Origin of the sequence: Amycolatopsis jiangsuensis, from assembly GCF_014204865.1 — a bacterium.
Lineage (GTDB): Bacteria > Actinomycetota > Actinomycetes > Mycobacteriales > Pseudonocardiaceae > Amycolatopsis > Amycolatopsis jiangsuensis.
The window spans coordinates 7,444,755-7,501,973 of the sequence record NZ_JACHMG010000001.1 but is presented as its reverse complement, the minus strand read 5'-3'; the positions used below and the strand labels follow the sequence as shown (position 1 = coordinate 7,501,973).

55 protein-coding genes, 2 tRNA genes and 2 pseudogenes (2 of these 59 running past the window's edge) are annotated in these 57,219 nt (G+C 68.5%); 24 read left to right on the top strand and 35 right to left on the bottom strand.

Translation table 11 applies throughout. The annotated features are described in order from the left end of the window. The 5 genes and pseudogenes from BJY18_RS38170 to BJY18_RS33670 all read right to left on the bottom strand — a co-directional run. Positions 1–466: the 5' portion of a dihydrofolate reductase family protein gene (locus BJY18_RS38170; RefSeq protein WP_378272923.1), read on the bottom strand. It extends 842 nt beyond the left edge of the window; only the first 466 of its 1,308 coding nucleotides appear in the window; its start codon is at positions 464–466; the stop codon falls past the left edge of the window. Between the two features lie 297 nt (positions 467–763). Beyond that, positions 764–1,180 (bottom strand): annotated as a pseudogene (locus tag BJY18_RS33685) (RibD family protein); the annotation flags it as partial. A 39-nt stretch (positions 1,181–1,219) separates the two neighbouring features. After that, a complete protein-coding gene (locus BJY18_RS33680; protein ID WP_184783880.1) occupies positions 1,220–2,452 on the bottom strand; it encodes an aldehyde dehydrogenase family protein in 1,233 nt (410 codons plus the stop codon). Positions 2,453–3,051: 599 nt separating this feature from the next. Then, positions 3,052–3,840, bottom strand: a complete 789-nt coding sequence (locus BJY18_RS33675) for a M50 family metallopeptidase (protein WP_246459057.1) — start codon at positions 3,838–3,840, stop codon at positions 3,052–3,054. 140 nt (positions 3,841–3,980) lie between these two features. Then, entirely contained in the window at positions 3,981–4,892 is a 912-nt protein-coding gene (locus BJY18_RS33670; RefSeq protein WP_184783879.1) for a DNA-3-methyladenine glycosylase family protein, read from the bottom strand. A gap of 165 nt (positions 4,893–5,057) precedes the next feature. On the opposite strand from BJY18_RS33670, the gene BJY18_RS33665 reads away from it, so the two are divergent. The 6 genes from BJY18_RS33665 to BJY18_RS33640 all read left to right on the top strand — a co-directional run bounded on the left by BJY18_RS33665 (position 5,058) and on the right by BJY18_RS33640 (position 10,170). Continuing rightward, the gene (locus tag BJY18_RS33665) at positions 5,058–5,822 is read left to right on the top strand and encodes a class I SAM-dependent methyltransferase (RefSeq protein WP_184783878.1); all 765 of its coding nucleotides are present in this window, start codon (positions 5,058–5,060) and stop codon (positions 5,820–5,822) included. 37 nt (positions 5,823–5,859) lie between these two features. After that, a complete protein-coding gene (locus tag BJY18_RS33660; RefSeq protein ID WP_184783877.1) occupies positions 5,860–7,182 on the top strand; it encodes a M20 family metallopeptidase in 1,323 nt (440 codons plus the stop codon). Positions 7,183–7,756: 574 nt separating this feature from the next. Beyond that, on the top strand, positions 7,757–8,872 hold the full coding sequence (locus BJY18_RS37230; RefSeq protein WP_446680355.1) for a S1C family serine protease: 1,116 nt from the start codon (positions 7,757–7,759) through the stop codon (positions 8,870–8,872). 286 nt (positions 8,873–9,158) lie between these two features. After that, positions 9,159–9,767, top strand: a complete 609-nt coding sequence (gene orn / locus BJY18_RS33650) for an oligoribonuclease (RefSeq protein ID WP_184783876.1) — start codon at positions 9,159–9,161, stop codon at positions 9,765–9,767. 74 nt (positions 9,768–9,841) lie between these two features. Next, positions 9,842–9,917, top strand: a tRNA-His gene (locus BJY18_RS33645). Between the two features lie 180 nt (positions 9,918–10,097). Further along, a tRNA-Lys gene (locus BJY18_RS33640) sits at positions 10,098–10,170 on the top strand. A 37-nt stretch (positions 10,171–10,207) separates the two neighbouring features. On the opposite strand, the gene BJY18_RS33635 is transcribed toward BJY18_RS33640, so the two are convergent. Next, a complete protein-coding gene (locus BJY18_RS33635; protein ID WP_184783875.1) occupies positions 10,208–11,122 on the bottom strand; it encodes a site-specific integrase in 915 nt (304 codons plus the stop codon). A gap of 531 nt (positions 11,123–11,653) precedes the next feature. Continuing rightward, on the bottom strand, positions 11,654–11,992 hold the full coding sequence (locus BJY18_RS33630; protein WP_184783874.1) for a hypothetical protein: 339 nt from the start codon (positions 11,990–11,992) through the stop codon (positions 11,654–11,656). A 93-nt stretch (positions 11,993–12,085) separates the two neighbouring features. Between BJY18_RS33630 and BJY18_RS33625 the strand changes: the two genes are divergently transcribed. After that, entirely contained in the window at positions 12,086–12,529 is a 444-nt protein-coding gene (locus tag BJY18_RS33625; RefSeq protein ID WP_184783873.1) for a hypothetical protein, read from the top strand. 530 nt (positions 12,530–13,059) lie between these two features. Then, complete coding sequence (locus BJY18_RS33620; protein WP_184783872.1) at positions 13,060–13,488, top strand: hypothetical protein; 429 nt, start codon at positions 13,060–13,062, stop codon at positions 13,486–13,488. A gap of 73 nt (positions 13,489–13,561) precedes the next feature. Here BJY18_RS33620 and BJY18_RS33615 read toward each other — a convergent pair whose 3' ends face one another. The 5 genes from BJY18_RS33615 to BJY18_RS33595 form a co-directional block, all read right to left on the bottom strand. After that, the gene (locus tag BJY18_RS33615) at positions 13,562–13,792 is read right to left on the bottom strand and encodes a transposase (RefSeq protein WP_184783871.1); all 231 of its coding nucleotides are present in this window, start codon (positions 13,790–13,792) and stop codon (positions 13,562–13,564) included. 1,132 nt (positions 13,793–14,924) lie between these two features. Next, entirely contained in the window at positions 14,925–15,278 is a 354-nt protein-coding gene (locus BJY18_RS37875; protein ID WP_312874051.1) for an HAD family hydrolase, read from the bottom strand. Between the two features lie 357 nt (positions 15,279–15,635). After that, entirely contained in the window at positions 15,636–16,019 is a 384-nt protein-coding gene (locus BJY18_RS33605; RefSeq protein WP_184783870.1) for a DUF6188 family protein, read from the bottom strand. Between the two features lie 2 nt (positions 16,020–16,021). Then, the gene (locus BJY18_RS36480; RefSeq protein ID WP_221458075.1) at positions 16,022–17,194 is read right to left on the bottom strand and encodes a WXG100 family type VII secretion target; all 1,173 of its coding nucleotides are present in this window, start codon (positions 17,192–17,194) and stop codon (positions 16,022–16,024) included. After that, a complete protein-coding gene (locus BJY18_RS33595) occupies positions 17,187–17,510 on the bottom strand; it encodes a hypothetical protein (protein WP_246459054.1) in 324 nt (107 codons plus the stop codon). The genes BJY18_RS36480 and BJY18_RS33595 overlap by 8 nt, the downstream gene beginning before the upstream one ends. 156 nt (positions 17,511–17,666) lie before the next feature. Here BJY18_RS33595 and BJY18_RS33590 point away from each other — a divergent pair, with 156 nt between their 5' ends. Then, a complete protein-coding gene (locus BJY18_RS33590) occupies positions 17,667–17,990 on the top strand; it encodes a transposase (RefSeq protein WP_184783869.1) in 324 nt (107 codons plus the stop codon). Then, a complete protein-coding gene (locus BJY18_RS33585; protein ID WP_184783868.1) occupies positions 17,990–18,904 on the top strand; it encodes an IS3 family transposase in 915 nt (304 codons plus the stop codon). The genes BJY18_RS33590 and BJY18_RS33585 overlap by 1 nt, the downstream gene beginning before the upstream one ends. 166 nt (positions 18,905–19,070) lie before the next feature. Here BJY18_RS33585 and BJY18_RS33580 read toward each other — a convergent pair whose 3' ends face one another. Further along, positions 19,071–20,255, bottom strand: a complete 1,185-nt coding sequence (locus tag BJY18_RS33580) for a cytochrome P450 (RefSeq protein WP_184783867.1) — start codon at positions 20,253–20,255, stop codon at positions 19,071–19,073. Between the two features lie 117 nt (positions 20,256–20,372). Beyond that, positions 20,373–21,503, bottom strand: coding sequence for an FAD-dependent oxidoreductase (locus BJY18_RS33575; RefSeq protein WP_184783866.1), 1,131 nt, complete (start codon positions 21,501–21,503; stop codon positions 20,373–20,375). Here BJY18_RS33575 and BJY18_RS33570 point away from each other — a divergent pair. Both BJY18_RS33570 and BJY18_RS38280 read left to right on the top strand, forming a co-directional pair. Continuing rightward, on the top strand, positions 21,494–22,588 hold the full coding sequence (locus tag BJY18_RS33570) for a cytochrome P450 (protein WP_246459050.1): 1,095 nt from the start codon (positions 21,494–21,496) through the stop codon (positions 22,586–22,588). The two genes, BJY18_RS33575 and BJY18_RS33570, sit on opposite strands and share 10 nt — an antisense overlap. A gap of 752 nt (positions 22,589–23,340) precedes the next feature. After that, a pseudogene (locus BJY18_RS38280) lies at positions 23,341–23,492 on the top strand (hypothetical protein); the annotation flags it as partial. A 27-nt stretch (positions 23,493–23,519) separates the two neighbouring features. On the opposite strand, the gene BJY18_RS33565 reads toward BJY18_RS38280, so the two are convergent. The 6 genes from BJY18_RS33565 to BJY18_RS33540 form a co-directional block, all read right to left on the bottom strand. Then, entirely contained in the window at positions 23,520–24,398 is an 879-nt protein-coding gene (locus BJY18_RS33565; protein ID WP_184776787.1) for an IS3 family transposase, read from the bottom strand. Positions 24,399–24,409: 11 nt separating this feature from the next. After that, on the bottom strand, positions 24,410–24,715 hold the full coding sequence (locus tag BJY18_RS33560; protein WP_184780707.1) for a transposase: 306 nt from the start codon (positions 24,713–24,715) through the stop codon (positions 24,410–24,412). Positions 24,716–24,805: 90 nt separating this feature from the next. Beyond that, a complete protein-coding gene (locus tag BJY18_RS33555; protein ID WP_184783864.1) occupies positions 24,806–25,645 on the bottom strand; it encodes a hypothetical protein in 840 nt (279 codons plus the stop codon). Positions 25,646–25,758: 113 nt separating this feature from the next. Further along, positions 25,759–25,986: a hypothetical protein gene (locus BJY18_RS33550; RefSeq protein WP_184783863.1), complete on the bottom strand. Its 228-nt coding sequence runs from the start codon at positions 25,984–25,986 to the stop codon at positions 25,759–25,761. An 18-nt stretch (positions 25,987–26,004) separates the two neighbouring features. After that, complete coding sequence (locus BJY18_RS33545; RefSeq protein ID WP_184783862.1) at positions 26,005–26,223, bottom strand: hypothetical protein; 219 nt, start codon at positions 26,221–26,223, stop codon at positions 26,005–26,007. A 240-nt stretch (positions 26,224–26,463) separates the two neighbouring features. Continuing rightward, positions 26,464–27,741, bottom strand: a complete 1,278-nt coding sequence (locus BJY18_RS33540) for an IS701 family transposase (RefSeq protein WP_184780661.1) — start codon at positions 27,739–27,741, stop codon at positions 26,464–26,466. Between the two features lie 63 nt (positions 27,742–27,804). On the opposite strand from BJY18_RS33540, the gene BJY18_RS33535 reads away from it, so the two are divergent. From BJY18_RS33535 to BJY18_RS33520, 4 genes are read left to right on the top strand one after another with little or no spacing between them, the layout of a single operon-like run. Next, positions 27,805–28,812 (top strand): pentapeptide repeat-containing protein, encoded by a 1,008-nt coding sequence (locus BJY18_RS33535; protein WP_184783861.1) that lies wholly within the window; start codon positions 27,805–27,807, stop codon positions 28,810–28,812. Beyond that, entirely contained in the window at positions 28,809–30,059 is a 1,251-nt protein-coding gene (locus tag BJY18_RS33530; RefSeq protein WP_184783860.1) for a glycosyltransferase family 4 protein, read from the top strand. Before BJY18_RS33535 ends, BJY18_RS33530 begins: the two co-directional genes overlap by 4 nt. A 34-nt stretch (positions 30,060–30,093) precedes the next feature. Beyond that, on the top strand, positions 30,094–30,651 hold the full coding sequence (locus BJY18_RS33525) for a hypothetical protein (RefSeq protein ID WP_184783859.1): 558 nt from the start codon (positions 30,094–30,096) through the stop codon (positions 30,649–30,651). Further along, on the top strand, positions 30,542–31,801 hold the full coding sequence (locus BJY18_RS33520; protein ID WP_184783858.1) for a hypothetical protein: 1,260 nt from the start codon (positions 30,542–30,544) through the stop codon (positions 31,799–31,801). The genes BJY18_RS33525 and BJY18_RS33520 overlap by 110 nt, the downstream gene beginning before the upstream one ends. Here BJY18_RS33520 and BJY18_RS33515 read toward each other — a convergent pair. Next, positions 31,772–33,757: an NB-ARC domain-containing protein gene (locus tag BJY18_RS33515; RefSeq protein WP_184783857.1), complete on the bottom strand. Its 1,986-nt coding sequence runs from the start codon at positions 33,755–33,757 to the stop codon at positions 31,772–31,774. The two genes, BJY18_RS33520 and BJY18_RS33515, sit on opposite strands and share 30 nt — an antisense overlap. A 539-nt stretch (positions 33,758–34,296) precedes the next feature. Here BJY18_RS33515 and BJY18_RS33510 point away from each other — a divergent pair. Continuing rightward, positions 34,297–35,133 (top strand): alpha/beta fold hydrolase, encoded by an 837-nt coding sequence (locus tag BJY18_RS33510; protein ID WP_246459048.1) that lies wholly within the window; start codon positions 34,297–34,299, stop codon positions 35,131–35,133. On the opposite strand, the gene BJY18_RS33505 is transcribed toward BJY18_RS33510, so the two are convergent. After that, on the bottom strand, positions 35,108–35,911 hold the full coding sequence (locus BJY18_RS33505) for an IclR family transcriptional regulator (RefSeq protein ID WP_184783856.1): 804 nt from the start codon (positions 35,909–35,911) through the stop codon (positions 35,108–35,110). The two genes, BJY18_RS33510 and BJY18_RS33505, sit on opposite strands and share 26 nt — an antisense overlap. Before the next feature lie 124 nt (positions 35,912–36,035). On the opposite strand from BJY18_RS33505, the gene BJY18_RS33500 reads away from it, so the two are divergent. Genes BJY18_RS33500 through BJY18_RS33485 form a run of 4 tightly spaced genes read left to right on the top strand, consistent with a single transcriptional unit; the run spans position 36,036 to position 40,850 of the window. After that, a complete protein-coding gene (locus BJY18_RS33500; protein ID WP_184783855.1) occupies positions 36,036–37,154 on the top strand; it encodes a CapA family protein in 1,119 nt (372 codons plus the stop codon). A 28-nt stretch (positions 37,155–37,182) separates the two neighbouring features. After that, positions 37,183–38,391, top strand: a complete 1,209-nt coding sequence (locus tag BJY18_RS33495; RefSeq protein ID WP_184783854.1) for a dipeptidase — start codon at positions 37,183–37,185, stop codon at positions 38,389–38,391. Further along, a complete protein-coding gene (locus BJY18_RS33490) occupies positions 38,388–39,542 on the top strand; it encodes a M20 family metallopeptidase (RefSeq protein ID WP_184783853.1) in 1,155 nt (384 codons plus the stop codon). The genes BJY18_RS33495 and BJY18_RS33490 overlap by 4 nt, the downstream gene beginning before the upstream one ends. Positions 39,543–39,554: 12 nt before the next feature. Further along, complete coding sequence (locus tag BJY18_RS33485; protein ID WP_184783852.1) at positions 39,555–40,850, top strand: MFS transporter; 1,296 nt, start codon at positions 39,555–39,557, stop codon at positions 40,848–40,850. 111 nt (positions 40,851–40,961) lie between these two features. Here BJY18_RS33485 and BJY18_RS33480 read toward each other — a convergent pair whose 3' ends face one another. From BJY18_RS33480 to BJY18_RS33465, 4 genes are read right to left on the bottom strand one after another with little or no spacing between them, the layout of a single operon-like run. Next, positions 40,962–41,774: an HTD2 family dehydratase gene (locus BJY18_RS33480; RefSeq protein ID WP_184783851.1), complete on the bottom strand. Its 813-nt coding sequence runs from the start codon at positions 41,772–41,774 to the stop codon at positions 40,962–40,964. Beyond that, entirely contained in the window at positions 41,771–42,928 is a 1,158-nt protein-coding gene (locus tag BJY18_RS33475) for a CaiB/BaiF CoA transferase family protein (protein WP_184783850.1), read from the bottom strand. Before BJY18_RS33475 ends, BJY18_RS33480 begins: the two co-directional genes overlap by 4 nt. Positions 42,929–42,952: 24 nt before the next feature. Next, positions 42,953–43,750 carry an HpcH/HpaI aldolase/citrate lyase family protein gene (locus tag BJY18_RS33470; RefSeq protein ID WP_184783849.1) on the bottom strand — a complete coding sequence of 266 codons (798 nt, stop codon included), beginning with the start codon at positions 43,748–43,750 and terminating at the stop codon, positions 42,953–42,955. Continuing rightward, positions 43,747–44,901, bottom strand: a complete 1,155-nt coding sequence (locus tag BJY18_RS33465) for an acyl-CoA dehydrogenase family protein (RefSeq protein WP_184783848.1) — start codon at positions 44,899–44,901, stop codon at positions 43,747–43,749. Before BJY18_RS33465 ends, BJY18_RS33470 begins: the two co-directional genes overlap by 4 nt. An 87-nt stretch (positions 44,902–44,988) precedes the next feature. Between BJY18_RS33465 and BJY18_RS33460 the strand changes: the two genes are divergently transcribed. Further along, the gene (locus tag BJY18_RS33460) at positions 44,989–45,921 is read left to right on the top strand and encodes a LysR family transcriptional regulator (RefSeq protein ID WP_184783847.1); all 933 of its coding nucleotides are present in this window, start codon (positions 44,989–44,991) and stop codon (positions 45,919–45,921) included. Positions 45,922–46,079: 158 nt separating this feature from the next. After that, a complete protein-coding gene (locus BJY18_RS33455; protein WP_184783846.1) occupies positions 46,080–46,604 on the top strand; it encodes a hypothetical protein in 525 nt (174 codons plus the stop codon). A gap of 434 nt (positions 46,605–47,038) precedes the next feature. On the opposite strand, the gene BJY18_RS33450 is transcribed toward BJY18_RS33455, so the two are convergent. The 9 genes from BJY18_RS33450 to BJY18_RS33410 form a co-directional block, all read right to left on the bottom strand. Then, positions 47,039–47,245 carry a hypothetical protein gene (locus tag BJY18_RS33450; protein WP_184783845.1) on the bottom strand — a complete coding sequence of 69 codons (207 nt, stop codon included), beginning with the start codon at positions 47,243–47,245 and terminating at the stop codon, positions 47,039–47,041. An 80-nt stretch (positions 47,246–47,325) separates the two neighbouring features. Beyond that, positions 47,326–48,477: an ABC transporter ATP-binding protein gene (locus BJY18_RS33445; protein WP_184783844.1), complete on the bottom strand. Its 1,152-nt coding sequence runs from the start codon at positions 48,475–48,477 to the stop codon at positions 47,326–47,328. After that, on the bottom strand, positions 48,474–50,255 hold the full coding sequence (locus BJY18_RS33440; protein WP_184783843.1) for an ABC transporter permease: 1,782 nt from the start codon (positions 50,253–50,255) through the stop codon (positions 48,474–48,476). Before BJY18_RS33440 ends, BJY18_RS33445 begins: the two co-directional genes overlap by 4 nt. A 77-nt stretch (positions 50,256–50,332) precedes the next feature. Then, on the bottom strand, positions 50,333–51,418 hold the full coding sequence (locus BJY18_RS33435) for an ABC transporter substrate-binding protein (protein ID WP_184783842.1): 1,086 nt from the start codon (positions 51,416–51,418) through the stop codon (positions 50,333–50,335). Between the two features lie 18 nt (positions 51,419–51,436). Then, positions 51,437–52,306 carry an amidohydrolase family protein gene (locus tag BJY18_RS33430; protein ID WP_184783841.1) on the bottom strand — a complete coding sequence of 290 codons (870 nt, stop codon included), beginning with the start codon at positions 52,304–52,306 and terminating at the stop codon, positions 51,437–51,439. A gap of 19 nt (positions 52,307–52,325) precedes the next feature. Next, positions 52,326–53,222, bottom strand: a complete 897-nt coding sequence (locus BJY18_RS33425; RefSeq protein WP_184783840.1) for a substrate-binding domain-containing protein — start codon at positions 53,220–53,222, stop codon at positions 52,326–52,328. Next, complete coding sequence (locus tag BJY18_RS33420) at positions 53,222–54,877, bottom strand: thiamine pyrophosphate-binding protein (protein WP_184783839.1); 1,656 nt, start codon at positions 54,875–54,877, stop codon at positions 53,222–53,224. Before BJY18_RS33420 ends, BJY18_RS33425 begins: the two co-directional genes overlap by 1 nt. Next, on the bottom strand, positions 54,874–55,923 hold the full coding sequence (locus tag BJY18_RS33415) for an amidohydrolase family protein (protein WP_246459046.1): 1,050 nt from the start codon (positions 55,921–55,923) through the stop codon (positions 54,874–54,876). The genes BJY18_RS33420 and BJY18_RS33415 overlap by 4 nt, the downstream gene beginning before the upstream one ends. After that, positions 55,920–56,756 (bottom strand): HpcH/HpaI aldolase family protein, encoded by an 837-nt coding sequence (locus BJY18_RS33410; protein WP_184783838.1) that lies wholly within the window; start codon positions 56,754–56,756, stop codon positions 55,920–55,922. The genes BJY18_RS33415 and BJY18_RS33410 overlap by 4 nt, the downstream gene beginning before the upstream one ends. A gap of 227 nt (positions 56,757–56,983) precedes the next feature. Between BJY18_RS33410 and BJY18_RS33405 the strand changes: the two genes are divergently transcribed. Then, on the top strand, positions 56,984–57,219 hold the 5' portion of the coding sequence (locus BJY18_RS33405; protein WP_184783837.1) for a RidA family protein. Its footprint extends 181 nt past the window's final position; the window shows 236 of its 417 coding nt (coding positions 1–236); the start codon lies at positions 56,984–56,986; its stop codon lies off the right edge, out of view.

The window sequence follows — 57,219 nt, the reverse complement described above, 5'->3', positions numbered from 1 at the left end:
CGTCTGTGCCGTCTGTGCCGCCGCTGCGGTCTGTGCCGCCGCTGGCGCCCACGCGTTCGCTGTCGCCACTGGCGCCTGTGCCGCCGTTGTAGTCCGTGCCTCCGCTGGCGTCCGTGCCGCCGCTGTAATCCGTGCCGCCGCTGTGGTCCGCGCCGCCAATGACGCCCGTGCCTTCGCCATAGCCACTGGCGTCCACGCCGCCGCTGTCGCCGCCGTCGCCACTGGCGCCCGTGCCGTCGTTGTAGTCCGTGCCCTGGCTGGCGTCCGCGCCAGCGCTGTAATGCGTGCCGCTACTGACGTCCGTGCCCCCGCGGTGGTCCGTGCCTCCGCTGGCGCCCACGCCGTCGCTGTCGCCATTGCCGTTGGTGTCGGCACTTCCGTCGACACCGTCCTCGCGGGCGCCATCGCCAGCACCGGTACCGCGGTCACCACTGTCGCCGCCCGGCGGCGAATCGGTGACGGCCATGGCGTCGCGCCGCGCATCTCCGGCCTCGGCTCCCACACCAACCGCACCGCCATGCGAATCATCACCGACCGCGCCCACCGCCGTCCCGCCTGACTGATCCTCAGCGCCCGGCACGCGGTCCACACCACGATCCAGCTGATCATCGGCGCCCGGCACGTCGTCCGCACGACCATCCGGCCGGTCGCCGCGGCCTGGCAGATCTGCCCCACGGCTGCGCGATTCGTCACCCGCACTCGCCAGTGATCTCGCCACGTCGCCTGGCTGATCCGCAGGGCCCACGGACGCACCGACCGCGGGATCCGGCAGTGCGTTCCCCGCCTCCGGTGGCGAGCTGGGCACGACGGTCGCGACCGCGGCCAGCGCCTCCGCGACGCCCGGCGGCGCGTAGACCAGCTTCGGTCCGTTCCCCGTCGTGAAGAACCGGGCAGCCGGGTCGAGTTCACCGCCGGCCGTGATGGTCACCTTGATCGGCTGCTCCGGCTTGCCTGCCGCGATCCGCTGCCGGCGCAGTTCGGGAGAACGCACGAGCAGGCGCGGGTTGTCGGCCCGCACCGTGCCCGCCCCGACGAGAATCGCGTCGGCTTCGGCGCGCAGGCGGTCGACTTCCGCGAAATCGTCCTCATTGGACAGCAGCAGCCGGGTCTCGCTCGCGTCGTCGAGGTAGCCGTCGAGGGATTGCGCCGCGGACAGCACGACGTACGGCCGCTCAGTCATCGGCCAGTCCGGTGGAGTGCATACGATGCCTGGCCGCGATCATGCCGGTAGCACAGCGTATTGGCGCACGTAGAGATCGGTGTACGTCACCGGCCCACGCGGTCCCGGGACGCGGTCCAGGTTGATCCCCGTTTCGGGGACAGCGAGCAGTGTGAAGCCGTCGAGCAGCCGGGTCGGCGCGTTCCAGAACACACCGGTGCCGGTGTAGCCGTCGAAGAAGGCTTCGGCCGCGGCCGGGTCCTCGGTGGCGATTCCCGCGGCCAGGCCCGAGGTGCGCTCGTTCGCGATCTCGACCGCGTCGGCCAGGCCGCCCACCTTTTCCACCGTGACGGTCGCCTCTTGCTCCGCATCAAGCGCCCACTCGTAGCCGATCGGATGCTCGTGGGGCGCGAGAGAAGGCGTGACCCCCCGCTCGGCCAGCGCCGACTCGATCGAGGGCCACACGGCGCCGTGCACCCCCTCGTGAATCAGCAGCAGGTTCAGCCGGTTGCACACGCCGAGCCGGTCGAGGCTCGAGTACACGAGATCGCGCGCCTTGCCGGCGTCGGCGGCGGCGTCCACGTACAGCACGCCGCCGCCGTCCGCGTGCGCCAACGTCCGCACCCCGTGCACAGCGGCCTCGGTGGCGAGCGCGCGAGTGCTGTCGCCACTGCCACGCAGAATCACCAACGGCACCAGCTCCGGCAACCGCACCAACGCCGACGCGGCCTCCCGCTCGACTCGCGGCACGAGCTGCACCACGTCCGGGTCGATCCCGGCGTCCTCGAGCGCCGGCGCGATCACCGTGTCCCGCAGCCGTTGCGCGGACCCGAGCGCAGCCGATCCAGTACGCAGGACGCCACCGTTGCGCGACTTCACGAGCTGCGAAGCCACGTCGACGGTCACGTTCGGCCGCGCCTCGTAGTTGGCCCCGATCACGCCGACCGGACGACGCCGCTCGATCAGCCGTAGCCCGCCGTCCAAGGTCGACACGTCGACGGACCGCTCCTGGTGCGGCGCCCCGGCCAGCAGCCGGAGCTGCCCGGCCATCCCGTCGAGCCGCTCGGGGGTGATGGTGAGCCGATCGAGCAGCCCGGCGCTCATCCCCTCCGACTGCGCCTTGGCGACGTCGGCCCGGTTGGCCTCGAGCACCACGTCCCGGTGCCCGGCCAGCCTCTCCGCCATGTTCAGCAGCGCCGCGTCCACCGCCTCGGCCCCAGCCGCCGCCAACGACGGCGCGGCCGCCTTCGCCGCCCGCGCACACGCCTCGACGGCCTTCGCGACCTCGTCCATCGTTTTGCTCCCTCCGCAGGTCAGGCAGACGTCCAGTCTGCCGCATCCGTCCATATCGGGAGACGACGGGCCCATTCCTCGGGACGCTCAGGCCCCGGCCGCGTCGGGCCGCCGTCACCCCGGCGGGTCACTCCGGCGGCGGTCACCGCTGCCCGGCACACGCCACCTGCCGACGGTGGCTGCCACGGGCGTGGCCGCGGCGCCTCTGCACCCTCGGCGCCAAGCAACCATGCCGCGAAGCCGCGGGCGACCGATTTTCCGTCACCGAACTGCCGCCACGAGGCTCACCGGCCGGAGCAGTCGCCCACACGCCCAGAACCGCCGGCGCCCAACCGAGCCCAAGCCCTTGCCGGCGACCAGGCCACCCCGACGCAACCGGCTGGCGATCAGGTCAACACGACGCGACCCGTCCGGCGGACCAGGCCATCACGACACAGCCGTCCGCCGGACCAAGTCACCACGACGCAAGCCGTCCGGCAGACCAGGCTCCACGACGCAGCCGTCCAGCGACGACGCCACTCGACACAGCCGGCCAGCGACCAGGCCACCCCGACGCAACCGGCCGGCGACCAGCCCACCACGACGCAACCGGCTGGCGATCAGGCGGCGAGTGGCTGCAGCAACCACAATCCGCCCGCGATGACGCAGCTGACCGTGAGCACGCCGAACACCAGTACCCACAGCACCGCCGGCACGCCGGTGAGCCGGCCCAGCTGGTCGGCGTCGGAGTCGCGGGCCTGACCGATCCGCCGTTTGACCTGCAGCTCCACCACCGGCCGGACCCCGCCGAACAGCAGGAACCAGGTCAGCAGGTACACGAACGGTGCCTGGACCACCTCCGGCGCCACCAGTGCCACGAGCCCCAGCACGACCGCGCTCGCGACCACCGAGAACACGCCGTATGCGTTGCGCACCATGACCAGCACACCCAGCAGCAACAACGCGATCAGCACCAGCACGGCCGTGACCTGGTCGGCGCCGACCAGGCTCGCGAACAGCAGACCCAGCACCGAGGGCGCGATGTAGCCGGCCATCGCGGTGAACGCCATGCCAGGCCCCTCCGGCTTGCCCCGGGACACCGTGACGCCGGACGTGTCCGAGTGCAGCCGGATCGACCGCAGCCGCCGCCCGACCATGACCGCGGCGAGGGCGTGGCCGGCCTCGTGGACGATCGTGACGACGTTGCGCGCGAACCGCCACGGCGTCCCGCCGACCAGCACGATCAGTAACGCGACGCCACCGGCGACCAGGGTGATCACGCTCGGTGTGTTCGCCTGCTCCAGCGCCGCGCCGACCGCTCCGGTGTCCGTCGCCGCAGCGGCACCGGAGAAATCTCCGGCAGCTGGACGGACACCGAGGACCGACGAAACAGCGAGCGCAGGCGTCATCACGCGGACACCTCACCACAGGGCACATCTGGCCCTTGTGAGCGCCCCGGCACGTCCCGTTCGCGGCTGTTCGGTATGGGCGCGGCTCACTCCATCACAGCTCCTTTCTCCCCACGGATTCCGCACCGACCGGGTTCAGCTCACCATCGCGCTCCCTCCACAGACGCCTCCTGATCTACCCGCCAGAGGTGCGCGACCCACGACCGGTACGGGCGCCACTCGCCGGCCAGCTCTTCGAGGTTTTGGACCGGACTGTCGGGCGGCAGCGAGTACTGCTCGTGCAGGAAACGATGGAGCCGGGTGTCCAGGCGGGGGAACAGATCGGGATGTCCCGCGCCGTTCTGGAGGATCTGTTCCGCGGAGAACGCGCCGATTCCCGGGATCGCGCGCAAGCGCGCCAACGCCTCGGCGATGGGCAACGCACGCAGCTCCTCCGCCTCGAGTCTGCCCTCGACCGCTGCCCTCGCCACCGCACGCAACCGCGCGAGACGGAACCGTCCCAGCCCGGGCTCCTCGGTCAATCCGGCCAGCGCCTGAGGCACCGGGAAGGACGCCAGCCGGACGCCCTCGTGCTCGATGACCCGGCCATATCGCCCGACCAGCCGTTGCCGGCAGCGCTCGGCCTGCGCGACCGGCCTTCCTTGGGTGAGCACCGCCCAGCAGGCTGCCTCGTAGGGCGACGAGAACAACACCGGGCGCACCCCCGGGTGCCGAGCCATCAGCCTTCGCGCGATCGGATCCCGCGTAGCCACTTCCAGGAAGCTCGCCGCATCGACGTCGAGCGAGAACATCCGGCGCACCTGCCCGACCACTCGCGCGGCCACCTCCACTGGAGCGATCACCTCGACCTCCACCATGCCGGGGCAGCTCTGCCGGATCAGCGCGCCGGCATGGACCCAGGGCCCTTCCACAGGAAATGCCAGGCGCACGGCACCCGGCCCGGCGGATCCGTGCTGCACGAGCCGGCGGGCCGCAGCGGCGAGGTCGAAGGCGCCACGCACGGCGATCTCACCGGCGGGCAGGTCGATCGGGTTCAGGATCGGGGCGGTCATCAGCAATTCTCCTCACTGGTCCTCCGCAGGTCGGAGGACGTGCTGACGACGTTAGAAACGACCACCGACAAACTCGCCCGTCGAACGCCTGATCGGCGCTATCTTCACTCGGACGAGTTATGCGAGCAGGCCGCATACTGCCGATACCCGAACGAGAGGAGCCCCGTGCCCCCGCACCCGAGCGCCCAGCAGCGGCTCACCGCCCTGGTGCGCGAACCGGCCCCCTCCGCCAGCGGATTCGTCGACGTCCTGGGCGAAGCGCCGCAAGCAGGACCACCGACCGGGCTCACACAACGGCTGATGAGCACCACCCTGCTACCTCAGGTCTACGAGCACTACTGGCGGCCGCTGCTCGGCCGCGTGCTGAAAGGCGTAACCGGCCCCAGCATGGACGGCGAAGTGCGACTCGCGACCGAACTGCTCGACCTTCGGCCCGGCGAAGTCGTCCTCGATGTCGCCTGTGGCACCGGCAGGTTCACCCGCACCTTCGGCACCGCCGTGGGCCCGGACGGACTCGCCATCGGCCTCGACGGAGCGCGTGCCATGCTCGACCGCGCCCTCGCGGAATCCAATCCACCTGCCGTCGCCTACCTTCGCGCCGATGCCGTCGAACCGCCGCTCGAGCCGTCCACTGTGGACGCAGTGTGCTGCTTCGCTGCATTGCACATGTTCGCCGAACCCGAGCGCGCCCTCGACTCCTTCGCCCGGCTCCTTCGCCCCGGCGGGCGAATCGTGTTGCTGACGAGTGCCCGGCGCGACTGGCAACCGGCCAGGCTGGCAGACACCGCAGGCGGAATCCTCAGCGGGCAGCGGATGTTCGACCGCGGCGAAATCGCGGCGAGCTTGCGGGCCCGTGGCTTCGGCCAGGTGCGGGCGCGGTACTTCGGGGTGGCCCAGCTCGTGTCCGGACGGGTCGACGCCCTCGAGTGATCGGTTTCTGTCGTAGCCCGGGGCTAGCATTCGCTCCATGACCCACACCGAGCCCATCCCGCCCGACGACAGCCACCTGCGTGCCCTGCTCGAGGCCACCGCCGAAGCCGTGGCCTCGGCCGAACCGCTCGGCTCCGAGCATGCTGGAGCCGCCGCGGATGTCCGGGCCACCGTCGAACGGGAAGTCCGGGCGCGAGCGGACGAACTGGTGGCGCTGAGCCAGGATCTGCACGCACATCCGGAAGTGGGGTTCGCCGAGCACCGATCGGTGCGAGCGCTTGCCGAGTTGCTGCGTGCGCACGGCCACGAGGTGACGGTGGGACTGGGGGGTTTGGACACGGCGTTGCAGGCCGGCACCGCCGACCGCGGCGGGCCGCACATCGCGGTCCTGTCCGAGTACGACGCGCTGCCCGGGCTCGGGCACGGTTGCGGGCACAACGTCATCTGCACTGCCGGCGCCGGCGGGTTCCTGGGCGCGGCAGTGGTCTCAGAGCAGCTCGGCGGGCGCGTCTCGCTCGTGGGCACGCCCGCGGAGGAAGGCGGCGGCGGCAAGGAAACCCTCGCCCGGGCGGGCGTGTTCGACGACGTGGACGCGGTGATCATGCTGCATCCGTTCAGCCACGACATCGCGCTGCACCCGTTCCTCGGAAGGCGCCAGCTCGAAATGGTGTTCCACGGGGTCGGCGCGCACGCGTCCGCGCAACCGTTCATGGGCCGCAACGCGCTCGACGCGGCGGTGGCCGCCTATCAGGGAGTCTCGGCCCTACGTCAGCAGCTACCGTCGACCGACCGGGTGCACGGCGTCTTCACCGATGGCGGCGCGCGGCCCAACGTCATCCCGGCCCGGGCGGCGGTGTTGTTCTACCTGCGCTCGGCCGACCCGGAAACGCTACGCGACCTGGCGCGCCGGATGACCTCGATCGCCCACGGCGCGGCCGAGATGACCGGATGCGGGGTCGAGCTGCACTGGGACAGCCAGCCGGCGTACCTGCCGATCCGGTTCAACACCACGCTGGCCGGCCGGTGGTCGGTCAACCAAGAGGGCACCGGCCGCACCCCGCTTCCGCCGGGCATCGTCCCGGAATTCCTGACCGGGTCGACGGATCTGGGCAACCTGTCCTACCGGATGCCTTCGCTGCACCCGATGATCGCCGTCGCGGAATCGACGGTTGCTTTGCACACCAAGGAGTTCGCCGAGGCAGCCGGGTCCCCTGCCGGAGACAAGGCGGTGGTCGACGGTGCGCTGGGGCTGGCGCTGACGGCCGCGGACTACCTGGCCGACCCGGATCTACGGCAGGCAGTGCACGACGAGTTCGAAGCCTCGGGAGGTGCATGGGACGTACCCAGGTTCTTCGACTGAGCTGCGCCGATCCCCCGTGGCTGGCGTTCTGGTCTGCCGGATGCGGCGGCAGGTGCCGCGCCGGTGAGTTCGCGGGGTGCCGGCGAGCTTGGCTGAGGGAGACCTGAGGATTCTCAGCTGATTCTTCTCAGCAAAGCCCCAGGTGTTTCCACAGGCTTTTCACAAGCATCGGCGCGAATCTTGAGACATGAGCGAGAACGAGAGCCGGCCCGGCACCGGTGGGCACGAGCCGCACCAGAGCAGTGAGCAGCCGTACGGTCAGTACGGAAACCAGCCGACGGCCGGGCCGTACCCGTTCGTTCCAGGGCAGGCGCCCGCACCGCAGGACGGAGGGCCACGAATCGGGCACACGGCTGCGCCGTACGCGCCCCGGCCGCCGGCTCCGGAAGCTGGACCCGTCGCGGCACGGCAGGCCGGGCAGCCGGCGGCGTCCTACGACGACCAGTCGTGGACACCGCACACCGGACAGCCGTCGACACTGCACACGGGACAGCCGTCGACACTGCACACGGGACAGTCGTCGACACCGCACAGGGGACGCTCGGCGGCGGCCCGCAGCGACCAGCTTTCGGCGATGCAAACCGCGAGGTCTGCACCGCCCACCACCGGCGATCCAGCGGCGTCCCACGTCCTACAGCAGGCAGCACCGCTCGTCGGAGGCTCGGTAGCGCCGCACGGCGGACAGCTTTCACCACCCCAAGCCACACAGTCGACAGCGCCCCACTCCGCTCCATCGGCAGCACCGCAAGCCGGCCGGTCGGCAGCACCATTCACCGGCCGGACGTCGGCAGGCGGGACCGTACCGCCGCACGGTGGGCAGCCGCCGGTCGCGCTTGCCGGACCGTCGCGGAGGCGGCCCGGGCGACTCACCGCCATCGTCGGTGCGACCGCGCTGGCGGCGGCACTCATCGGCGGCGGGGCGGGAGCGGCGATCGTCGGGCTCACCGGAAGTGACTCCGCCGGATCGGCGTCCACCTCGTCGGTCACCGGGCAGACCGTCAGCAGCACCACCTCCTCCGGCGACGTCAGCGCTGTCGCGGAGAAGGTCGTGCCCAGCGTCGTGCAGGTGAACGTCACCACCTCGCAGGGCGAGGCAATCGGGTCCGGCGTGATCCTCAGCTCCGACGGCCGGATCCTCACCAACGCACACGTGGTCGAGGGTGCACGGAACGTCACGATCACCACATCGGACGGCAAGGAGTACCAGGCGACCGTCGTCGGCTCGGACACCAAGGGCGATATCGCGGTGGTGCAGGCGCAGGGGGCCGAGGGACTCACCGCGGCGACCCTCGGTGACTCCGGCAAGCTCGCCGTCGGCCAAGAGGTCGTGGCGATCGGCTCGCCCGGCGGGCTGCAGAACACGGTGACCACCGGCATCGTCAGCGCACTCGACCGGCCGCTTTCCGACGTCGGCAACGGTGGCGAACAGCAGCAGGAGTCGCCGTTCGGCCGGCAGACCTCGAACGAGACGTCCGGCCCCAGCTACACCGCGATCCAGACGGACGCCTCGATCAACCAGGGCAACTCGGGTGGCGCGCTGGTCGACGCCCAGGGCCAGGTGATCGGGATCAACTCCGCGCTCTACAGCCCGAGCGCGTCGGCGAACGGTTCGGCGGGCAGCGTCGGCATCGGCTTCGCCATCCCGATCAACGATGCCAAGAAGATCGTGGACCAGATCGTGAACGACTGACCCGGACTCGGGACGGACCGCGGTCGGGGCGGCCCGTCCCCCACCTCACCTGTCGGGGCAGTGAGGTGACGAAAGCCGCTCTCCCTGGGAATCGGGGCCCAGGGAGAGCGGCGTACTCCGCTCCGGGGCACCGCACGGCACCGTGTGCCGAACCACCTGGAAGAAGCCGCATCGGGGTTCCCGTCGTCACCGAAGGAGGCCGAAGTCACATCTCCACACCCAGCACAACGCGCCGGATGCCCAGGTGAGAGCGCCGATGTCCCTGTGCCGAGTTAAGGTGGGGCGGGTGAACGACCATCTTGTCTGGATCGACTGCGAGATGACGGGGCTCGACCTCGGCAAGGACGCGTTGATCGAAATAGCCGCACTGGTCACCGACGCGGACCTCAACGTCCTCGGCGACGGCGTGGACATCGTCATCCACGCCGATGACGCCACCCTCGACGGCATGCCCCAGGTCGTCCACGACATGCACGCGAAGTCCGGCCTCACCGAGGAGGTGCGGGCCTCAGCAGTGAGCCTCGCCGAGGCCGAGCAGCGCGTTCTCGCCTACATCCGCGAGTTCGTGCCCGACCCCGGCACCGCACCGCTGGCCGGCAATTCCATCGCGACCGACCGCGGCTTCATCTCGCGCGACATGCCGGCGCTGGACGGCCACCTGCACTACCGCATGGTCGACGTGTCGTCGGTGAAGGAGCTGGTCCGCCGCTGGTACCCGCGGATCTACTACGCCAAGCCGGAGAAGGGCCTCGCCCACCGTGCCCTGGCCGACATCAAGGAGTCGATCGGCGAACTCGACTACTACCGCAGCATCGCCTTCGTCCCCCAGCCCGGCCCGACCAGCGACGAGGCCAAAGCCGCCGCCGCCGAAGTGCAGGAACGCCACCAGAGGTGACCCGCTGAACCCCCGACGCGAGGGCACGCTAGGATTACCGGCAGCAAGGTGATCGCAGGATCCCTGAGCCGATGGTGGGCGTAGCTCAGCTGGTAGAGCACCTGGTTGTGGTCCAGGAGGTCGCGGGTTCGAGCCCCGTCGTCCACCCCAGCACCCCAGTCCGTGTGAGGTTCGTACGCGGGCTGGGGTTTTTTCTGTCCCCGCCCACTTGCGCCTCGCCCGCCCACCGCCCCCTGGCGCGGTAACGGGACCCCCCCTGGAACGCCGCCTGAACGTGCTGCTAATCTTTTCCACGTCGCCGAGGGAAACCACGGCGGCGGCAAGCACCAGGCGCCATTAGCTCAATTGGCAGAGCAGCTGGCTCTTAACCAGCGGGTTCGGGGTTCGAGTCCCTGATGGCGCACAGTTCTGAATCGAAGCCCATCTGCAGGGTTCCTTCATCACGGGGATCTTGCCGGTGGGCTTTGATCATGAGTGGGGCCGGCGTGGGGCCGAATGCGGCCGCACCAGTCGAAGGTGCTTCTTAGCCACCCGCCCCTGGCTGCGGCGTCCCTTTCCGCGTCGGCGCTGTTTTCTCCTTCCTCTTCTCGCAAGGCGATCGCAGTGTCGTGGGCGGCCTCCAACACCAGCGTCGCGGTTGCCTCGGCAGCGCGATGAGCCAGACAAGGCAGCACGCTCGTGTAGGTGTCCGCGGTGAGCACGATGCTGGAGTGCCCGAGCATCGCCTGCACGACCTTCAGATCGTTGCCCGCAGCCAACGACAAGCTCGCCGCGCCATGCCGCAGATCGTGCAACCGGACCGGCGGCAAACCCGCCTCCACCAACAATCTCGTGAACGTGTGCGTCACATACCCCGGGCTCAACGGCCCACCCTCCCGGTTGGCGAACACGAACCCGACCGGCTCACCACCGTCACCGTGCCGCCGCTGCGACCGAAGCACCCGCAACGCCGCCACCAGGCCATGATCCAACGCCACCGTGCGCACGCTCGCCTCGGTCTTCGGCGGACACACCACTGTGCGGCCACCGCGGTCCTGGACCTGGTGCGACACCTGCACCACTCCAGCATCCAGGTCGAGATCGCACCACCTCAGCCCCGCTACCTCGCCACGCCGCAACCCGAGCAACGCCACCGACAGATACAGCACGTACAACGGATGACCGCGAGCATGCTCCAGGAATTCAGCCGTCTGCCTCGCCGTCCACACCGCCACCGGCGGACGCTCCCCGGTAGCCCGCCAATGCGCCACCCGCGCATCCGTCCACACCACCGCACGCGGCCGCCGCCCCGACGGCAACTCCACCAGATGCGCCGGATTCCGCTCGATCAAACCCACCCGGATCGCGCCGTTCAACGCCGCATGCAACGTGCCCCGGATCCGCACGAACGTCGCCGGCGACAACGGCCGCTGTCGCGTCGCGTTCGCCCGGACGAGCCCGACGAACATCGCCTGAACCCGCCACCGTCAATGACCGCAACGGCACGCTCCCCAGACACGGCTTTAGATAGTCGTCCACCTGCTGCGTGTACAGCCGACGCGTGTTGAAACTCAAGCTCTGCCTCATCTCCAACCAAATGTCCAGCCACTGTCCCACCATCACCGCACTCCGCCCCGGAACCACATCCGCCCCCAGCAGATACGCCCTGGCCTGCTCGGCAGCGGCACGGGACCGGAAACCGCCGCGGCGCACCCGATGCCGACGACCGTCCCGGCCGCACGGCAACTCCAGCGAGAAATACCAACTCCCATGACCCCGCTTCCGCAACCGAGGACAACGCCCGCCACCCGCTTCACTTCGCGTCCTGCAACCGCACCGCTTGTACACCGCCGCTCGCCTCATCACGACCTCCTTGCCGAACACCCCCAGCGTGCGCCTCCGTCTCTTCAACCACCACACGCTGCTCGCGGGGATAGCCTGGGCGAATGACCAGCGCCCAGCGACGCCGCCGCAGAGTCAAAGTCACCGTCGAAGCGATCGTCGACATCACCGACGAGAACGCACTCGAACAAGCCGCCATCGCCGACATCGAAACAACACAGTTCTCCGTCTTGCCCGGCAGCGACCTCACTGTCGCGCAGGTCCGGCAGCACGAGCAGGATCACATCCGCGGCGACGCCGTCGCCGCCGTGCAATGATTCATCGACGCCGGCGCGATCATCGACGATCGCCCCGGCGTCGAATTCGTCGAAGCCACCGAGTCCGCCATCGAGATCGACGAACACGACATACCACTCTCGGTCTGGCCACAGTTCGCAGAACTCTTCCCCCTCTGCACCTGCGGCGCGGACACCTGCGACCAGTGCAGCGACTTCCAAGTGACACCACGAACAGCAGCAGCCCTGTGGACCGCTGTAGGTCTCCTCGCCGACCATGCCTACGACGATGTGCTCGAACACGGCGACCAGCACGCGGACGACGCCGGCGACTGGCCCGAACCCCGCTGCCCAGCCGAAGAAACGGCCCTGCACCTCATCCTGCGCTACGCGGAATCCGCCGTCGACGACGACTGGGCCAGCCTCACCGGACGCTACGCGGACCTGCCGGAGCACAAGGACAACCACAACTGGAACATGCTCACCGAAATACTCTTCCAAGACACCGACATACTCGCGCTGTTCAGCAAACGACTCGACGGCATCGAAGACCCCGACACCGACCAAAACCGAAAACTCGGCATCGGCGACTACCGGCCCCAAGCCTGGTTCGAATGGTTCCTCAATGTGGAACCGCGGAACCCTGGACGACCCTTCCGCCGCTGAACGAGATGAACGCCAGATTACCGTCGAACTTGCTCACCACCCCCGGCATGTGCTCCGCGCGCGCATACAGAATCGCGGTCTTTACTTGTGCACGGAATCCGCATCAGGTCCTATCAGATGACTGCCTGGCCGTCGCAGCCGTTCCTCACCAGTTTCGACCACTTGGCAGTGTCTGCTTACCCGCTGAAATCGATCAGGTGCGAGACCGCGACCGTGCGGACCCCGGCATGCTGGGCGACGGTGCCGACTTCGTCCACCAGAGTGCAGGCCTTCAGCATGTGGTTTTCACGCAGCGGACATCCCGGCCTTGGCACGGCCGACAGCGGCACCGCACCGGCGGCGTCACGAGCTCGTGAACCCGGCGCGCGTGCGCAAGCCTGCGCTGGGTTAACGAGTTCCGTCCTCGCCACGCTCGGCATATCGTGACGCGGTGACGACCGAACTGGACAAGGGGCCTGGTGCCGGGCCGATGCTTGTGTGTGACCTCGACGAAACACACACGTACACCACATTTCCTTGCGCTGCGGGATATGCGGACCGCCAACGGGCGCGAGGAGACCACCGGTGCCGGTAAAGGCAACAACTCGTGGATCGGTCTTGCAATGGGCATGATCGTGCTCGACATCCTGTCCACCACCGACCAGGACGAAAAGGTCGGCGTCCGATTCCGGCGCCTGCTCACCAAGCACGGCATCAGCGCAAACGACGCCGCCCTCATCTACAAGTTCCGGTGCACGCTGCACCATGCCTACGGCATACCCAAACCCGTGACGGTCGGCAATCGCAACTTGTTCGCCACGGCCGCTGCCGGGGCGTATGCCGTCGACACACGTCGCTCGGACCGCGTTCTGATCAGCGTTCCCGTTTTCTGCGGTCGACTCGTCGAGCGCATCGCGTACGAGGCCGCGCCGACGTGGCACGGCCCAGCTCTCATCGACACGTACGTACAACTCGGATAGGCACCCGAGATCCGCCCCTTGTACGGTGCCAAAACCGGCGACTCGGTCCGGGACCTGTGGTTTTGTGATCGATTCAGGCTGCTCGGCGGTATTCGTTAATCACGCCGCCGAGGACACGGTGCCGCCGGACTGGATAGTCGAGCGGAATGACGGCAGCGGGATCGTGGTTTGGTAGACGACGCCCGCTTTCATGGTGCGGACGGTGATCAGTGAAGTGCCGGACGAACTCATCAAGGACCGCGGCAGCGTGGCGTTCGTTGCAGATCAGCACCCTGTCGGTGCACTCCGACCGGGCACTGCGCACGAACCGCTCCGCATAACAGTTCGCTCGTGGGGGCGTTCACGACCGACGCAGATCACGGGGCAATAGCCGCGCCGACGCAGAACCCACTCCGCAGCCGGATGAACGGTCACCCCAGCGACGCGCACCCGGCGACGGTCGTGCTCTACCGCAAACAACATGCAGCCGCCCGAGCAACACCGTGTGCACACGGAAGAAGTCCACCGCCAAGACGCCCTCGGCCGGGTCGCGAGGAACTGCTTCCACGTCGGCCCCGACCGACGCGGCACCGGGTCCAGTCCAGCATCTGTGAAGACCTCCCGCACCGTTGACGCCCCGATCGCGCGCACCAACCCGACAAGCTCGCCGCGGATTCGCCGGCAACCCCACCACGGGTCGTCCTCGGCCACCTCCACCACCAGCCGGCGGATCGCCACGCCAGCGCGGCCGTCCCGGGCGACGCCGGCAGATCCACCGGCGTCGCACCAGTGACACGTGCAAACGCAGGACCGTGCACGGGACATGACCAACCACAACCGACGGCCAATTCGGCACCAGCCGCACCAACGCGGCCAATACCAGACCGTTCAGGCGATCCCGCCACGCATCAGGTCCATGTCTTCACGCCAATCCGCGCGGACCACTCGCGTCAACACCCGGGACCGTTCTGCACCGACCCCTAACGACTTGCGCAATACCTCGGCCGAGGCCGGGCGCTGATGCCGCTCACGATGCTGCGCGTCGATCAGTTTCGCCCACTCCACCAAACCGGGGTCAAGCCCGACTACGTTTTTACTATTGAGCCGGACGGCCGCTCAGACACGTCAGCCGTCGGGGCGTCCGGCCTATGGCCGACCGTTCCATGGACATCGGCGAGAGCTTGCACCACCCCCGGGGCCCCACGTCAGACCAGCCAATCAGCAACAGCGGTCTCACTGCATCGACCAACGCCTTCCGACCATAAGCAGTTCTGCTAGCGGGTAAGCGCAACCGGACTATCGAGGCGCTGGTCACCGCAAACCGGGTCACCCCCGAGCACCCGAACGTCTCCGAGATCGTCGACCAGTTGTCCGACACAAGAGGGGCCTACTTGGAGGACGAACCGGCCGACCTTCGCCACTCTGTCGCCACGTACGGGCCCTGAAGATCCGTTTTGCTAGCCCGATGGTGCGCCGACGAGACCAGGTAGCACCTCCGCGCTGTCACTCACCCACTCCGCGTCACGCCTGACGACCGGATCGGATGCCCGCAGGTAGCCCCACGGTCCGCGGTGCAGCAACACGGGCCGCAGCCCGGCGGCCCGTGCGGGCATAATGTCGTTGTCCCGGTGATCACCAAAGTAAATGATCTCGTCGGGCTCGCCCAGCGCCAAAACGATCACCCGCCCGAAAAACGCTGGTTCAGATTTGGCGACGCCCCGTTCGCCGGAAGTCGCAACGGCATCCGCTGGAAGCTCCAGTGCGCGCAGCAGCCGGGCGGCCTTCTCTGTCTGGTTGTCGGCAACACCCACCCACGCCCCGCTCGCACGGAGCGCAACCAACGCCAGCCGGGCACCTACGCTCCCCTCGATCGCCTCGCCGGCACCGGCATACCTCACGCCGCTGCCGCTCGGCTGCGAGGTCGAAACCGGGCCGCAGCATTTGGAAGGCCTCGGCGTTGTTCAGCGCTGACGCCGTGACGGTGCGCCGGGGGGGGACGCCGAGCCAATCCGTCCATCTGCCAAGCTCGACGCTGTCGTCCAACGAAGACTCGCCAGGGCCGAACACGACCGGCTCGATCGCAATACGCTCGGCTATCTCGATGTCCCGCCACCCGGAACGTAGCCAACCACCTTCTCACCATCGCGCGGGGCGGCGGGCGAACCTTGTCAACGAGCTTCGGGCTTGGCGTCCCAGGTTGCGAGTTCTCCGCCAGGCATGGAGACGACGAGGAACCCGTCAGGCCCTGATACCGTCCATGCTTCGTATTCGTCGTCTTTCTCCGCCTGAATCGCGGCTCCGTTGCCGAACGCGATTCGCAATGTGCCAGAATCATCGGCATCGGACTTCACCACGAGTTGAGACACCAAGACATCCATCGACTGGAATGATTCTTGCGGATCACTCTCAGGGGAAAAACTATACTGCTTCCCCGGCACGCTGAAGCTGAATGGCGATTCGATGCGCGCCGTGTAGTCGTCGGAGAAATGCAGCACGGCACTGTATTCGACCGTTACAGTGAGCAGCTTCTTTCCCTCAAGGCCGAGATTCACGGCTACCATCCTTCCGGGGTCGGGTACGATCCGTCTGCATTGCGTGGGATATGGGTTTCCGCCCTGGATCCCGGCTTGCCGTCAAGCTTAACAGGCTGGTTGTGTTCGTTGGTGAACTTGACGTAGCCGTTCGGGTATCGGGGATCCGCGCCGGGTTCCATGACTCGGACGGAATTCGCGTCGCCGGAGGAACCCGGTTTCTGCCAGATGGTTCCCTTGCCATTGTTAGACGGCCGGGAGGCCCAGCCGTCCTGTGCGCCCGACGGCGGCGACGAGTCCGCAGCGGAACTTCCCGCGCTCTCGCTGCTGCTGTTGACTTTGAGCGGTTCAACCCGGTCGTCGCCGGCGGCGTGACCTGCGAGATCCGTGACAGCAGCCCCCGTCATCGAGACCCCGGCCGCAATGCCCGCCGCGGACGCGATGTTGAGCGGTACGCCGGCGACCGCGCCGACACCGGTCGCGTCCAGGACTCCGCCCAAGCCTTCCCCGGCACTGCTGATCACGGTCAGGCCGATGCCGCCCGCGGCCGCGAGGGTATCGAGGGGGTGGTTGAGCATGGCGTTCCCGGCCGACGCCATCGCGTTGACCACATCCGCGCCGGCCTGCGCGAGCGTATCCCCTACGTCGTCGAGCCAACTTGATTTCTGCGGTGCCTGACCGGCACGGTCACGCAGCGTCTGCGCGGTGATGTTGCCGCTGTCCGCGAGCTGGGCACGGGCGCGGTTGAGCGCGTCCCGAGCGGCTTGCCGCTGCCTCTCACCCAGATCGGTGAAGACAGGCGGAGGCTGGTTGTTCGCTTGTGCCTGCGCAGCGGCCTGGTCGTAGGACGCCTTGGCCTGCTGTGTCGCGGCTTGGCCTTGGTTCCACAGGGAGACGGCCTCGGCCGCCTGAGCTTGCGCCCATCGCAGTGTGCCGGCGTAGTCGTTCAGCGCTCCGCTCGCGGCTTGCAGGGAGTCGGCCGCCGCGTACCATTTTCCGGGTTCGTAGGAGAATTTGTCGTGGAATGCTGTTGCGGCCGGGCCCTGCCAGGCACCGGTGTCGATCGCCTTCAGGCCGTCGGCCGCACTGCCGGCTTCTCCGGCACGCGCTTGCAGGACGCGTGCGTTCTCTTCGATCGCCTCCGGGTGGCCGGGGATCAAGGCGGCCGGATCCTGGGTTTCGCCGAGTTCAGCCATCGTTGACCGCCTGCTGGCCGGGATCGGTCCGGAGGGTCCGGGCTGTCGCATCGTCGATGCCGCGGTACGCGTTCGCGGCCCTGGTGAGGGTGGTGCCGATCTTGTCGGCATCATCAGTGAGAATGTCCAGGCCGTCGGACCACCGCGTACAGAAGTCCATCAACCCATCGTGCACACCCTGATGGCCATACAGTTCCGTGTCACCGCACAGGCCGCGAAGCTGGAACCCCTGTTGGTCTGTGACGCTTTGGCTGATCCCGCTCGCTGCCTCCGCCACCTTGTCGACGTCGACGTGGAACCCCGGCCCGTCCACCACTGAAACGACCCCCTCCAACACTCACCGTACTCGGCCATGCTCCCTATCGGACCACACGATAAGCAACCACGGGGTTACTTTGTGCAGGTTGAGGTTCACCCCTGGTAGTGGACACCGAGTTAGCAGGACCAGTCGTCCTGCTGAAAGGATGTCCTCATGCCTGCTCGCAAGCGCCGGTCGTACACGGCCGAGTACAAGGTCGAGGCTGCACACCGCGTGATCGATTCCGGCCGTACGATCGCTGAGGTTTCCCGTGAGCTGGGTATCGACGCGGGCATGTTGAGTGTCTGGGTCAAAGACGAACGGCGCCGGGTCACCGCGGCCGAGGTCCACGGAGACAAACCTCTGGAGGCCGCCGAGCGGGCCGAACTGTTGCGCTTGCGCGGTCAGGTGGCCGAGCTGGAGAAGGACAACGCCTTCCTGGTAAAAGCCTCGGCGTACTGTGCCGCGATGCAGAAGAACCGGCCCGGTTCGCTCTGATGGCCAAGTACGCCGGCCCCGACGAATTGGCCGAAACCGCCGACGAGACCTCACCGCGGGGCACACGGTTCTCGGTGCGGCGTATGGCGCGACTGCTGGGCGTGTCGACGTCCGGCTACTACGCCCACGCCAAACGCGCCGCGGCAACGGTGCTGACCCCGCGGCAGCAGCGCCGCGCCGACCTGGAGGTGAAGATCGCCCAGGTGCACCAGGACTCGCACGGCACGTACGGGTCGCCGAGGATCACCGCTGAGCTGCGTGATCAGGGCGAGGTGGTCACGGCGAAGACTGTCGCCACAATCATGGCCTCGATCGGGATCGAGGGCATCAGCCCACGCACGTTCACAGTCAAGACGACGGTGGTCGACCCGGCCGCGTCGTTCCCATCGGATCTGGTCGACCGCCACTTCGACCGGGGCCGGCCCGACGCGGTCTGGCTGACCGACATCACGTACCTGACGTGTGGCGAGGGCGACATGTTCCTGTGCGCGATCCGGGACGGGCACACCCGGAAAATGTTGGGATACAGCATTTCTGACCATATTGGTGCCGAGATGGTCACTGACGCCATCGACGACGCAGCGGCCGCACGCGGCGGCCGGTGTCGTGGCACGGTTCTGCATTCCGACCGCGGCGGGGAGTTCACGGCCCGCCTGACGGCGCGAGCGTGCTTCGCTCACGGGCTGCGCCGGTCGATGGGCGCGACCGGGATCTGTTGGGACAACAGCCCGGCGGAGTCGTTCTGGTCGACGTTCAAACACGAGCACTACTACCGACACGTGTACGCCACGAAGGCGGAACTCGTTGCAGCGATTGACAAGTGGGTCACGTTCTACAACAGTGTGCGGAGGCACTCCGCGATCGGAATGCTCAGTCCCGACACCTACGAGCGGTCGCTGACAGCGGCTGCTTGAACTGCATAAGTCCCTGTCCACTGTTCGGGGTGAACCTCAGATCCCGCGCCGACAACATAACCGGCCACTTCAACTCTGCAGGCACGACAACCACGCTCGCGCGGCAGGCGAACGACCTGCCGGACCACAGTCTCCCAGCCACACCTAAGCAGCGACACGCTACTGGTTACCACGTGACCGGGAGCTCGTGCAGGCCGTAAGCCAAGCCGGAATTCTTGAAGGGCAGCGACTCGATCGGTGCGGCGAGGCGGAGGTCCGGGATCTTGGAGAACAGCGTGGTGAAGACGATCTCCAGCTCGATTCGCGCGAGGTTCTGGCCGAGGCACTGATGGGGGCCGTAGCCGAACGCGAGGTGGTGGCGTGCGCCGCGTTCGAGGTCCAGCTTGTCGGGCTGGTCGAATGCCTCCGGGGACCGGTCGGCCGTGTTCAGCAGCGGCACCACGCCCTCACCAGCACGAATCAGCACACCACCGAGCTCGACGTCGGCTATTGCGACCCGAGCTCCGCTCACCTCGCCGATCGTGAAGTAGCGCAACAACTCTTCCACCGCTGCCGGTGTCTTCGCCGGGTCAGCACGGATGATACGAAGGTCATCAGGACGGTCAAGCAGGGCCATCGCACCCAGCGAGATCATATTGGCTGTGGTTTCGTGACCGGCAGAGAGAAGCAACTGCGCCAGAACCGTTACGGCTGCGGGGTCATCAGATTTGGCGAGTTGGCGACTGATCAAGTCATCGGCCGGCGCCTTCTGCTTGGCCGAGACAAAATCTTTGAGGTAGGCGACCAGCTCCGCCAGGGCCTTCGCATGCAACTCGGGCGATGCCGCCCGGTCTGACAGCAGTGACGTACGAGCCTGGAAAAAGCCGTGGTCGGTGTAGGGAACACCCAGCAGCTCACAGATGACCAGCGAGGGCACCGGCAACGACAAGGCCGTGACCAAGTCGGCGGGCCGCGGGCCGTCGAGCATCGCCTCGATGTGCTCGTCGACGATTTCCTGGATCCGAGGTCGCAACGCCTTCAGCCGCTTCGCGGTGAACTCCCCGAGCACCGCACGACGAGCCGGGCCGTGCTCAGGGGGATCCATGCTGATCAGCGGCGTCCTGGCACCCTCCGGGATCAGACGTCCCGCGGCGAGCGTCGGGTAGTTCGGATTGCGTCGATCAGCGCTGAACCGTGGGTCCATCAACATGGTGCGGACGTCGTCATACCGGGTCAGCACCCACACGCTTTGACCGTTGGGCAAAGTCGCGCGTGAAATAGGTTCCTCGGTCTGCAAGCGCCGATGCTCAGCTGGCGGCGCGTACGGACAACTGCGAGCCAAGGTCAATACAGAATAAGCTTGTTCACTCACGTGTATACTCCAACCTACAGGTAAAAAAACAGATTCCTGGCCGAAAAGATGAGGCTACTTTCCTGCGGACTGGTGGCGAACCGCTGTCGCTCGCACGGCCGCTACCCGATCTGCAGTTCAGTATGGCTTGGCCAGAACGTTGAACGCTTCGGTCATCAGCTTCTGGTTACCTGCCGGATCCGCGTTTTCCTGCTCCCGCCGGGAGAGCTGCCTGCTGGTCTCGACCACGGTCCGCACTCGCTCGTAGCGCCGTTTCATGAAGTCCTCCAGTGCCTGCGGCAGAGTAGCTGCCCCCTCGAGACACTGCCCCAGCACCACCGAGTCCTCCAACGCCATGCCGCCACCCATGCCCAGATGAGCAGTCGTCGCATGCGCCGCATCACCGATCAATACCGCCCGCTCGACGTGCCACGGCGGCGGCACCAGAATCGACTCGAACCGGGTGGCGATCAGCTCCGCATCCCGGGTGTAGCGCTTGCGAAGTTCCACCACCTGAGGGGCGGAAATGGAGTTCAGTAAGCGGAGATACACCTCGTGGACTTCCTCATCGGACAGCCGCTCTTCTTCTTCCATGTCGACATGTGCCGCCACATATATCGTGCCCTCTGGATGAGAGTAGAAACCCAGTTGGCCCACCGGGCTGACGAACCAGCCTTCATCGGGCAGGGCCGGCCCAGGTGCCATCCAGCGGATGCTCAGTTGCCCGGCATAGGCAGGACTGGGCGCGTCCGGAAGCAGACTCGCACGCATGGTGGATTTGATTCCGTCGGCACCGACCAGAAGGTCATACCGCTTTCGCTCACCATCGGTCGTGGTCACGACCACAGCGTCGCCAACGAATCGGAAGTCACGGACGGTCAACCCGCGGCGGATCGTCGCACCCAGCCTGCGGGCCTTTTCAGACATGATTTCAAGCAGCTTCGGTCGATAGATTCCGATAGACTCGATCGCACCTGGCCAGGTAGGCCGTGTGGGGCCCGGGCTGAGTTGACGCCCCTCTGCGTCGGATACAGTGGGCACGTTGGCGCCAACCTCCCACACGTGGGCCAAACCTCGTGCGGCATCATAGACACCGAGTTCGGCTAATGCTTCTGCGGCACGTCCACTGATTCCGATGGAGGAGCCGAGTGGTGCCTCCGCGATCTCCACCACATCACAGCGGATCCCGGCGCGGCTGAGCGCGATGGCAGCCGAAAGTCCGGCAATGCCGCCCCCGACAATGAATGCGGACGAAATACATGTCTTCATTGAAGTGGGCGCTGTCGCGGTATGACGACATCCGCACGATGTTGACGGATTCACGATTCAGCTCCGATCGCCGTGCGCCGAACTATCCGCGATTGCTCGATGGACCCGCGTTGCCCGCGGGCGCCAGGGCACCCCTGATCAACATGGATCCGCCCGAACACACTGTGGCACGACGGGCGGTTCTCGGGGAGTTCACAGTCAAGCGCCTGGCGGCGCTGCGACCACGGGTCCAGGAAATCGTCGACGACCACATCGACGCGATGCTCGCCGGACCACAGCCGGCCGACCTGGTGCAAGCACTGTCACTTCCCGTGCCCTCCCTGGTCATCTGCGAGATGCTCGGCGTCCCCTACACCGACCACGACTACTTCCAGAGCCAAGCCAAGCAGCTGTTCAGCCGGACGGCCACACAGGCGGAGCGCACACGCACTCACTCCGAGCTGGTCGGATATCTCCACGCCCTGGTCGAGACCAGGGCGAAGGATCCAGCCGACGACCTGATCAGCCGGCAGCTCGCGAATACCGAAGACCACGAAGCCGTCACGGCGCTTGCAACGGTACTGCTCGTCGCCGGACACGAGACCACTGCGAATATGATCTCACTGGGCACGATGACATTGCTCGACCACCCGGAGCACCTCCGCACGATCCGCGATGACCCGGCGAAGACACCGGCCGCAGTCGAAGAACTGCTGCGCTACTTCACCATCGCCGAGTTCGGCCTCTCCCGGGTCGCGACCGCCGACGTCGAAGTCGGTGGTGTGCTGATCCACGCCGGCGAGGGCGTGATCACGTTGACCAACACCGCGAACCGCGATCCCCGCGTGTTCGCCCAGCCGGACGAGATCGACATCGAGCGCAGCACCCGCAGGCACCTTGCGTTCGGCTACGGCCCACACCAGTGCCTCGGTCAAAACCTCGCCCGCATCGAGCTGGAAATCGTGTTCACCACGCTGTTCGACAAGATCCCGGACATTCAACCGGCGGTAGACACCGACACCTTGCCGTTCAAGGACGACGCGAACATCTACGGCATCCACCAATTCCCCGTAACCTGGGGAGCGGCCACACCTGCGTCGGCTTGATACGACCGATTCTGCGCCTGTCGACGTCGTGGCAAGGTATCGGCCGTTTTTGGTGACTGCGACGGTGTGTTCGCAAGGGTATCTCGTGCGCGTGCGCACGACGAGTTGAAGTTCGGGCCGAGGACTTCGACGTCGGCTTCTCAACTCCCCACGAGGCAGTGGCTGTCAGGCGTGCTGTCGACAGCAGCTGAGTCCGGCTGTCCGTTGACGGTGAAGTCAGATGTCCGGACGCGGAGTCGCGCACCGCCGGAGTGCCGTCGACACCTACGGACACCGCTCGGTCCCCTTGCAGAGCGCCCGCCTGAACAGCCGAGTGGTGACCGTTGTGGGAGGTGTGACCGGTCCTGGGCGGTGGGGAGAGAATGTAGGAGTTGTTGACCACGCGGCCCACGATGACCTTGTTGCCGTCCGCGGTGACGCGCAGTGCGTCGACATCATCGTCAAAAGGCAGGCCTATGATCTCATGGCGCTGCAGATCCCAGGCTGCGACGAACTGCCGTTTGAGCTGGCAACAGAAGACGACCGCGAAGTGAGTTCCTCGCCGCTCGCCGGACACGTAGGTATGGGGTCAGCGACCGGGGTGTGGTGACGGTCGATCGGGGTTTGCGGGCTTCCAACTGAGCTGGGAATTCCGATGCGGGAGTGTCGCCATTGCAATTGCGCCAGTCGTGATAACCCGACCATGACACCTTCCGTACCCGACAGGCCACCGCGACGTCGAACCAGTCCCGCGACGTCGTCCGGGCCGACATCCCGAGTACGTCGTCAGCCGCTGGCGTGAAACATCCTCCACAACAAGAGTTCCCGGCGGCTCAAGGGCCGGCTGCTGTTCGAGGCCGGCGTCATGGTCACCAGCGTTCCCTGGCAACTGCGCTCCACGACGCCACTGACCTGTCGACGGTGAGGTTCCCCCGCTTGGCCGGAGAGCGGATTATCTGGTTCCGGCGGGGGCCGGTTGATGGTAGCTGGCCTCGTACTCGGTGGGCGAGTGCCAGTCCAGCTTCTTCTGGATCCGCTGGGTGTTGTACCAGCCATCAATGTAGGCGAACAGGGCGTTCTCGGCTTCTTCCCTTGTCCGCCAACTGTTCCGGTAGACCAGCTCGGTCTTGAGCGTGGAGAAGAAGTTCTCCATCAACGCATTGTCGTAACTGTCACCGACCGAGCCCATCGATTGTACGATCCCGTTGTCCGCCAACCGGTTCGAGAACCGAAACGCCGTGTAGGTCGATCCCCTGTCCGAATGATGGATCAGCTGGCCTTCCCGGACCTGCCGCGACCACACCGCATACTCCAACGCGCCCAGCACCAGCTCGGTGTCGCAGCGATCCGAGCACTTCCAGCCCACGATCCGGTTGGAGAACGCATCGCGGACCGCAGCGAGCCACAACACGCCCTGACCAGTCACAATCCGGGTAGCGTCAGCTACCCACAACCGGTTCGGCTCGACCGCGGTGAAGTCCCGGTTGACCAGGTCCGGCGCCGGCGTGGCCCGCGGATCCTGCCGAGTAGACCCGGTTCGCCACTTCTTGCGCAGGAACGCGCCTTGCAACCCGGCACGCCGCATCAGCCGCTCGACACGTTTACGACCCACCTGGATGCCTCGGCGGCGCAACATCGCGTGCACCCGCGGCGAGCCATAGGTACCGCCCGAGCAGGTGTGAATATCGACGATCTCAGCCACCAGACCATCGTCGGCTACCCGCCGCGCCGAGGGCTGTTTCGCCTGCTTGAGCCATCCGTAGAAGGTCGAGGACGCGATACCCAAAACCCGCAATACGAGATCGACCGGGTGCTGCGGATGCTCACGCACGAACCGCATCATCACCTCCGGGTCGGGCCGATCTCGGAGGCGAAATACGCGCTCGCATCACGCAGCACGGCGTTGACCCGCTCCAGGTCCGCGACCCGCTTGCGCAGCTGCTTGTTCTCCTCGACCATCTCACTGGTCGGCCGGTCGGCTCGCTCACCACAATCGGCCTCGTCCTGGCGAATCCAGTTCCGCAACGCCTCGTGATGCACGCCGAGCTGCTCGGCCAGCTTCCGGATCACCGGCTTCGGGTCAGACTCCCGGTACAGCCGGACCGCCCGGGCCCGCAACTCGTCGGAGTACTTCTTCGGTGCCGCCACTGATGTCCTCCTTCCGGCCCTATCGGACCATGGCTTGGAGCTCTCCGTGAAAGCGGGGGAACCTCACGGATGTGCTCGCCGTACGATTCGTCAGGACGGCGACGTGTTGAGCACGGTGAAGCCCAGGTTGGCGAGCCCGACCGGCACGAACGTCAGCGCCCACCACTTCGCGGCCTTGACACAGGCACCTCTCAACCAGGTCGCGCTCCGGGTGTAAAGGCCGGAGTACGTCGCCGCCCAGGCGAGCACGAAGCCCAACGTGGCGAGATACTGCAGGATCGTCTGCGCCAAACCGGAGAGCGGAATCGCCACGACGGTGAGCACGATCGCCACGCAGAACGCCGCGGTCGCGAACCGAGTGGCCGCCACCACGCCACCCAGCCCATCGGCGAGGTCCGCTGCCCGCCCGGTGCCCGAGTACTCGGGCGCGGCGGGGGCAGTCAGCCGCGCTTTGCGTAACCGCCCGATTCCGTCCTTGACCTTGTCGGGGAGCAGCCTCAGGACCGCCATCGGCGGCCGCGCGTAGCCGCGCACGTACAACAACGTCGAACCGCCAGGACGCAGCCGGAACATGCCGACCCCGCGATCCGGGCTGTCGACGATCTCGCCGCCTCGCGCGAAGGTCTGCCAACGATACAGCTTCTGCACCTGGTGGCCGTACGCGTAGCGTCGCGGGCGGTTGTGGTGCCGGCACCGCGCCCATTCCCCGGCGACGACAATCCGGCACGGACGGCCTTTGCTGGTGCGCGGATAAGCGCACGACAACAGCCAGAACCGGCCTCGCAGCAGCCACAGCACCCCGGACACCACCGCGAGGTAGACCGGGAACAGCCCGCCGATCCACAACGGCCACGGAATGCTCGACACCGAGCCCAGCTGCGCGGACACCCACTGCAGCGTCGAGGGCAGCAGAGACAGATAATCGTTCACTGGCTTCCCCCAACGCCCGCGTAACAACTCGTGGCAACCCGACTACCACTGGTATCCGATGCCACTGCGGTGCGATATCCGCCATCCGTGGATGTTGCTCAAGGCAGCCGTGGTCAGGCGGCTGGCTTGCGCCGGCAATTTCGCACCCGGCCGCCGACCCGCGACCGGGCTGCCACCGTCGCGACCGCGAGCTCGACGTCGGAGGTCGCGTACGGGTTCGTACGTGGCGGACCGCAGCAGTAACCCGCGATGACCAGCAGCGTGGTCAGCCCGGTCGCGGTGACCCCCGGCTCGGTCAGTGCCCGCACGCCGGGCCGAAGGGCAGGCTGGCCCTGCAGCACGATCGTGCTCCATGCCAGTCAGAGCAACACAATCTCGTACTCCACCGAGATTGTGTCCACCTGCACGAGGACTCCCGCCGGATCCGCCGGGTCGACGACGTGCCAGCGGCCGCGCCGAAAACGGATCTGGTGAGAGCCGTTGCGACCCTCCGGGCCGGTGTCGAAGGCGCGATCGCGCGCTCGTTCAACGACACCGGCATCGGGAACCGCCGGAGGCTGCCGGTCGCGTTCAGCCAAAACATATCGTGGTACGACCGCACCCGGCAGGGGGAAGGACGCCGCCGAGGATCCGGTGCCGGACCGGGGCTCTCTCCCGCGGCGTTCTGCCGTTGTAGTGTGAAATGGTCCTATTAGTGCTTTGTTAGGTTTCGTGGTCGGGCGGTTGTTGTGACCGAGGAACGGGTTGGTGGCAGGTGTGGCATGCGCCGGTCCAGACTGCGAACAGGGACTGGAGTTCGCGGAGAACGGCGTAGAGGGTCAGGCCGGCGCAGGGGCTTTTGGGTCGTAGCGCAGCTGGGTGCAGAACGCTTGGGCGAGAGCGGCGAGGGTGACGTGACGATGCCAGCCCAGGAAACTGCGGCCTTCGAAATGATCAAGACCCAGGCCGTCTTTGAGCTCACGGTAGTCGTGCTCGATGCGCCAGCGGATCTTCGCCAGCCGCACCAATTCCCGCAGACGCGTGTCGGAGGGCAGGGTGGAGAGCCAGTAGTCGGTGGGTGCGGGTTCCCCGGGCGGCCATTCGGCCAGCAGCCAGCATTCGGGCAGGCTGCCATCCTCGGCCTTGGGGATGTCCCGGTTGGCGGGGCGCACGCGCAGTGCCAGGAACCTCGATCGCAGGGCAGCGGTGGGATTACCGGGAGACTTTCGGGAGCCGTGCCGCCAGGTCACCATCTTCCCGGCTTTCCGCCCGGCGGCCATGACCAGGGTTTTCAGGTTGACGGGCTGATCGCGGTAACGCGGCACCGGCCGTCGCCCGACACCGGGCGTGTACGGCAGGGTCTGCGGGAGGGCGTCCGCGGGAAAGGCGGTGGTGGTCGCTTTCACCGCCAGAACGTAGGACAGGCCCCGTTCGGTCAGTCCTAGCCGGAACTCGGTCGCATCCCCGTAGCCGGCGTCGGCGACCACGGGTCGATCGGGCAGACCCCAGCCGCCGGCATCGTCGTTGCCCGTGATTTCGTCAAGCATGTCCAACGCCAGACGCCACTTCTCCCGATGCCGCAGGTCGTCGGGAATCTTGGACCTGCTGCGACGTCGCCGGATTTCGGCAGTCACAGCAGGATCGGCGGTGGTGTCCTCGTCCCAGGACTGCGGCAGGAAGAGTCGCCAGTCGATCGCGGCGGACGCCCAGTCGGTCACCGCGTGCACGCTGACCCCGACCTGGCAGTTCCCGGTCTTGCCCAACGCGCCGCAATACATGCGCGCGACGCCGGGAGAATCGACGCCGTCTTTCGGGAATCCGGTGTCGTCGATGACGTAGGCCTCAGGCGTGATGAATTCCTCGGCCCAGCAGGCGATCCGCCGCCGGACATCGACAAAGTCCCAGGTGGAGGAGGTGACGAACTGCTGAAGCTGCTGGTGATCCACCCCGAGCCGCTCGGCCATCGGCTGCATCGACTTCCGCTTGCCGTCCAACATCAGCCCACGCAGATACAGCTCCCCCTTCGCTCGTTGATCCGCCCGGGCCAACCCGCCCAGCATCGTCGCGGCGAACGCCGCCAGCCGCGGACGGACCTGCTCTAACTCCTCCGGTTTCACACCGACAGCAGATCACATCAGCACCCTGACCAGCCGAAACGACACACCTAACAAAGCACTACTATGCAGGTGCGAAAATGGCGCGGGGCGGGCATCGCGGCGGCCACCGTCGTCGCGTTGGGAGCGGTCGTCTGGTTCTTCGGGGTGCCGGTGCCCGAATGGGCGGTCGGCCCGCCAGAAGGCGTCTCCCGCGTGGAGTGGCTGACGGCGGTCAACAGCGCACGCTCGGCATTCCTCACCAGTCTGAGCATCGCGGCCGCACTCGTGACCGCCGGGCTCGGAATCCGCAAGTACTTCCAGGATCGCGACAAGCAACGACTGGAGGAGGACAAGCACCTGATCAGCCAGTTCGACACGGCGTGGGGCCGGCTGGCGTCGGCCGACCCGCTCGTGCGGGCGAACTCGGTGCGCACGCTGTTCCGGTTGATGTCCGATTCTCCCCGGGATCGGCCCTCGGTCCTGCGGTCGGTCTGCGATCTGCTGCGCAAGCAGACCGAGGACCGCGCGGACGACGACCGGGCCGAGGCGGATGTCGTCGCCGCGGTGGACCTGCTGCGCGAGCGGTCGGCACCGGGCGCGCCGGATCCGCTCGACCTGGCGAACGTCCGCCTCCCGCACGCTGATCTGCGCGGCGCACCGCTTCGCGGAGCGCTTGTCGGCAAAGCGATCCTGTCCGGAGCGAATCTGGCCGACGCCGATCTCCGCGAATCCGCGATGCCCCACGTCGTGTTGCGCGGTGCCACGGGCTGTGCAGCACGTTTCGACGGAGCCACCCTCGATCACGCGGATCTCCGTGACACACATCTGCGCGGCATGTCGGCCGAGGACGCCTCGCTCGCCGAGGCCGACTTCCGCGGCGCCGACCTGTCCGGAGCCGTTCTGCGCGGGGCAGTCCTGCGGCGGGCTCGGCTGTCCAAGGCGAAGCTCGACCGGATCGACATCACGGGCGCGGACCTCACCGGCGCGGATCTCGCCGAGGCCGACCTCAGCACCGTCGCCGGGCTCACCGCCGAACAGCTGGCCCACGCGGTCGGCAAGCCCGCCGCCCTGCCTCCGCACCTGCGAAAATGACCGCGACACCGACCGTCGCGGTCGCGGTGCACGACGGCTTCTACGGCTGCGGCACCGGTGCCGGCTACGCCAATTTCGGCACCCTCCGTACCCTCACCGACCTCCTCCCCGCCAGTGTGCGCCTGGCCGTGCTGCCGCTGCGGCTCGACCGCAGCAGCCCCGAACACCATCCCGCCTGGCATGCCCGGACTCGACGTCTCCTGCGGAACGCGACGATCCTGCCGGTCGACAACGGCACCGGCGGCCAGAACCGCTGGGGCCGTCTCGGCAACTTCCGGCACCTGGTGCGGATGACGGCCGATCGGCTGCACGCCCTGGGCCGGTCAGCGGATCCCCTGCTGATCATCGCGTTCGACGCCCCTTTCCTGGGCCTCGGTTCGGCCTTGTCCCCCGGCTTGGTGCCGCACCTGGTGCTCGCGCCGCGCTCGAGCGCCGCGATCCACGCACCGCACGACCTCGAACGCCGCGGCTGGGAACGGGACGGCCTGCTCGCGGCCGTCGCCGGAGGAGCGCGGATCGCGACGATCTCGCCGTTCATGGCCGACCACCTGCATCGTGACTACGGCGTTCCGTCCGAGGCGATGGTGTCCCTGCGCGACGGCCTGACCGAGGACGACTGGAGCGGCCACGGCATCTCAGCCGTCCCGAATCTCCCGCCGTTCGTGTTCTCGATGGGACGCGCGGAACCGTACAAAGGATTCGAAGACCTGCTCGACGCGTGGGAACTCCTCGAGCGCGACGGCGTATCGCTCCCCCTTCTGGTGCTGGCCGCCACGAGCGAAAGCCCCGAGCCCACGCCATATCAGAACGTCCTGCGCGACCGGGCCGAACGTCTCGCGTCGCCGGTCCGGATGCTGACCCGGTTCACACCGGACGTCGCGCACCTGCTCCGCCACCCCCGTGTGCGGGCGGTCGTCGTGCCCTCGCACGCCGAGCCCTTCGGCCGGATCCCGATGGAAGCGTTCGCAGCCGGCGCCGCGCCCGTGATCAGCACCACCAGCCAAGGCCTACGCGACCAGATCCGCGACGGCGACACGGGATTCCTGTGCGCGCCGAAGTCGCCGCCGTCGCTGGCGAACGCCCTCCTCCGCGCCCTCCACCTGAGCGCTGACCAGCGCTTGTCCATGAGAACCCGGGCCCGACAGGCTGCACTGCGCGACTACGACCACCCGGCCGCCCTCCGTACCTTCCTGACGCAGACGGCACCATGGCTGACACACAGCGGCCCGGACACTCGGCTACGGTGACTGAGCGCCGCCATCGCCGACCCTGAGGAGGCCTGTGTTCACCGCGCCTCCGGCCAAAGTGCCGATCGGGCTCCAGGCACCGCATTGGACCACCGTGCAGGTGCAGCGCCGCGTCCTCGTCGTGGCCCACCACGTCACCTCGCTGCTGCGGCTCCTCGACGTGCTCCCGGTCTTCGACTCCGACTCCCGCGTGCAGCTCGTCTTCACCTGGAACGGATCCGACCCGTTCGTCCACGGGCTGCGGAACCTTCTCGACGACCTCGGCGTCATCGTGATCCCGTGGGCCCAGGCGATCAACACCGAATTCGACCTCGCGCTCGCCGCCAACCACGGCGGGCTGACCGAAATCACCGCACCACTGGTGATTCTTCCGCATGGCGTGGGGTATACTAAAAAGTCTCCCGGAAACCGGAAACCGGAAACCGGAAACCGGAAACCGGAAACCGGAAACCGGAAACCGGAAACCGGAAACCGTCTTCGGCTTGTCGCCCGAATGGCTGCTCTACAACGGCCGGCCCGTCGCGTCGTCACTGGTGCTCGCCCACCAGGCGGAGTTCGAACGGCTGACCGCGCTCACCCCCGCCGCGCGTGACACCGCGTTCGTCGCGGGAGATCCGTCCTACGACCGGATGCTCCGCAGCTCGCACCTGCGCGACCGGTATCGCGAAGCACTCGGCGTGGCCCCGCACCAGAAGCTCGTCACCATCACGAGCACCTGGTGGCGCAATTCCCTCCTCGGCAGCCAGCCGTCGCTTTTCCGCGAGGTCATCGGCGCTCTCGACCGCGACCGCTACCGGGTCGCCGGGTTGATCCACCCGAACATCTGGCACGGCCACAGCCCATGGCAGGTCCGCAGCTGGCTCGCGGACTGCCGGCGGGCGGGTCTGCTCCTGCCGCCTCCGGCCGAGGGCTGGCAGTCCGTCCTCCTGGCGTCCGATCTCGTCATCGGCGACCACGGCGCCACCACCGCGTACGGAGCATGCCTCGACATTCCCGTGTTGCTGGCGGCTTTCCCGGAAACGGACGTGGCGCCGGAGTCCGTCGGCGAACTGCTCGGCGCGACCGCGCCCCGGCTGAACAGCCGCGAACCGCTGGACGTCCAGATCGAACGCGCAGTGCAGACCTACCGCCCGGGCAGCTTCGACGACGTCGCCGCCCTCGTCACCTCTTTTCCAGGAGAAGCCGCGGCCCGGCTGCGCCGGCTGTTCTACGAACACCTCCGCCTGCCCGAACCGGCCGCTGGCCCGGCCGTGCCCCTCATACCCGTCGCCGCCGCGGCGGGCGGCGCATCACCCACCGCACCGGCGAATTACCTCGTGTGCGAGTCGCACGGCGACCGTTTCCGCATCACCCGCTACCCCGCCGACGTGGACATCGACCGATCCGGATCCGCGAAATTCTCGAACGCCGTTCTCACCGCGCACGAAGACCACCCCGACGAGTCGCTCCGCCGGCGCGCCGCCATCGTGCTTTCCGCAACGGAGGCCGACGATTCCGGGCTCGCGGACCTCCTGCGCCGCCACCCCCGCGCGGCCGTCGCCGCGTCCGGCAACGGCCGCATCGCCATGAGGTCGGGGCACCTGACCGAAACAACGCTCCCGGACCCGGAAATCGCAGCGGCGCTGGTGTTCGAGCATCTCCTGAGCGGTCACCCGCTCCCGTACGAGGCCACCGTCAGCTGCGCGACCACGGTCCTGCGTGGCAGCTTCAGCTCACCGCGTGTCCTCGATCTCGGCTCGTAACGCCTGTGCTCGCTGGTCAGCCAGCTGCTCGTACAACCCGGCCGCGTGCTCGATCAGCCGGGTGCCTTCTTCCGGCGGGAGCAGCCTGCCGAGAATCGCGGCGGTATGCGCTTCGAAATCGACCAGTTCCAGCTTCTGTTCCAGAGCCAGCGCGGAACGCAGCACCGCCTCGGCGCGGGAATCCGCGGCCGCGGTCAGTACCTCGCCCAGATTCGCGAGCGACTTCGCGTGATTGTGGCGGTCAGTGTCGGATGCGAAGTGCGCCACCGCGCGTTCGCCCGCCGCGACGGCCTCGGTCAGCCGGCCCAGTTTGGCCAGGACCGGTGCGCCGTTCATGTCGAGCAGCCGCTCCTCACGAGACCGCAGCCGGTCCGGAAATCCCGGATGCTCCACCAGTTCGGCCGACCGGACGAAACACTCGATCGCTGCTTCGTACTGCTCCATCCGGTTGTGCACCAAGCCCTGCCACACGAAGGTCTTCGCCAGCATCGTCAGCGCGTCGGGATCATCACCGAGCCCGGCGATCCGCGTTGCGGCCTCAGCGAACTGCTCGGCCGCTTTCTCGTGCGTGTATGCCGCGAAATACGCTTTGCCCAGCTCTGTGTGCATGGCGATCAGCGGACGCGTCTCGCCCGTTCTCTCGTACACCTCGTGCGCCGCCGCCAGGCCCAGGGTCTGCACCGCGATCGCGTCCGCGTACCGGCTGCGCTGGAAGAGGAAATTCGTGAGCGCCTCCGCCAGCTGCCACGTCAGGTCCGCGAACCCCGCTTCCGACGCCATCTCCACCACCTGGCGCAGATTCGCCGCCTCTGACTCGAGATCGGCGATCGCACGCCGATGCCCGTCGTCGTCCGGCTCGTAGGCGGGAACCACCCGGCCGTCGAACCGGGGTCCGAACTGGCGCCGGCCGGACAACGCCAGCGCGCGGGCGACCGCGTAGTCCAGATACGCCTCCGCGAGGCGCCGGCGGACCTCCTGGACGTCGGCGGGATGCTCGTGCTCGTTCGCCACACCTCGCGCATGCAGGTGGATGAGCGAATGCATCTCGTGCCGCTCGCCCGATTCGACCACCAGCGTCCACCGGTGCAGCGCGAGCAGGGTGTCCGCCGCGAAGGACCGATCCGCCTCCTCCAGCAGCACGGGAACGACCCAGGTGGGGAACTGCAGGCCCGGGTGCACCCCCAGCCGCCGGTACAGCTGCTGTTCGAGCGGAGCGAGCGCGCGGTAGGACGCGTCGTAGACGAACTCCAGCTCCCGGTCCCCGTCCACTGTGAACTGCGCGAGCAGATCGCACTCGGATTCCAGCCGGCGCAGCAGAACCGCCGGCCGCTCATGTCGGCGAATCCGAAGATGCGCACCCGCGATCGTCAAAGCGAGCGGCAGATACCCGGACAGCCGCGCGATCCCGGCCAGCGCCCGCTCGTCCGTCTCGACGACCGCCTCGTCCAGGCCGTGGCTCAGCAGCTCCATCCCGTGCCGCTCGGACAGCACTCCCAGCCGCATGGTGGTGAAACCGTAGAACTCGAACGCTTCCGCGCGCAGCCGGCTCGTCGCCAGCACCACGCTCTCCGGAGATTCCGGCAGCAGCTCCAGGATCGATTCCGCCGAATCGACGTCGTCCAGCACGACCAGTACCTTCCGCCGCGAGGTCTCCGCCCGGAAGATGGCGATCTTGCCGTCCAGCGTCGGCGGGATCAGCTTCGCCTCGAGCTGGAGCAGGAACACGTCGAGGACCTGCTCGACCGTCTTCGCCTGCGCCGAAGCGCTCATCGAGACGTCCAGCACACAATCGAATGAGGGCCGCAGCTCCCGCGCGCAGCGGAGCATGACCGCGGTCTTCCCGACCCCGCCGATCCCTTGCAGGACGAAAACCCCCGGCCGCTGGCGGGACCGCTCGACCAGCTCACGGCACTCGTCGACCCGATCGACGAAATGCCGCGGCGCGGACCTCAGCACAGCAGCCTCCGGCGACCAGTCATGACCCCACCCCCCTCGATCGGCTCCCGCCACCTTACCCAGATCAGCCACCGCCGTCACAGGTTGTCAACGATCGGTCACCAACGCGCTTTTCCCGGTCCGTCCTCGCTCTCGGCGAGCAGTTTCTCGCCGATCAAATCCATGACCACACTGTCGGTCGCAGTAGTGGCGTCGCCACATTCCCGGTGCGACGGCACCTGGCCCGGCAGCCGAACCGGAACGGCGACGAGCGCCCCCCGGCGCCCGCACGTAGCCGGTTCTGCCCGGCTGATGGCTTATCTCGGGCGCGACGCCAGGAGCAGCCGCCGCCGGTCTCGGTCCGGTCGGCGCGATCAAGGGCACGGCCTGCGTGGCCAGTACCGCGGCGGACCGCGCCGAGACGACCAGCGGCCACGACCCGGCCGCCGTGGACGAGCCGATCCCCGGCACGGCTCCGGCGATTGACATGTCCTCACGGCGCCCTTACCGTCATGCTACTCAACGAGACACTGTACCACATAGCGGCACAAGGAGAAGGAATGGCGATGAACCGGGTGCCGGACAGCCGCGGAGTCCGCCGGCCGGACGGGACGTCCATCCGGTATTCGATCAGCGGACCGGACGAGGGACCCACGGTCGTGCTCGTCCACGGCTGGGCGTGCGACCGGACGGACTTCGACGCGCTGACAGGGTTTCTGCCGGACGGATACCGGGTGCTCGCGGTCGACCTCGCCGAGCACGGCGAATCGCGTTCGGCGCGCGACGTCTGGACGATCGAGGAGTTCGCGCGCGACGTCGCCGCGGTCCTCGACGCCGAGGAGGTGACCGAGTGCGCCGTCGCCGGGCATTCACTCGGCGGGGCGGTGGCGGTCGAGACCGGTCGGCTGTGTCCCGAGCGAGTCCGGCACATCATGGCGCTCGACGCCCTGCACTACCTCTTCCTCTTCGGCGCCATGGACGACGAGCAAGCCCAAGGATTACTGCGGCCGCTGCAGGACGACTTCGCCGGGCTGGTCCGCGCCATGGTCGAGTCCGGCTCGCCCCCGGGGACTGACCCGGCGCTCAAGGACGCGCACTTCGCCAAGATGGCCGCGGTGCGGCAGCCGGCGGGGACGCGGGCGTTCGAGGGTCTCGTCGCCTGGGACATGGACGAGGCGCTCGCCGGCGTGAAGCAACCGATCACCGTGTTCGGCGTGCGCGAACTGGTCACCCCCGAAGCCCTCGACCGCCTGGCGGGCCGGGTCGACGTGGTGCTCGTCGACCTCGGCAGTCACCACTTCCCGGTGGAGTCACCGGAGGGGACGGCCGAGCTCATCGCCGGCGTCGTGAGCGCTCGAGACGCCCGTGCCGTCACGGGGACGAGAGCAGGCGGCTGATCTCGTCCGCGGCCGCGACGACCTTCTTCGCCAGCTGCTCCTCCTGCGCGGACTGGTATCGCATCTCCGGGATGCTCAACGTGACCGCCGCGACGGGTCGTCCGGCCGCGTTGGTGATCGCCGCGCCGAGGGAAGCGACGTGCGGGCGGTACCACGACGACATGTTCATGGCGTAGCCACGCTCGGCGGTCCGGGCGATCTCCTTCCGCAGCTCGTCGGGAGCGAGCAGCGGCGCGCCCTCGAACTCCCGGGGCTCGGCCCGCAGGACTTCGTCGACCTCGCCGGGTTCGAGGCGGGCGAAGATCGCGACGCCCCCCGAAGTCGCTCCGAGCGGCACCCGCGTTCCGATCTCCATGAACACGCGGACGAGCTGCGAGCTGTCCTCGCGCGCGACGATCAGGTAGTCATCGCCGTCGCGCAGGCCGAGGAGCACCGTTTCGCCGGTCTCGCCGGCCAGCCCCTTGATGACCGGCGTCGCCACTTCACGCAGATCCTGCTCGCCCGCGCTGCGCAGACCCAGCACGAGCGCCTTCATCGTGACGCCCCACCGCGCGTGCTCCCGGTCCACGACCCGGAGCCAGCGGGCCTGTTCGAGGGTGACCAGGCAGCGCTGAACCGAACTCTTGGGGATGCCCGTCACGCGGGCCAGTTCCGAGACGCCGATCGGCTGGCGCACCGCGACTTCCTCGAAGACGCGGAGGGTGCTCAGCACGCTGTTCATCGACCGGATGCTGCTGTTCGGCTTGTCCGGTTCGCCGCCGTCACCTGCTGTGCCCATGAGGTCAGGACCGTACCACTGGACGCACATCCGTACCTCATCCCGGCACGGCTGTCTCTTTACAACGCCGAGAAAGTCGGTCTACTGTGCGGCACAGCGTGCCATATTATGGAACGGAGTTCCCATGGATCTGACTGTTGTGGGCGACGTCGTCGTCTCGGGGTGGCCGCGCCGTCCCGGCGGCCGCTCGGACCCCGGCGCTTCGGCGTTCGGACTCCTGCGCGGCGGCGACCTGACGATCGGCAACCTCGAAGTCCCGCTCACCGGACGGGGGCAGCGCGCGGAAAAGCTGGTCGCCATGCGGGCGCCGACGTCGGGTGCCGCGGAGCTGGCCGACCTCGGGTTCGACCTGGTGTCCCTGGCGATGAACCACGCGCTGGACTACGGCGCCGAGGGAATGCGCGACACCGTCCGCGCGCTGGACGCCGCGGGAGTCGGCCACGCCGGCTTCGGGGAGACGCGCGCCGAAGCGACGCGCGCCCGAGTCGTCTCGGCCGGCGGCGAAAGCCTCGCGTTCTTCAGCTTCTGCTGCGCACTACCGCGGGGCTTCGACGCGACCGCGGACCGCGCGGGCATCGGCGCAATCCGGGTGCGTCAGTCCTTCGAATACGACAGCGGCTTTCTGGACGAGACGCCGGGGACGCCGCCGTTCGTCCACTCCAGCGCCCACGAGCCGGACGTGCGGGCGGCCGAGGTTCTGGTCCGGGAGGCGAAGCGGCGCAACGACTTCGTCGTCGTGGCACTGCACTGGGGCGTCCCGCACTGCTACCTGCCCGCGGCGCAGGGGCCGCTGGCCGAGTACCAGCAGCCCTTGGCCAGGCGATTGATCGACGCGGGTGTCGACCTCGTCATCGGGCACCACCCGCACTGCCTGCACCCCGTGGAGTTCCACCGGAACGGGCTGATCCTCTACTCCACAGGCAACTTCGTCTTCGACTGGTGCGACGGCTGGAACGCCGAATCGATGGTGCCGAAGCACGACGCCCATCCGTCGGCCCCCTACCGCCCGGCGCTGGTGCGCGGCCCGTGGTTCGAGAGCGCCGTGTTCCGCGTCGGGCTGGGCGGCGCCGGCCCGACCCTGCGCCTCGACCCGATCGAACTCGACCCGGACAGCCAGCCGGTCATCCCCCGGCCGGACGTCGCCGCGTCGATCCTCGCGCAGGTCGCCGGGACGTCCAGGGACCTGGACCCGGCCATCGTCGTGGACGACGACGGCACCGTCCGGCGCGCTGCCACCGCCTGACCGCCACCGACCACCAAGGAGCGTTTCGATGTACAGTCCCGCCGCCAAACCTGGCGACTACGAATCGTTTCCCTACCTCCGACGGGGAGCCGACTTCCCCGCCGTCGAACTGTCCGATCCGAGTATTCGCCGAAGCCGCTTCACCACCGGTCCGGACGACGACCGGCGGGCGCGGATCGACCGCCTGCTGGCGGACAACGTGACCATCAGCTTCCATGACCATCCGCAGCTGCTGCCGGCCGACTCCGCGGACACGCCCGCCTTCCTGCGCGCCAAGCACGAGTTCACCGCGTTCGCCGAGCTGCACAAAGCCGGACTGACCGCGGTCTTCGACAACTGGTTCGGCGTCATCGGCAGCACCCGCCGGGCGGGCTGGAAGTGGGACGACCTCGTCACGACGCTCGGCCTGCGGCTCGCCGACCTCGCCCACCAGGACGGTGCCGTCGTCGCTCGCACCGTCGGAGACATCCTCGACGCCCAGCGCGACGGGCACGTCGCCTTCGTGCTGGGCACCGAGTCCGCCGGCATGATCGAGAACGAGCTGGACCGCATCGACGTCCTCTACGGACTGGGGATCCGGCAGATGGGCCTGGTCTACTCGGAGGCGAACACGCTCGGCAGCGGCCAGAAGGAGCAGCACGACGGCGGCCTGACCGCCTTCGGCCGGCGCGCGGTGGAGCGAATGAACGCCGTGGGCATGCTCGTCGACGTCTCCCACGCGAGTGACCGGACCTGCCTGGACGCGATCGAGGCGTCGGCCAAGCCCATCGCGATCACGCACGCCGGCGCGCGGGCGGTCTGGCCCATCACACGGATGAAGCCGGACGACGTCCTCAAGGCCTGCGCGGAGCGCGGGGGCGTGCTGGGGATCGAGGCGGCACCGCACACGACGGTGTCCTACGACCACCGCGCGCAGTCGATCGAGTCGGTGATGGACCACTTCACGCACGCCGTCGAGCTGATGGGCATCGAGCACGTCGCGTTCGGCCCGGACACGCTCTACGGCGACCACGCCGCCTTCCAGAAGGCCATCAGCGACGTGATCGGCTCGTCGACCGTGTTCGACGCGGGTGACCTCGAGTGGGAGCGGGTCAGCCACGTCGACGGGCTCGAGAACCCGACCGAGAACTTCCGCAACATCGCCGGCTGGCTCGTCGAGCACGGGTACCGCGACGACGAAATCACCGCCGTGCTCGGCGGCAACATCCTGCGACTGCTGACCGAGGTGTGGCGATGACCGGCATCCAGAACCAGATCGAGAACACTTTCGCGCGGAACCTCGACGACGTCCTGGCTCTGTCGCACGCCATCAACGCCGACCCGGAGCTCGCCTTCGAGGAGCACCGAACCTCCGCGGCCATCGTCGACGTCTTGGCCCGGCACGGGTTCTCCGTCGAGAAGCAGGTGGCAGACCTGCCCACGGCGTTCGTGGCCTCGGTGGGTTCCGGTGAGCTGGTGTTCGGCATCTGCGCCGAGATGGACGCGCTCCCCGGGATCGGGCACGGCTGCGGGCACAACGCGATCGCCGCGGCGGGGGTGGGCGCGGCGCTGGCGCTGGTGCCGTTCGCCGATGAGCTGGGGCTGACGCTCAAGGTGTTCGGCACGCCGGCGGAGGAACGCGGCACGGGCAAGGAGATCATGGTCAACCGCGGTGTCTTCGCGGGGACACACGCGGCGATGATGGTGCACCCGTCGCTGAAGGACGTCGTCAGTCCGCAGTTCCGGGCCTCGCGGTCGTGGCAGATCGAGTACACCGGCCGCGGCGGTCACGCGTCGCGACCGTGGAACGCGCTGAACGCCGCGGACGCGATGGTGGTCGCGCAGACCGCCATCGGACTGCTGCGGCAGCAGTTGCGCGACGGTGTCCGGGTCCATTGCGTTGTGCAGGAGGCCGGTTCGGCCGTGAACGTCATCCCCGACCGGGCCGTGGCCGAGTGCATGATCCGCTGCGACACCATCGTGGAGGTCGACGAGGTGTGGGCGCGGGTTCGCAGATGCTTCGAAGCCGGCGCTCTCGCGGCCGGGGCCGCGGTGGACTTCACCACGCAGCCCTCGCTGTACCGCGAGTTCCGGCACGACCCGGACCTGGCCGCGCTGTTCGAGACCCACGCGAAGGCCGTGGGCCGCACCTTTCCGGACTACCCGGAGAAACTGTTCGGCTCGACCGACATGGGCAACGTCTCGCAGGTGCTCCCCGCGCTGCACCCCATGCTGTCGTTCGACCTGCCGGCGGAGGACGGGAATCACACCGCCGCCTTCGCGGTCGCGGCCGGTGGCGCGGAAGGCGACCGGTTCGTGCGCGACGGCGGCCTGGCGATGGCGCTCACGATCGCGGACGTCGCACAGTCCGCACCGATCCGGGGTCGGTTGACGACCTCCGGGGACTGAGGGAAAACGACCATGGAACCCACTCGGCTCAGCACGGCCCCGACGGAAAAGACCGGACGGGGCAACCACCGGGCGCTCGTCGCCGGCAGCATCGGCAACGCCGTCGAGTTCATCGACTGGGCGGTGTACACGACGTTCTCGTCGGTCTTCGCGCACCACTTCTTCCCACCGGGCAACGACAGCGCGGCGCTGCTGTCCACTTTGGCCATCTTCGCCGTCGGTTTCGTCGTGCGGCCGATCGGCGCCGCGATCATGGGCGCCTACGCGGACCGGCACGGCCGCAAGAAGGGCCTCGTGCTCACGATCGGCCTGATGGCCGCGGCGACGTTCGTCATCGGGGTCTCGCCGTCCTACGCCCAGGTCGGCCTCGCGGCGCCGATCATCCTGGTGATCGCGCGCATGGCGCAGGGCTTCGCCGCCGGGGGTGAATTCGGCTCGGCGTCGGCCTTCCTCGTGGAGTCCGCGGGCCCCGGTCGCCGCGCGTTCGCCGGATCGTGGCAGCAGGTCTCGGTCGGCGCGGGCATCCTCATCGCCTCGGGCATGGGCGCGATCGTGACGTCGGCGCTGCCCCGGCAGGCGCTGGAGAGCTGGGGCTGGCGCCTGGCGTTCGTGGTCGCTTCGCTGTTCGGGCTCGCCGGGCTCTGGCTGCGTCGCTCGGTGGAAGAAACGCCGTCGTTCCACCGCGGGGAAACCCGCGGCGGCCGGCGCAACGCCCTCGTGACGATGCTCCGGCAGCACCCGAAGGCGGCGTTGCGCGTCTTCGGCCTGAACATCGCCGGCGTCGTGCTCTACAACATGTGGCTGACCTACCTGCCCACCTACGCGTCCGTGTCCACGCACATCCCGCTCAGCCAGGCGCTGCTGGCCAACGTCATCGGGCTCGTCACCTTCGTGGTCCTCTTGCCGTTCGCCGGGATGCTGTCCGACCGGATCGGCCGCAAGCCCACCATGGTGGCGTTCGCCGGCGGGTTCCTGCTGCTCGCGTGGCCCGCTTTCCGGCTGCTGAACGGCGATTTCCGGCTGCTGCTGCTCGTCCAGGTCGCCGGGCTGGTCCTGTTGCTCGGCTATTCGGCCAACGTCGCGGCCGTCATGGCCGAACAGTTCCCGCCGGAGGTCCGGGCGACCGGCATCGGTCTCCCCTATGCGTTGTCGGTCGCGGTGTTCGGCGGCACGGTCCCGTATCTCACCACGTGGCTGACGACCAACGGGCTCGGGACGTGGGTGTGGCTGTACTGCGCGATCGCCGCCGCGATCGGCCTGATCGTCTACCTGACGATGCCCGAGACGAAGGACAAGGACATCGACTGACGCGGACGGCGATCGGTCGCTGGACACCACGACCTCGGGTGCAGCGGTCGACGTCGTCGCTCTCGGCGAAGCCGGCTTACGCTCCGGCACGCGCCCTCATCATGCTTTCCCTTACCCAGCGGGCGTTTCGACCAACCCGTTCGCGGTGACCCGGCCACCGTGGTCGCGGACGGAAACCCGCCGGGACGAGCCGGTTGCGGGGGAACGCACCACCAGACCTTGGTGGTGCAGCAGCGGCGCGACGACGCGGTAGTCGATGGCGGTGGCCGTCGCTCCGGTCGCGCGGACGGCTTCCGCCATGACCAACGCCTGCAGTGGGCCGTGGACGACCAGCCCCGGATAACCCTCGACGTCGTGGGCGTAGTCGCGGTCGTAGTGGATGCGGTGGGCGTTGTAGGTCAACGCCGAGAAGCGGAACAGGACAGTCGGGTCGACCGGGAACGCCCGCTCGTCCGCTTCGAGCGGCACCGGGGTGGCCGCCGTCGCCGAGCCGGCCGGGGTAGCGGCCGGTGCGGCGTCGCGGTAGACGATGTCCTGCTCCTCGATGACCTTCACCCCGTCGTCCTGGCTGAGGGTGTGCCGGACGACGACGAAGGTCAGCGGGCCCGACCGTCCCGTCTTGTCCGTCGTCGACACGATTTCGGTGCGCCGGGTCGCGGCCCGGCCGACGACCAGCGGCCCGGTCCGGGTGACCCGACCCCCGGCCGCCATGCGCCGGCGTCCGGGCGCGGGCGGGGCCGGGACGACGCCGCGCACGGGGTGACCGTCCGGCCCCAGGTCGGCCTGGAGTGGCCGGTCGAGGAGGTAGACCCAGTGCCACAGCAGGGGCAACCCGTCGGTGTCGAGGTTCGGCGGGGGGACGCCGAGGAGCCGGGCCAGCGCCACGGCGGGCTCCGGTTGCAGCACTTCGGTGCGCTCGGTCACGGGGTGACCTCCTCGCGCCGGAACCCGAATTCGACGCGGAGAGCGTCGTTGTGCTCGCCCAGCCGGGGCACCGGCCCCAGCACCGGCTCGGCTTCGTCGAGGTCGGCCGGCGGCAGCAGCGCCTGGACGACACCACCGGGAGCCCGGACCTGCCGCGTGCGATCACGCGCGGCGAACTGGGGATGGTCGAAGAGCTCACCCGGCCGGCGCAGGCGGGCGCAGGCGATCCCGGCGCTGTCGAGCAGTGCGACGACCCGGTCGGCGTCGAACGCGGCGAACGCCGACTCGATCAGCGGCCCGATCACGCAGTCGTGGGCGACGCGTTCGGGATTGTGGACGAACCGCGGGTCGTCGGCGAGGTCCGGGCGCCGGAGCACCTCCCGGCACAACCGAACCCATTCGCGGTCGCTCTGGACGGCCAGGAAAACCTGGTTGCCGTCTCCGGCCCGGTAGGGCCCGTAGGGCGCGATCGACGCGTGCTTCGCCCCGGTCCGGCGGGTCTCCGCACCTCCGTAGACCGCGTGGTACGCCGGTTGGACCATCCACTCCGCCAACGCGTCGATCATGGCGACCTCGATGGTCGCGCCGGCACCTTCGGTGGCTCGCCGCAGCAGCGCGGTGAGAACGCCGGAGTAGGCGTACATGCCCGTCGCGATGTCCGCGATCGAAACCCCGGCCTTGCTCGGCTGCTCCGGCGTGCCGGTCGCGGTGACGAGCCCGGCCTCGCACTGGATCAGCAGGTCGTAGGCCTTCTTCGGCTGGTACGGGCCGCCGGGGCCATACCCCGAGATCGAGCAGTGGACGAGATCGGGACGGGCCGCCCGCAGGGTCGCGGCGTCGAGGCCGAGGCGGCCCACCGCGCCCGGTGCGAGGTTCTGGATCACCACGTCGGCGGCCGCGATCATCGCGTCGAGCACGCGGCGGTCGTCCGCGTCCTTGATGTCCAGCTCGATCGACTCCTTGCCGCGGTTGAGCCAGACGAAGTAGCTGGAGTCGCCGTGGACCGTCCGGTCGTAGCCGCGGGAGAAGTCCCCGGCGCCGGGGCGTTCGACCTTGATGACGCGGGCGCCGAGGTCGGCGAGCTGCCGGGTCGCGAAGGGAGCGGCGACCGCCTGTTCCAGCGCGACGACGGTCGTGCCTTCGAGAGGAAGCATGGAAAGCCTTTCGTGGCCGGCACTTCAGAGCCGGAGGATGGCACGGGCCCGGTCGAGCACCGGCTTGTCGATCATTCGTCCGTCGGGACCGGTGACCGCGCCCGCCGATCCATCCGCCGCCCGAAGCACTTCACGGGCCCACGCGATTTCGTCCGTGCTGGGGGCCAGGCCTCGGGCCGTGGGCTCGATCTGGGCGGGGTGGATGCAGAGCTTGCCGCGGAAGCCGAGACTTCTGGCGTAACGGGCCGACGCCGTCACCGCGTCGGCGTCGTGGACGACCGTCGAGGGGCCGTCGATCGGCGCCGGCAAGCCGGCCACCCGGGAGGCGAGCACGATCGTGGCTCGCGCGAACAGCATCGCCTCACCGGTCTCGTCGGCTCGGAGGTCGGCGGCGAGGTCGAGCGCACCGAACGCGAGCCGGGTCACCCCGGGCGCGGTGGCGACGTCGTGCACGCGATGCAGCCCGGACGCGGTCTCGATCAGCGCCACCACCGCCATGTCCGGTGCCAGCCGTGCCGACAACGCGGCCAGGGACGCGGAGTCCTCCGCCTTGGGCACGAGCACGCCGAGCAGCCCGCTCGCGCCGGCGACGGCGTCGATGTCCGCCTCGAACCACGGCGTGCCGGCGGCGTTGGGGCGGACCCATGCCTGGCCGCCGTCGGACAGCCAGCGGAGCGTTTCGGCGCGAGCGGTGTCCTTGTCCTCAGGGCGCACCGCGTCTTCGAGGTCGATGACGACGGCGTCGGCGCCCGCGGCCGCCGCCTTGGCGAAGCGCCGTGCAGCGTTGCCGGGCACGAAGAGCCAGGTGGCCGCGGGCCTCATCGCAGCGGGTTCCGCTTGACGAGCTGCCGCGCGATGACGGTGCGCTGGATCTCGTTGGTGCCCTCGCCGACGATCATCAGCGGCGCGTCACGGAAGTACCGCTCGACGTCGAACTCCGTCGAGTAGCCGTAGCCGCCGTGGATCCGCACCGCGTCGAGCGCGATCTGCATGGCCGTCTCCGAGGCGAACAGCTTCGCCATCCCCGCTTCCATGTCCGCACGCTCGCCGGAGTCGTAGCGGCGGGCGGCGTACTGGACGAGCTGCCGGGCCGCGGTCAGCCCGGTCGCCATGTCGGCGAGGTAGTTGCCGATCGACTGGTGCTGCCAGATCGGCTGCCCGAAGCTTTCGCGTTCCTGGCTGTACCGGATCGCGCGCGCGAGAGCGGCGGCGCCGACGCCGAGCGCTCGCGCCGCCACCTGGATGCGGCCGATCTCGAGCCCGCGCATCATCTGCGCGAACCCCTCGCCCTCGACCGTGCCCAGCAACGAGCTGCGGGGCACGCGGAAGTCGGTGAAGGACAGCTCGCAGCTTTCCACGCCCTTGTAACCGAGCTTCGGCAGGTCGCGGGACACCTCGAAACCAGGCCCCTTCTCGACCAGCAGAATGCTGATGCCGCGGTGCTTCGGCTCGGTGGTCGGGTCGGTGCGGCACAGCAGCGCGACCAGCTGGGAGCGGCGGGCGTTGGTGATCCAGGTCTTGGACCCGGTGACGACGTAGTCGTCACCGTCCTTCCGGGCCACGGTGCGGATGGCCTGCAGGTCGGATCCGCCGCCGGGTTCGGTGAGCGCCATGGTCGCCCGGATCTCCCCGGTGGCCAGCTTCGGCAGGTAGTGGTCCTGCTGCGCCGGGGTTCCGTAGCGGAGCAGGAGCTTGGCGACGACGCTGTGCCCGCCCATGGCGCCGGCGAGACTCATCCACCCGCGGGCGAGCTCCTCGGTCACCGCGGCGTAACACGGGGTGGACACACCGGCGTCGTTCCACGGCTCCGGGATGGCGAGCCCGAAAACGCCCATCCGCTTCATCTGCTCGATCAGGGCTTCGGGATAGGTGTCGGCGTGTTCCAGGGTCTGCACCACGGGCTCGACCTCCCGGTCGACCCACTCGCGGACGGCGTCGACGATCGCGGTCTCGTCTGCGCTGAGTTCGTACATGGCCGTCATCCTGGCTCGTGATGACAGGTCGTGGGAAATGCCGATCCGTGATATGCCTAGGTCGGTCCGGCATAGCGGGGGAACAGGGTGGAACTCAAGCAGCTCTTGGCCTTGGTGACCGTCGGCGACACCGGCAGCGTCACCAAGGCCGCGCGCCTGCTCCACGTCGTGCAACCCGCGGTCAGCCGGTACATCCGCGCCCTGGAGGACGAGGTCGGGGTCCCGCTCTTCGAGCGCAGCAGCCAGGGGATGACCCTCACGCCGGCGGGCGAAGTCCTCGCCGAGCGCGCGAGACGCGCGCTGCTCGAACTGGACCGGGCCCGCGCCGAGATCCGCCCGGACCGCGAGCACGTACGAGGCATCGTCACGATCGGGCTGCTGGAAAGCACCGTCGAACTCGTGGCCGCGCCGTTGGTGGAGGTGCTGGGGCGCCGGCACCCGGGCATCGACGTGCGGATCCTGAGCGCGTTCTCCGGTCACTTACGGCAGTGGCTCGACGACGGCGCGGTGGACATGAGCCTGCTGTACAACGTGAACTCGACGCCGTCGATCGCCGTCACCCCGCTGCTGCGCGAAGCGTTGTGGGCCATCGCGCCCCCCGATGCGGAGCTCGGCCGCGAAGCGCTCACCTGGGACCGGGTGTGCGAGAACCGGCTGATCCTGCCGGTCGCGGGACACGGCCTGCGCACCCTCGTGGACGAAGCGCTCGGCGCCGCGGCCGCGGCGCCCACGATCGTGTGCCAGACCAACTCGATGCCGGTGCAGAAGAAGCTGGTGGCCGCCGGCACCGGGTGGAGTGTCCTTCCCGCCGCCGGTGTCGCCGAAGACGTGGCAGCCGGACGACTGCTGGGCGGCCCGATCGTCGATCCCGCGATCTCCCGCACCATCGTCCTGGCGTTGCCACGAGCCGGCCGCAACCCGCCCGCCGCGGAGGTCGCCGCCACCGAGATCGCCCGGGTGACCCAACGCCTGGTCCAGAACGGCACCTGGCCGACCGCCAGCGTGGCCCACACCGGGTGACCCCACACCGGCCGCCGCCGACCCGCGGCCGCGGAAGCCGCTCTGTGCAGCCCGTGCCCAACAGCGAAGTCATCAACAGCAGCAGTCGAAACACACGGCTGGTCTGACGGCGCCCTGGCGGCGGACCTTCATAACGCGGGAGTCCTGAATAGCCAGCCATGCCGTCGCGCGCAGACGCCAGCCAGCAGGAAGGAATCATGAGAACCACTGTCAAGTCGTTGCCCGTCACCGCGGTCGGGCTGATCGTCGCCGGTGACCTGCTGCTGGCCACGGGAGCCCTGATGGCGATCGCCGAGCCGTCTGGGCCCGGCGTCAATTTCGGTGCGATCGGCTTTTTGTTCCTCGGCTGGTGTGCAGCGGGGGCGGGCCTGCTGGCCGGCATCGCGGCAGCCGTGGTCCGGCTGCGGAGGAGGGGCGGCCAGCACCCGCCTGCCCAGCTCCTGCCCTGGGAGAAGCGTCTCAGGCTCTCGACAGTAGCCGCGATCGGCCTGAGCACCATCGGGGCCGCCGTGCTGGGCGCAGGCCCCCTCTTCTTCCGCGGCCCGCGAGGAAGCGGCTTCGAAAGTGACATCCCGGTCTTCCTGGTCGGTCTCTGCATTTCTGCCACTGCCTTGCTGGCCGGAATCCCGCCGACGTTGTACCGGTGGTCAAAGCGGAGGACCGGTGTCGAACGCTTCTCTTAGCTTCCTGGTGATGGTCGTGGCGGGTCGCCGGTGCGTGATTCTCCGGTGCCCACTTCCGGTCGGCACGCGAAGCCCACGAAGTCTGCTGACGGCGACCGTGCGGTCATCGGCCTCCGCGCCGACCTTGTCCGGGTGCGCGCCGATTCGGACAGCGGGGCGTCTGGGTTGGCCGCGGTTCGCCGGCCGGATGCGATCCATGCGGTTGCGAGCCGTCACAGTCGTCCGAGGAAATTCTGGATCGTGACATCAAGGGATTTTGGGCACGTCGCGGACCGGAGACCAAAGGGCAGCCGCTCCCCCGCTGAGCCATCCGAGCCCGTGCCGGCCGGGTGTGGGTCGCGGACCGGCGATTCGCGACCCACACCGCTGACCCGGCAAACGCACCTACAGGAGCAAGAAGCCCGCGGCGTCGACCGGTGTCCTTCGCCCCGTGCTCACGCAATCCGGTGCTGGATGCGGGCGCGCTGGATGGCCGCTTCGCGGCCGAGTCCGCGGCGTGTGCGGGCGGGATCCGCGCGCCGCTTGGCGCGCTCTCGTACGGTTGCTTCGTGGTCGACCGTCCACGTCGTCGGGTTCACGGCCACGCCGTAGTCGTGCCAGGCGCCTTCCACGGAGACCAGTTCGTCGAGGACGTCGTCCACCACGGCCTCGACATCGCGGTCGAGCGGGTCTCCCCAGCCTCCCCGGCCGAGTCAGGCCGGTTCGGCGATTCGCACCTGCACTAGCCGGGGAGGTACCTCGTCGTGGCCGGGTCGAGCTTCAGCGTCACCTCTCGTCCGGGGCGGGCGCCGAAACCGGAGCGGGCGAACGCCTTCGTGGTGGTCCCGGCCGACCGCACCACCAGTTCGAGCCGGTCGCCGAGGAATTCGGAGCTGAGCACCGTGCCGCGGAACTCGTTGTCCGCGGGCTCGGGGGCTCCGTCGTCGACGAGCCGGACCGCGATGTTCTCCGGACGCACGCACACGAAACCACCGTCACCGGTGCCGTCCGACGAGGACCCGCAGACCAGCGCACCGACTTCGGTCTTGGCCACCACACTGCCGTCCGCGCGCGGCTGGGAGACGTCGTGCACGGCGAACAGGTTGGCGCTTCCGATGAAGTCGGCGACGAAGGCCGAGCGCGGCCGGTCGTAGATGCGCTCCGGTGCGTCGATCTGCTCGACCCGGCCGTGGTTCATCACCACGACCTTGTCCGAGAGCGCCAGCGCTTCGGCCTGGTCGTGCGTGACGTACAACGCCGAAACGCCGAACTGCTCCTGGAACGAGCGCAGTTCCTGCCGCAGTTTCGCCCGCAGCTTGGCGTCCAGATTGGACAGTGGCTCATCGAGCAGGAGCACCTCGGGCTCGCACAGCAGCGCGCGGGCGAACGCCAGGCGCTGCTGCTGCCCGCCACTGAGCTGAGTCGCCCAGCGATCGGCCATCGCGCCCAGCCCGACCTGGTCCAGCATCCGCACGGCACGCTCGCGCACGTCCTTGACCTTGCGCCGGTTCCGCCCGTGGCGCAACGGGAACGCGGCGTTGTCGACGACCTTCATGTGTGGCCAGATGCCGTAGGATTGCGGCACCATCGCGATCGGCCGGTCCTCCGGGCGCACGAACCGCTTCCCCGCGGCATCGAACACGGCCTGACCGCCCATCTCGATGCGGCCTTCCTGGGCCTGCTCGAGCCCGGCCACGCACCGCAGGGTGGTGGTCTTGCCGCAGCCGCTGGGCCCGAGCAGGGTGACGAACTGTCCCTGGGGCACGTCGAACGAGACGCCGTCGATCGCGTAGGTGGCATCGCTGCCGGGCGCGCGCTCGTAGGACTTGCGCAGCGCGCTGACGACGATCGAATCGGTACTCGCGGCTTCCGGTGCCCCGGCAGCGTTGTTCATGATTCCTCCATGGTGCCGTCTCGGTTGACAAGCCACACCGCGACGGACGAGATGGCCAGGATGACCACGGCCAGCGCGCTGGCCCCGGGGTAGTCGCCGCTCGAAGTGAAGGTGTCCCACAGTTGCACCACGAGTGTGCGGTTGTCCGAACTGGTCAACACCAGCGCGATCGGCAGTTCGCCGAGCGACTGGGCGAAAACCCACAACCAGGTCTTCCGCAGCGCCGGGCGCAGCAGGGGCAGAAGCACCGTCCTGGTCACGGTGGCGGGCCGGGCACCGGTGACCCGGGCGGCTTCGACCAGCCCGTCGTCCAGTTGCAGCAGCGCGGTCTGCATCATCCGCGACCCGCGCGGCAGATACCGTGCGACCAGCGCGACGACGATGATCCACACGGTGTCGTAGATCGGCGGCACCGGAACGAAGACGTACAGGAACAGGATCGCGAACCCGAGTACCACGCTGGGAATGCCGAAAACCAACGACGTGGCCTCGAACAGGAACTTGCTGCCGGGGAACTGCTTTCGCGCGGCCGCGATCGCGATCCAGGTCGAGAGCGCGGTGCTCGCGGTGGCGGTGAACAACACGATCAACGCCGTGTTCAGCACCGTCTGCCCGATGTCCGGCGCGGTGAAGATGTGCGCGTAGTTGGACAGGGTCATCGACCCGAATCCGGACGCGGTGATCGGCCGCACGAACGGGGACAGGCTCGTCCAGAGCAGCGTCAGGATGGGCAGGCCGATCCCGACGAACAGGTACAGGCAGACCACGACGAAGATCGGGATCCGCCAGCGCCCGAGTTCCGCGCGGCTCGGCCGGTACGCCTTGCCGACCACCACGCGGAACCGGTTCGCGTCCTTCGTGCGCCGCCGGTACACCATCAGCATCACCAGCGAAACGGCGAGCAGCAGGACGCCGTAGGTGCTGGCCTGTCCGTAGTCGGGCAACCCGGTCGGCGGCTCCACGTAGTACTGGATCTGGCTGCTGAACACGAAGATCTGCTTCGGCAGCCCCAGAATCGCCGGAATGGCGAAGCCTTCCAGCGCCACGACGACGAACAGCATGGCCGCGGCCGACACGGCGGGCATGACCAGCGGGAGCACGATCAGCCGCAGGCGGCGCCGCAACGGCGCACCCATCGTCGCCGCCGCCTCCTCCAGCTCGGGATTCAGCCGGGCGAAGGCGGGCGCGATCATCAGGTACATGCTCGGCACCCCGAAGATGCCCATCACCAGGATCATGCCCGGCAGCGAGTAGATGTCCACCTGCAGACCGACAGTCTCCCGAAGCAGCACGGCCAGTGGGCCGTTGACCGGGTTGGCCACGAGCGCCCAGGCGATCGCCATCACGGTGACGGGCACGGCCATCGGGGACAGCGCCATCGGGGACAGGAAACGCCTGCCGGGAATGTCGGTCCGCTCCATCAGGTAGGCCAGCCCTGTGCTCAGTACCAGCGCGATGACCAGTGAGCCCACCACGTAGAGGACCGTGTTCAGCGTGACCGACGCGAAGTGGCTGGACTCGAAGACCTGCCGGAAGTTGTCGAGCGAGAACCCGGGGACCTGGAAGGGCAGCCGGGTCGTCGACGACTTGAAACTGGAGTAGATCAGGATCACGAGCGGGACGAGCACGAGGTACCCGACCAGCAGGATCATCACCAGGTTGACCAGCCGCCCGGCGAACCGGCCGCGACCATCTCCGGCCGGCGCGAGCCGCGGCGGTGGCGGCTCCGCGGAGCCGGGCGGCGGCGTCGGCGGGCTGCCGACCTCGGTCTGGCTCATGACGGACTCTCCCGTGTGTGAAGCACCATTGCCTCCTCCTCACCGGCTCGCGGCATCGCCTGCGGGCCGAGGCAGCCCTAGCCGATGTCCGTCCCGAGGGCCTTCTGTGCCTCGGGGAAGAACGTCGTGAGCTTGCGGTAGTAGTCGAGTGTCGGGGTCGGGAACCAGCTCAGTCCGGCGGTACACATCGCGGCCAGCGCGGGGCTCTGTCCGGGGTCCGAACAGTCGGTGCTGTCGGGAACCCGTGAGTTGTAGTTCTCGGCGAGCGTCTGCTGCGCTTCGCCGGAGGAGAGGAACGAGGTCAGCAACGCCCCGGCCGCGGGGTGCGGCGCCCCCTTCGGCACGTACAGGTACGCCTCGCTCGCGCTGGTCGGTGACAGTGGCGCGATGTCGACCGGCGCCCCCTTGGCCTTCGCTTGCAGTACGAGGTTCACGAGGCTGGTGCCGATGCTGGCCTGTCCGGACTCCACGAGTGCCTCCGCTTCGTTCACCGTCGGCGTGTAGTGCGGGGTCTGCGCGGCGAACTTCTTCGCCCAGCTGAGTGCGCCGGCCTCGGTCCTGGCGGGGTCGAGCCCCCAGACGGTCATGAACTGGGCGGGCGAGTCCGCCGCCACGCGTCCGCCGGACCACCGCGGCGCCAGCAGGTCGTCCCAGGTCTTCGGGATATCGGCGGGCTCGACCTTCGTCGTGTTGTAGGCCCAGACCTTGGGAGCGGCCCACGAGTAGACGAAGTTCTTTTCGAAGACGGCGTCCTCGGCCACACCGTAGGCCTGCCAGTCGATGCTGTCGGCCATCGGCACGGACGGGACCACGGTCTGCCCGACCGCGTTGACGACGTCCACCGACACCCGCCGTGCGGCCTGCTGCACGTTGAGTTCGCTGGCCTCGTTCGGCGCTTTGGTCTCGGTGTACTTGACCTCGATGCCGGGATACTTCCGCTGAAAGAGGTCGATCAGTGGCTGCATCTGCGCCCGGGGCTTCGCCGCCATCCAGCTGACCGCGCCCTCGTTCTTCGCCTGCTCGACAAGCCCGGCCAGGGTGGGCGGAAGGTCGGCGGACTGCAGCTCTCCGCCGCAACCGGCCGTCGCACCGCCGAGGAGCAGCGCCAGTCCGGCGACCGCGAATCCGCGCCGCGGCGGGGTGTCACCTCGTAGGATCCTCATCGTTTCCTCCGCAGCCGCTCAGCCGGCGTGCACGCCGTAGACGCGGGCCGCGGTGTGCCCGAGCACCGCCTGGCGCTCGGTTTCCGGCAACCAGGACAGCGCGCTTTCCACCAGCGCCCTGGACTGCCGCAGCGAGCCCTCGGCGGCCGGGAAGTCCGAGCCCCACATCAGGTGGCCGGTGCCGAACTTCTGCGCGAGCCGCCGCAGTACCGCCTCGACATCGGCGCCCGGCTCGTTCCCGAGCCTGCGCAGGGCGCCGGGCGTGATCTTGAGATGCACCCCGGTGAACCGCGCGAGCTGTTCGAGCTCGGCCAGCATCGGGTAGTCCGGTGCGCCCGAGGCGTCCGGACGGCCGGCGTGGTCGAGCACGATCGTCAGCGCCGGATGTTCTTCGAGCACTCCCAGCAGTTCCGGGGTGTTCTTCGAATGCATCTGGACGCACACCGGGACGCCGTGGTCGTCGACGTAGTCCCAGACGGCGCGCATCCGCTCGTCGGACAGGGTCACGCGGGCGGACGCGTTCACTTTCGTGTCCCCGTCGGCGATCCGGATGCGGACGCCGCGGAAGCCCCGGTCCTCGATCCAGTACTTCAGGTCGTGCACGGCCTCGTCGGACACGAAGTCGACCGAGCACACCCCGACGAGCCGATCGGGATACCGGGCCAGCACGTCCGCGGCGTACCGGTTGTCGAACCCGTAGACCGTCGACGCCTGCACGAGCGCCGCGTGGCGCACGCCCGCCGCGTCGAGCTCGGCGATCAGCCCGTCCCCGTCGACCGGGCGGGTGCGCGACCAGCCGGACCGGATCCCGCCGAGCGGCCGCACGGGGTAGCTGCCGGTGTCACCGGAGACGGCGTGGGTGTGGGTGTCGAAGTACCAGGGCGTCATTGCTCCTCCTCGGAACTGCTCAGGCTTCGCCGACGTACTTCTCGAAGTCGGCGAAAAGGTCCGCGGCGTCGATCTCGCGGTGGATGACCTCTTGTTCGCGCGCGTACCGGATCGCGGTCCCGAGCATGTCGAGCAGGCCCGGACTGATGCCGTACCGGACGGCGCGTGCCCGGACCGTCCCGGCAGGCTCCGCGCGCAGACCGGCGTCGATGCTCGCGGCCAGTCCGCGGTAGAGCCCGCGAATCAGGTCCGGTTCGGACCGGAGCAGCTCGCGCCGGACGACGACGAGATGGTTGGCGGGCACCCAGCCGCGCTGGTCGTAGAACCGTTCCTGCTGCTCCTCCCAGTCCGGGAGCAACGGGATCAGCTCGTCGATCCCGGCGGCGAACGGGGCACCGAGTACGACCGACGTGAGATCGCCCGCACGCAGGGCGTCGACCAGCGTCCCGGACGTCCGCTCCACAGTGGCCGGATCCTTCGCGGTGTCCACATGGGACCCCTCGGTGGTGACCCAGGTGACCTCATCCGAGGGAACCCCATAGGTGTCACCGAGGATCCCGCGCGCCCACAGTCCGGTGGTCTGGCTGTACGCGCGCACGCCGACCCTGCGGCCCGCCAGCTCGGCCGGAGCGATCCGGTTTTCCTCGCCCCACACGTAAAGCGCACGATGCGGGAAGTTCCCGAGCAGGACCACCGGTAGCGCGGCGATCTGCACGCCGGCTTCGACGGCCTGCAGCAGCGTGGCGAGGGCGAGTTCACTGACGTCGTAACGCAGGTCGCGGACCATCGGAGCGAAGGCTTCGTGGATCGGCGAGACGTCCTGCAGGTCGAGCGTGCAGCCGTCGAGCGACACCGTGCCGCCCAGCAGTGGCTCGGTCTGCGGAGAGCGCCGCAGCGCCGCGGTGAGGCGCCGCATCAGATCTCCTCCCCACGCCAGAGCCGCCGGAACGGCACACTCATGACCGCACGTGAGATCCGGACATCGACGACCGTCGGCTTGGGCGCCGCGACGAACTCGCCGACCGCCTTCCCGAGATCCTCGATCGTGCGGACGGTCGCGCCGGTGCCGCCCATCGCGGTGGCCACGGCCCCGAGATCCGGCGAGCGGATCGCGGACAGCTCCCGGCGCAGCCCGTGGGCTTCGGACTTGTGGTACTCGGCGCCGAGTGCCTCGTCGTTCATCACCACGACCAGCACGGGCCAGCCGTACCGGCAGGCGGTGTCGAACTCGGCGAGGTGCATGATGAAGCTCGCGTCGCCCTCGACCACAAAGGTGGGCCGTCCTTCGCGCCCGAGCGACCAGCCCATCGTCAGCAGCGGCGCCTGACCGATGGCGCCGAAGAGCCCGTAGTTGGAGACGACCTCCCGTGGACGGGCGAACAGCATGGTCCCGAAGTCGGTCTGGTGACCGCTGCCCAGTACCAGCGGCACTCGTTCGGGAATGGACTCGTCCAGCGCGAGGACGACCTCGCGCGGGTCGAGCCTGCCGTCCTCGCGGTGGAACGGCTCGCGCAGGATCGTCGCTTCGCGCAGCCGTTCGAGAACCACCGGCGTGTGATAGCCGGCGCCCGACGGGGTCCGGTCCTCCAGCGCGACGAGCAGCTGCCGCAGCGTCAGCCGGGCATCGCCCCGCACGTAGCAGTCGACCGGACCGCCCGCGCCCGGCACGACCTGCTCGGCGCGGTCGATGTGGACGATGTCGGCTTTCGGGAAGAGCCGGCCGTGCCACGTCGTGTACTGGTTGAGGCCGGCACCGACCGCGATCACGCAGTCGGCCTCGCCCATCAGCTCGTGCGCGATCCTCGTGCCGTAGCCGCCGGCAATCCCGGCGTGGTAAGGCGTCCTGTCCCGCAACCAGTTGATCGCCTGCAGGGTGGTGGCCAGCAGCGCGTGGGTCTTGTCCTGGAGCTGGAGGACGAGCTCGGCCACTTCCGGGCCGCGCGCGCCCCGCCCGACGAGAAGCACCACGCGCTCGCTTTCGGCGATGATCGTGGCGGCGTCCTCGACGCGCTGCGGGTCGGGCTGCACCGCAGTGGCGTCGATCAGCCCGATGGAGGGCAGATATTCCGCCGGGCCCTCGTACTCCGCCAGCTGGACGTCCATCGGCGCGCTGACCATCACCGGTCGTGACGTCGTGCGGGCCTGGAAGAACGCCGCACGCACGGCGGCGTGCGCTCGCGACGGCGCCGCTACGGACACGAAACCGCACTCGACGGCGTCGGCGAACTTGCGCTGGTCGAGGTACTGGGAGTCACCGGGGTCCGACAGCGCAGCCTCACCGGCGAAGACCACGAGCGGCGTGCGCGCGCGGTTGGCTGCCACCAGCGCGGTCGCCAACTGGGTGACGCCGGGACCCATGGTCGCCGACGCCACGCCGGGCCGGCCGGTGGCGCGTGCCCAGCCGTCCGCCATCGTCAGGCCGGAACCTTCGTGGCGCACGTCCAGCAACGTCGCGCCCCGCTCGGCCACGGCGTTGCACCAGTGCATGTTGGCGTCACCCAGCATGCCGAAGACATGGGAGGTCCCTTCCGCCACGAAGGCGTCGGCGATGGCCTCGTAAACCTTGGTCATGCGTTCCTCTCGTCCATGATCCGGGCCAGCCGCGGGAAGACCCGGAGTGCGTTGGCCGAAGCGATCGCGGCAAGGTCCACTTCGGACAGACCGCCTGTCGACTCCAGCAGCGAACGGGTGTCGTCGTACCGGCGGCCCGTCGAGGGGTCGACGCCCCGGACCGCGCCGATCATCTCCGAGGCGAAGAGCAGGTTCTTCGCGGGCACGGTGTCCACCAGCAGCTGCATGCCCCGCTGCCCGTAGAGGCAGGTGTCGAACGAGATGTTGTCGCCCATGATGTCGAGCAGGTCGCCGCGTCCCTGGTCGTACAGCACGCCCTGGTACCGGTCCCAGTGGTACGGGACGGCTCCGCCGCCGTGCGGCAGGATCAACCGCAGATCGGGGAACCGGTCGAACAGGTCGGACTGGCACAGCTGCATGAACACCGTGATGTCGGCGTTGAGATAGTGCGCGCAGGTGCCCTGCACGGCGGGGTTGGCCGACATCGAGGCGTGCACCATCGCCGGCACGCCCAGCTCGACCATCTCGGCGTAGAGCGGGTAGTAGTACGGATCGGTGATCGGCGGCGCCTGCCAGTGGCCGTCGGACGGGTCGGGGTTGAGGTTGCACCCCACGAATCCGAACTCCTCGACGCAGCGGCGCAGCTCGGCCACACTGGCGTCGATCCCGCCGCGGGGCGACTGGGGCAGCTGGCAGACGCCGGCGAACCGATCGGGGAAGAGCCGGCAGGCGCGATGGATGACCTCGTTGCTCAGCCTGCTCCACACCACACTCGTTTCCTGGTCGCCGTAGTGGTGTGCCATCAGGCCCGCGATCGGGGAGAGCAGGGACAGCTCGATACGGTGCCGGTCCTGCAGCGCGACCGGCCCGTTCGAGAGGGCTTCGGCCAGCTCGTCGTCGGAGAGCTCCAGCCCATCGGCCGACAGCCGCCGTCCGTGCTGCTCGTACTCGGCGATCTGGCGGTTCCGCCACTGCTTCACCACGTGCGGCACGCTGGTGAAGTGGGCATGGCAGTCCACGTACATCGGTGCACCCGTCTCGCTCATGACCGGCCCGTGATCGCCCGGCCGCGGTCCAGCCCCGGATGGCTGAGGACCGGCGCGGTGAACAGGAGCCGATACCCGTGTTCGACCACTTCGTCCACATTGGCCTCCGTCACGTGCGGATGGGCCACGGCGACCCGGTGCTTCGCACAGACCTCGAGGATGCGGCGCTTGTGGGCCAGGACGGTCGGATGGTCGTACTGGCGTGGCAGATCCAGCTCCTGGCTCAGATCGCCCTCGCCGACCATCACGAACCCGATCCCCGGTGTCTCCCGGAGGATGTCTTCGAGGTTCTCGACCGCGCGGACACTCTCGATCATCACTGCGACCAGGATCTCGCCGTGCGGTACGAGCGGCCAGACATCCGCCCGCTCGTAGTACTCGGCCACCGGGACGCCCCAGTACCGCGCCGCCCATGCGGGACTGTCACCCCGCAGCCCGTCGCCGCCGACGCTGGGATACCGGCACGCGGCCACCGCGTTCCGCGCTTCTTCGACAGTGTCGACATGCGGCCAGACCACCGCGTACGCACCGAGGTCGAGTGCTTGCTTGGCGTGCCACTGCGAATGTTCCGCTCCGTTGGGCGGAATCCGGACCATCGGCGTGGTCGCCGGCGCGAGCCCGGTGGCCTCGTGCACCTGCCGGCGGTCCAGCAGGTACTGGAGCGCGTCACGCAGCCCGGGCGGGTCCCACGGCTTGTGTTCCGTCTCGAACAGCACCGTGTCATAACCCGCGTCACGCAGCGAGATCGCGGTGGACGGCTCGCCGGCGGCGAAGGTGCCGAAGACTGTCTCGCCGCGCTCAAGGCGATCGATGACGCCGTTCAACCGAGCCATGAGCCGACCTTCCGTCAGTGCCATGACACGAACGTAAGTCGCGCCCCCGGCTTGCTCAAGGCACAGACGAAGCGGACTGATAAGCAACGTGCATAAATCCCGGGAGTCCTCGGCATCCATCACGCGCGTGCATCAAACGCGTCTCGTTCCGTCTTGAAAGGACACTCGGCCGCTCCCTAGCGTTTCCGGGTGGACCGTACCGACGCGTGCCACCGAGAGAGGTTCGAATGGCTCGACGCGAGAGCATCTACATCGACGGATTTTCCCATGAGAATCCCATTCCGCCGGGGTGCCGGATCGGGAACCTGCTCTTCACCGGCGTACTGCACGGCGGCGGGAACGGCGCCGACCCGGCGAGCTTCCCCGCGGACTTCGCAGGCCAGTGCGAGCGGATGTTCGCCGCGGTGGCCGCTGTGCTCGCCGCCGCGGGCGGGTCGCTGGACGACGTCGCGAAGTTCGAGAT

Coding starts and splice junctions, on each gene's coding strand:
- BJY18_RS33680 (WP_184783880.1), bottom strand. CDS start 2,452: ATGGACGAGGTCGCGAAGGCCGTCGAGGCGTGTGCGCGGGCGGCGAAG.
- BJY18_RS33675 (WP_246459057.1), bottom strand. CDS start 3,840: ATGACGCCTGCGCTCGCTGTTTCGTCGGTCCTCGGTGTCCGTCCAGCT.
- BJY18_RS33670 (WP_184783879.1), bottom strand. CDS start 4,892: ATGACCGCCCCGATCCTGAACCCGATCGACCTGCCCGCCGGTGAGATC.
- BJY18_RS33660 (WP_184783877.1), top strand. CDS start 5,860: ATGACCCACACCGAGCCCATCCCGCCCGACGACAGCCACCTGCGTGCC.
- BJY18_RS37230 (WP_446680355.1), top strand. CDS start 7,757: ATGCAAACCGCGAGGTCTGCACCGCCCACCACCGGCGATCCAGCGGCG.
- BJY18_RS33620 (WP_184783872.1), top strand. CDS start 13,060: ATGCGGACCGCCAACGGGCGCGAGGAGACCACCGGTGCCGGTAAAGGC.
- BJY18_RS36480 (WP_221458075.1), bottom strand. CDS start 17,194: ATGGCTGAACTCGGCGAAACCCAGGATCCGGCCGCCTTGATCCCCGGC.
- BJY18_RS33590 (WP_184783869.1), top strand. CDS start 17,667: ATGCCTGCTCGCAAGCGCCGGTCGTACACGGCCGAGTACAAGGTCGAG.
- BJY18_RS33585 (WP_184783868.1), top strand. CDS start 17,990: ATGGCCAAGTACGCCGGCCCCGACGAATTGGCCGAAACCGCCGACGAG.
- BJY18_RS33570 (WP_246459050.1), top strand. CDS start 21,494: ATGTCTTCATTGAAGTGGGCGCTGTCGCGGTATGACGACATCCGCACG.
- BJY18_RS33575 (WP_184783866.1), bottom strand. CDS start 21,503: ATGAAGACATGTATTTCGTCCGCATTCATTGTCGGGGGCGGCATTGCC.
- BJY18_RS33535 (WP_184783861.1), top strand. CDS start 27,805: ATGCAGGTGCGAAAATGGCGCGGGGCGGGCATCGCGGCGGCCACCGTC.
- BJY18_RS33530 (WP_184783860.1), top strand. CDS start 28,809: ATGACCGCGACACCGACCGTCGCGGTCGCGGTGCACGACGGCTTCTAC.
- BJY18_RS33510 (WP_246459048.1), top strand. CDS start 34,297: ATGGCGATGAACCGGGTGCCGGACAGCCGCGGAGTCCGCCGGCCGGAC.
- BJY18_RS33505 (WP_184783856.1), bottom strand. CDS start 35,911: ATGGGCACAGCAGGTGACGGCGGCGAACCGGACAAGCCGAACAGCAGC.
- BJY18_RS33500 (WP_184783855.1), top strand. CDS start 36,036: ATGGATCTGACTGTTGTGGGCGACGTCGTCGTCTCGGGGTGGCCGCGC.
- BJY18_RS33495 (WP_184783854.1), top strand. CDS start 37,183: ATGTACAGTCCCGCCGCCAAACCTGGCGACTACGAATCGTTTCCCTAC.
- BJY18_RS33490 (WP_184783853.1), top strand. CDS start 38,388: ATGACCGGCATCCAGAACCAGATCGAGAACACTTTCGCGCGGAACCTC.
- BJY18_RS33485 (WP_184783852.1), top strand. CDS start 39,555: ATGGAACCCACTCGGCTCAGCACGGCCCCGACGGAAAAGACCGGACGG.
- BJY18_RS33475 (WP_184783850.1), bottom strand. CDS start 42,928: ATGCTTCCTCTCGAAGGCACGACCGTCGTCGCGCTGGAACAGGCGGTC.
- BJY18_RS33470 (WP_184783849.1), bottom strand. CDS start 43,750: ATGAGGCCCGCGGCCACCTGGCTCTTCGTGCCCGGCAACGCTGCACGG.
- BJY18_RS33465 (WP_184783848.1), bottom strand. CDS start 44,901: ATGTACGAACTCAGCGCAGACGAGACCGCGATCGTCGACGCCGTCCGC.
- BJY18_RS33455 (WP_184783846.1), top strand. CDS start 46,080: ATGCCGTCGCGCGCAGACGCCAGCCAGCAGGAAGGAATCATGAGAACC.
- BJY18_RS33445 (WP_184783844.1), bottom strand. CDS start 48,477: ATGAACAACGCTGCCGGGGCACCGGAAGCCGCGAGTACCGATTCGATC.
- BJY18_RS33440 (WP_184783843.1), bottom strand. CDS start 50,255: ATGAGCCAGACCGAGGTCGGCAGCCCGCCGACGCCGCCGCCCGGCTCC.
- BJY18_RS33435 (WP_184783842.1), bottom strand. CDS start 51,418: ATGAGGATCCTACGAGGTGACACCCCGCCGCGGCGCGGATTCGCGGTC.
- BJY18_RS33430 (WP_184783841.1), bottom strand. CDS start 52,306: ATGACGCCCTGGTACTTCGACACCCACACCCACGCCGTCTCCGGTGAC.
- BJY18_RS33425 (WP_184783840.1), bottom strand. CDS start 53,222: ATGCGGCGCCTCACCGCGGCGCTGCGGCGCTCTCCGCAGACCGAGCCA.
- BJY18_RS33420 (WP_184783839.1), bottom strand. CDS start 54,877: ATGACCAAGGTTTACGAGGCCATCGCCGACGCCTTCGTGGCGGAAGGG.
- BJY18_RS33415 (WP_246459046.1), bottom strand. CDS start 55,923: ATGAGCGAGACGGGTGCACCGATGTACGTGGACTGCCATGCCCACTTC.
- BJY18_RS33410 (WP_184783838.1), bottom strand. CDS start 56,756: ATGGCTCGGTTGAACGGCGTCATCGATCGCCTTGAGCGCGGCGAGACA.